The organism is Sphingorhabdus sp. Alg231-15 (genome assembly GCF_900149705.1).
In the GTDB taxonomy this organism is placed as follows: Bacteria; Pseudomonadota; Alphaproteobacteria; order Sphingomonadales; family Sphingomonadaceae; genus Parasphingorhabdus.
Genome location: NZ_LT703001.1, coordinates 3178232 through 3235902, shown reverse-complemented (window position 1 = coordinate 3235902; position 57671 = coordinate 3178232). Strand labels below are relative to the sequence as shown.

At 52.4% G+C, this 57671-nt stretch carries 47 protein-coding genes and 1 tRNA gene (2 of these 48 running past the window's edge); 23 read left to right on the top strand and 25 right to left on the bottom strand.

Going from position 1 to position 57671, the window contains the following annotated elements; all coding sequences use genetic code 11:
* The 4 genes from DG177_RS15750 to DG177_RS15735 form a co-directional block, all read left to right on the top strand.
* A protein-coding gene (locus DG177_RS15750; RefSeq protein ID WP_108812359.1) for a hypothetical protein crosses the window boundary here: on the top strand, positions 1–1496 show its 3' portion. Its footprint begins 733 nt before the window's first position; the window shows 1496 of its 2229 coding nt (coding positions 734–2229); its start codon lies beyond the left edge, outside the window; it ends in the stop codon at positions 1494–1496.
* Between the two features lie 529 nt (positions 1497–2025).
* Complete coding sequence (gene cysD, locus DG177_RS15745; protein WP_108812358.1) at positions 2026–2922, top strand: sulfate adenylyltransferase subunit CysD; 897 nt, start codon at positions 2026–2028, stop codon at positions 2920–2922.
* Positions 2922–4847 (top strand): sulfate adenylyltransferase subunit CysN, encoded by a 1926-nt coding sequence (cysN, locus tag DG177_RS15740; RefSeq protein WP_108812357.1) that lies wholly within the window; start codon positions 2922–2924, stop codon positions 4845–4847. Before cysD ends, cysN begins: the two co-directional genes overlap by 1 nt.
* Positions 4844–5572, top strand: coding sequence for an inositol monophosphatase family protein (locus DG177_RS15735; RefSeq protein ID WP_108812356.1), 729 nt, complete (start codon positions 4844–4846; stop codon positions 5570–5572). Before cysN ends, DG177_RS15735 begins: the two co-directional genes overlap by 4 nt.
* A 23-nt stretch (positions 5573–5595) precedes the next feature.
* On the opposite strand, the gene DG177_RS15730 is transcribed toward DG177_RS15735, so the two are convergent.
* Positions 5596–7503, bottom strand: a complete 1908-nt coding sequence (locus DG177_RS15730; protein ID WP_108812355.1) for a polysaccharide biosynthesis protein — start codon at positions 7501–7503, stop codon at positions 5596–5598.
* Positions 7504–7821: 318 nt separating this feature from the next.
* Here DG177_RS15730 and DG177_RS15725 point away from each other — a divergent pair, with 318 nt between their 5' ends.
* The 3 genes from DG177_RS15725 to DG177_RS15715 are packed head-to-tail and all read left to right on the top strand — an operon-like array spanning position 7822 to position 11025.
* A complete protein-coding gene (locus DG177_RS15725; protein WP_108812354.1) occupies positions 7822–9126 on the top strand; it encodes a nucleotide sugar dehydrogenase in 1305 nt (434 codons plus the stop codon).
* A gap of 17 nt (positions 9127–9143) precedes the next feature.
* Positions 9144–9947: a class I mannose-6-phosphate isomerase gene (locus tag DG177_RS15720; RefSeq protein WP_108812353.1), complete on the top strand. Its 804-nt coding sequence runs from the start codon at positions 9144–9146 to the stop codon at positions 9945–9947.
* Positions 9948–9957: 10 nt separating this feature from the next.
* Entirely contained in the window at positions 9958–11025 is a 1068-nt protein-coding gene (locus DG177_RS15715; RefSeq protein WP_108812352.1) for a mannose-1-phosphate guanylyltransferase/mannose-6-phosphate isomerase, read from the top strand.
* Here the strand turns inward: DG177_RS15715 and DG177_RS17800 are convergent.
* The 6 genes from DG177_RS17800 to DG177_RS15685 form a co-directional block, all read right to left on the bottom strand.
* Positions 11022–11252, bottom strand: coding sequence for a hypothetical protein (locus DG177_RS17800; protein ID WP_337658936.1), 231 nt, complete (start codon positions 11250–11252; stop codon positions 11022–11024). The two genes, DG177_RS15715 and DG177_RS17800, sit on opposite strands and share 4 nt — an antisense overlap.
* Positions 11253–11542: 290 nt before the next feature.
* A complete protein-coding gene (locus DG177_RS15705; RefSeq protein WP_337658935.1) occupies positions 11543–12604 on the bottom strand; it encodes a glycosyltransferase family 4 protein in 1062 nt (353 codons plus the stop codon).
* Position 12605: 1 nt separating this feature from the next.
* Complete coding sequence (locus DG177_RS15700) at positions 12606–14246, bottom strand: ArnT family glycosyltransferase (protein WP_337658934.1); 1641 nt, start codon at positions 14244–14246, stop codon at positions 12606–12608.
* A gap of 120 nt (positions 14247–14366) precedes the next feature.
* Positions 14367–15248: an FkbM family methyltransferase gene (locus DG177_RS15695; protein WP_108812348.1), complete on the bottom strand. Its 882-nt coding sequence runs from the start codon at positions 15246–15248 to the stop codon at positions 14367–14369.
* Complete coding sequence (locus DG177_RS15690; RefSeq protein WP_108812347.1) at positions 15245–16159, bottom strand: hypothetical protein; 915 nt, start codon at positions 16157–16159, stop codon at positions 15245–15247. The genes DG177_RS15695 and DG177_RS15690 overlap by 4 nt, the downstream gene beginning before the upstream one ends.
* Before the next feature lie 3 nt (positions 16160–16162).
* Complete coding sequence (locus DG177_RS15685) at positions 16163–17173, bottom strand: glycosyltransferase (protein ID WP_108812346.1); 1011 nt, start codon at positions 17171–17173, stop codon at positions 16163–16165.
* A gap of 153 nt (positions 17174–17326) precedes the next feature.
* On the opposite strand from DG177_RS15685, the gene DG177_RS15680 reads away from it, so the two are divergent.
* From DG177_RS15680 to DG177_RS15670, 3 genes are all read left to right on the top strand, one after another.
* Complete coding sequence (locus tag DG177_RS15680) at positions 17327–18205, top strand: aldolase/citrate lyase family protein (protein ID WP_108812345.1); 879 nt, start codon at positions 17327–17329, stop codon at positions 18203–18205.
* 94 nt (positions 18206–18299) lie between these two features.
* Positions 18300–19757, top strand: coding sequence for a coniferyl aldehyde dehydrogenase (locus tag DG177_RS15675; RefSeq protein ID WP_337658933.1), 1458 nt, complete (start codon positions 18300–18302; stop codon positions 19755–19757).
* A 12-nt stretch (positions 19758–19769) separates the two neighbouring features.
* Complete coding sequence (locus DG177_RS15670; RefSeq protein ID WP_108812343.1) at positions 19770–20939, top strand: CoA transferase; 1170 nt, start codon at positions 19770–19772, stop codon at positions 20937–20939.
* Here DG177_RS15670 and DG177_RS15665 read toward each other — a convergent pair.
* The gene (locus tag DG177_RS15665; RefSeq protein WP_108812342.1) at positions 20936–22279 is read right to left on the bottom strand and encodes a DEAD/DEAH box helicase; all 1344 of its coding nucleotides are present in this window, start codon (positions 22277–22279) and stop codon (positions 20936–20938) included. The two genes, DG177_RS15670 and DG177_RS15665, sit on opposite strands and share 4 nt — an antisense overlap.
* Before the next feature lie 362 nt (positions 22280–22641).
* Between DG177_RS15665 and ggt the strand changes: the two genes are divergently transcribed.
* Positions 22642–24435 (top strand): gamma-glutamyltransferase, encoded by a 1794-nt coding sequence (ggt, locus tag DG177_RS15660; protein ID WP_337658932.1) that lies wholly within the window; start codon positions 22642–22644, stop codon positions 24433–24435.
* Positions 24436–24439: 4 nt separating this feature from the next.
* On the opposite strand, the gene DG177_RS15655 is transcribed toward ggt, so the two are convergent.
* The 7 genes from DG177_RS15655 to DG177_RS15625 form a co-directional block, all read right to left on the bottom strand.
* A complete protein-coding gene (locus tag DG177_RS15655) occupies positions 24440–25102 on the bottom strand; it encodes a cytochrome b/b6 domain-containing protein (RefSeq protein WP_108812341.1) in 663 nt (220 codons plus the stop codon).
* A gap of 6 nt (positions 25103–25108) precedes the next feature.
* On the bottom strand, positions 25109–25636 hold the full coding sequence (locus DG177_RS15650; RefSeq protein WP_337658931.1) for a c-type cytochrome: 528 nt from the start codon (positions 25634–25636) through the stop codon (positions 25109–25111).
* Positions 25637–25748: 112 nt separating this feature from the next.
* Positions 25749–26909, bottom strand: a complete 1161-nt coding sequence (locus DG177_RS15645) for an acyl-CoA dehydrogenase family protein (protein WP_108812340.1) — start codon at positions 26907–26909, stop codon at positions 25749–25751.
* The gene (gene fghA, locus DG177_RS15640) at positions 26909–27739 is read right to left on the bottom strand and encodes an S-formylglutathione hydrolase (protein ID WP_443216423.1); all 831 of its coding nucleotides are present in this window, start codon (positions 27737–27739) and stop codon (positions 26909–26911) included. The genes DG177_RS15645 and fghA overlap by 1 nt, the downstream gene beginning before the upstream one ends.
* 2 nt (positions 27740–27741) lie before the next feature.
* Positions 27742–28134: a VOC family protein gene (locus DG177_RS15635; protein ID WP_108812338.1), complete on the bottom strand. Its 393-nt coding sequence runs from the start codon at positions 28132–28134 to the stop codon at positions 27742–27744.
* A 23-nt stretch (positions 28135–28157) separates the two neighbouring features.
* Positions 28158–29267, bottom strand: coding sequence for an S-(hydroxymethyl)glutathione dehydrogenase/class III alcohol dehydrogenase (locus tag DG177_RS15630; RefSeq protein WP_108812337.1), 1110 nt, complete (start codon positions 29265–29267; stop codon positions 28158–28160).
* A gap of 97 nt (positions 29268–29364) precedes the next feature.
* Complete coding sequence (locus DG177_RS15625) at positions 29365–29853, bottom strand: DUF6456 domain-containing protein (RefSeq protein WP_108813011.1); 489 nt, start codon at positions 29851–29853, stop codon at positions 29365–29367.
* A 127-nt stretch (positions 29854–29980) separates the two neighbouring features.
* On the opposite strand from DG177_RS15625, the gene DG177_RS15620 reads away from it, so the two are divergent.
* Both DG177_RS15620 and DG177_RS15615 read left to right on the top strand, forming a co-directional pair.
* Positions 29981–30544: a helix-turn-helix domain-containing protein gene (locus DG177_RS15620; protein WP_108812336.1), complete on the top strand. Its 564-nt coding sequence runs from the start codon at positions 29981–29983 to the stop codon at positions 30542–30544.
* A gap of 23 nt (positions 30545–30567) precedes the next feature.
* Positions 30568–31743, top strand: a complete 1176-nt coding sequence (locus tag DG177_RS15615; RefSeq protein ID WP_108812335.1) for a glycosyltransferase — start codon at positions 30568–30570, stop codon at positions 31741–31743.
* On the opposite strand, the gene DG177_RS15610 is transcribed toward DG177_RS15615, so the two are convergent.
* From DG177_RS15610 to yajC, 4 genes are read right to left on the bottom strand one after another with little or no spacing between them, the layout of a single operon-like run.
* Entirely contained in the window at positions 31744–32124 is a 381-nt protein-coding gene (locus DG177_RS15610; protein ID WP_108812334.1) for an MTH938/NDUFAF3 family protein, read from the bottom strand. It abuts the gene before it with no gap.
* A gap of 13 nt (positions 32125–32137) precedes the next feature.
* Positions 32138–33121 carry a protein translocase subunit SecF gene (secF, locus tag DG177_RS15605; RefSeq protein WP_108812333.1) on the bottom strand — a complete coding sequence of 328 codons (984 nt, stop codon included), beginning with the start codon at positions 33119–33121 and terminating at the stop codon, positions 32138–32140.
* 12 nt (positions 33122–33133) lie between these two features.
* Positions 33134–34738, bottom strand: a complete 1605-nt coding sequence (gene secD, locus DG177_RS15600) for a protein translocase subunit SecD (RefSeq protein ID WP_108812332.1) — start codon at positions 34736–34738, stop codon at positions 33134–33136.
* A gap of 28 nt (positions 34739–34766) precedes the next feature.
* On the bottom strand, positions 34767–35096 hold the full coding sequence (gene yajC / locus DG177_RS15595) for a preprotein translocase subunit YajC (protein ID WP_108812331.1): 330 nt from the start codon (positions 35094–35096) through the stop codon (positions 34767–34769).
* Between the two features lie 288 nt (positions 35097–35384).
* Between yajC and DG177_RS15590 the strand changes: the two genes are divergently transcribed.
* A tRNA-Pro gene (locus tag DG177_RS15590) sits at positions 35385–35461 on the top strand.
* A gap of 119 nt (positions 35462–35580) precedes the next feature.
* A complete protein-coding gene (locus DG177_RS15585) occupies positions 35581–36489 on the top strand; it encodes an aldo/keto reductase (RefSeq protein ID WP_108812330.1) in 909 nt (302 codons plus the stop codon).
* A gap of 12 nt (positions 36490–36501) precedes the next feature.
* On the opposite strand, the gene DG177_RS15580 is transcribed toward DG177_RS15585, so the two are convergent.
* Both DG177_RS15580 and DG177_RS15575 read right to left on the bottom strand, forming a co-directional pair.
* Positions 36502–38019, bottom strand: a complete 1518-nt coding sequence (locus DG177_RS15580; protein ID WP_108812329.1) for an MFS transporter — start codon at positions 38017–38019, stop codon at positions 36502–36504.
* A 98-nt stretch (positions 38020–38117) separates the two neighbouring features.
* A complete protein-coding gene (locus DG177_RS15575; RefSeq protein WP_108812328.1) occupies positions 38118–39161 on the bottom strand; it encodes a substrate-binding domain-containing protein in 1044 nt (347 codons plus the stop codon).
* Between the two features lie 293 nt (positions 39162–39454).
* Here DG177_RS15575 and DG177_RS15570 point away from each other — a divergent pair, with 293 nt between their 5' ends.
* The 6 genes from DG177_RS15570 to DG177_RS15545 all read left to right on the top strand — a co-directional run bounded on the left by DG177_RS15570 (position 39455) and on the right by DG177_RS15545 (position 50930).
* On the top strand, positions 39455–42205 hold the full coding sequence (locus DG177_RS15570) for a TonB-dependent receptor (protein WP_108812327.1): 2751 nt from the start codon (positions 39455–39457) through the stop codon (positions 42203–42205).
* 107 nt (positions 42206–42312) lie between these two features.
* Positions 42313–43830: a tryptophan halogenase family protein gene (locus DG177_RS15565; RefSeq protein WP_337658930.1), complete on the top strand. Its 1518-nt coding sequence runs from the start codon at positions 42313–42315 to the stop codon at positions 43828–43830.
* Complete coding sequence (locus DG177_RS15560) at positions 43830–45704, top strand: alpha-amylase family glycosyl hydrolase (protein ID WP_108812325.1); 1875 nt, start codon at positions 43830–43832, stop codon at positions 45702–45704. Before DG177_RS15565 ends, DG177_RS15560 begins: the two co-directional genes overlap by 1 nt.
* A 25-nt stretch (positions 45705–45729) precedes the next feature.
* A complete protein-coding gene (locus DG177_RS15555; protein ID WP_108812324.1) occupies positions 45730–47340 on the top strand; it encodes an alpha-amylase family glycosyl hydrolase in 1611 nt (536 codons plus the stop codon).
* A gap of 2 nt (positions 47341–47342) precedes the next feature.
* Positions 47343–49397 carry a glycoside hydrolase family 97 protein gene (locus DG177_RS15550; protein WP_337658929.1) on the top strand — a complete coding sequence of 685 codons (2055 nt, stop codon included), beginning with the start codon at positions 47343–47345 and terminating at the stop codon, positions 49395–49397.
* 18 nt (positions 49398–49415) lie between these two features.
* Positions 49416–50930 (top strand): tryptophan 7-halogenase, encoded by a 1515-nt coding sequence (locus DG177_RS15545; protein ID WP_108812323.1) that lies wholly within the window; start codon positions 49416–49418, stop codon positions 50928–50930.
* A 6-nt stretch (positions 50931–50936) separates the two neighbouring features.
* Here the strand turns inward: DG177_RS15545 and DG177_RS15540 are convergent, their stop codons facing one another.
* From DG177_RS15540 to DG177_RS15530, 3 genes are read right to left on the bottom strand one after another with little or no spacing between them, the layout of a single operon-like run.
* The gene (locus DG177_RS15540) at positions 50937–52151 is read right to left on the bottom strand and encodes an HlyD family efflux transporter periplasmic adaptor subunit (protein ID WP_108812322.1); all 1215 of its coding nucleotides are present in this window, start codon (positions 52149–52151) and stop codon (positions 50937–50939) included.
* Between the two features lie 4 nt (positions 52152–52155).
* A complete protein-coding gene (locus DG177_RS15535; RefSeq protein WP_108812321.1) occupies positions 52156–54540 on the bottom strand; it encodes an FtsX-like permease family protein in 2385 nt (794 codons plus the stop codon).
* Positions 54534–55271 carry an ATP-binding cassette domain-containing protein gene (locus DG177_RS15530; RefSeq protein WP_108812320.1) on the bottom strand — a complete coding sequence of 246 codons (738 nt, stop codon included), beginning with the start codon at positions 55269–55271 and terminating at the stop codon, positions 54534–54536. Before DG177_RS15530 ends, DG177_RS15535 begins: the two co-directional genes overlap by 7 nt.
* Positions 55272–55544: 273 nt before the next feature.
* Between DG177_RS15530 and DG177_RS15525 the strand changes: the two genes are divergently transcribed.
* Both DG177_RS15525 and DG177_RS15520 read left to right on the top strand, forming a co-directional pair.
* Positions 55545–56609 carry an NAD(P)-dependent alcohol dehydrogenase gene (locus DG177_RS15525; protein ID WP_337658928.1) on the top strand — a complete coding sequence of 355 codons (1065 nt, stop codon included), beginning with the start codon at positions 55545–55547 and terminating at the stop codon, positions 56607–56609.
* 178 nt (positions 56610–56787) lie between these two features.
* Entirely contained in the window at positions 56788–57234 is a 447-nt protein-coding gene (locus DG177_RS15520) for a pyridoxamine 5'-phosphate oxidase family protein (RefSeq protein WP_108812318.1), read from the top strand.
* A 60-nt stretch (positions 57235–57294) separates the two neighbouring features.
* Here the strand turns inward: DG177_RS15520 and DG177_RS15515 are convergent, their stop codons facing one another.
* Positions 57295–57671, bottom strand: partial view of a metalloregulator ArsR/SmtB family transcription factor gene (locus tag DG177_RS15515; RefSeq protein WP_108812317.1) — the 3' portion only. 22 nt of this gene lie beyond the right edge of the window; the window shows 377 of its 399 coding nt (coding positions 23–399); the start codon falls outside the window, past its right edge; its stop codon occupies positions 57295–57297.

Genomic DNA, 57671 nt, shown 5'->3' with positions numbered 1-57671 from the left:
AAGATTCCGTGGCTTATTTTGTGGTTGGCGGCAGCGCCAGTGCAACGACACATTCCTCTATAAAAATTTCCGCTTATGACACCAGCGATAGATTTGCTACCGATCGCACAAAAAAAGAACTAGTAAGGCTTCAAGGCATCAAGCATTTTGACCTTCAGGGCCGCATTAGCAAGGTGCTTTGTTTCGCAGATGGAAATGAAGTTGGCGCTGAAAGTGGTGGCTACGGCAAGATAAATGCAGAGGTATACACCCTTGAAATTATGAGCAGAAATGGTGGTTGGTTCAACCACGTTCATGTATATTCTCAACGCTTGGTCAAGCTTCTATCTTACCGAAGCGACGGCAGTTATCGAATCAATGGCTGGACCATTGAAGGTCTCTTCGAGCTCGCTAATGCTGAAATAGACTTACATCATATTTGGGATGTCAAAATACGCGGCCGATTCGAATCCCCTCCAACACGCTTCATCAAACTTCGCGAAAATACGGCAAACATTCTTGTCATTAACACCAATAGTAATGGTTCAATCCAACCATGGTATCAGGACTGGCGTGCAGTTTGGATCGGTGCTGATGAAGGAATCAACAATCGTGTAATACACGAGGCGCATAAAGGTCTGGATCGCCGCCTTGTGGCCCAATTTAGCGCTACGTCCGTAGTTTCTGACGGAATGAATCAAAGCTGCGCCGGTAAAGGTTGGATGGGCGCTGCAACGACATTCAAAGGTGATGGAGTCAATTTTCATGATGCCAACTCCTATGTTATGGGCAGCCCCTGGATTAAAGCCAACAAGGGAGATGTTTTCAGTTCTAATGTTGACTCTGACGGGAACTGGTGTCGCCCCTGTTTAGAGATTGCAAAAGTTTCAGATGGCTCCGCCCCAACGATCGATCCCAATGTCGCCGAACACGCATTCAACAAATTCCCTCGAACCTCAAGTATCTGGGCTTACACGGGTTCGACTAAAGCCGAAGCATCGGCCGGGAGTTACTATCTTACCAAAGCCCAGGATGGCTTCGATGCCTTCATGTACACTGGTAACAGCGGTGAATACTATATTCGTATAGTCTTGCGGGTCTTTGCGAAAAATTCTGTGACTGTTCGCTCTGCTGCGCTGTGGTGGACAGGTAGAGAAACAGGAACTCTTGAAGCTGATTTATTAAAAGTTACCAACAACCCAGCATTATTATCGTCAACCCCAATATCACCAGCGCCAATAGGAACATTGGCACATGACGGCACTGGCATACGGACTTCAACAAAATTTGAAGAAACGGCTGTCGATTTCACTATGCCTACATCATCAACAACCATAACCTTTGCACGTCAATGCGCAACGACAACGGCGGGAGATTTGATAATGATAGAGCTGGACAATGGCCAACGACATATCACGACGTTAACTGTCGGCACATTGACCGGCGGTGAAATAAGTAAACCGATACCGTATTCGGCAACCCGAGGTAGGCGTGTTTGGATAGGGAAATGGATATAAGTGCAGGAGATGCAATTAACTTCATCGCTTCATGGCCAGATAGCGGAGAAAACTAGCTGAGTTAGAACATAAGCAATAACAACGGACAGAAAATCTACTCATCATCTCACTTGGCTTCCTTAGAAGACAAAATCTCCGAAGCACACTCTTTTTCCATCTAGGCTGATGAATACACCTTGGATCTCAAGAGCATGGCCAAATCACTCAACTTGCTAAACATATTTCGGTTCAATGCCCGATCAAAAATCGACATCATCAAAGCTCTGTAGTGGGATTGCTAGATCGACTTGATTCTCACTATTATTATAAAGCCTGATCGTATTTGATGTCATTTCAGAAAAGCCACTAAGGTGGCCGCAACTTTCCGCGCGCATCCAAATTTGCATTAGATCAGCTTTTTAAGCCTAGTTTAGTTGCAGTAAGAAAATCTTGCCAGCCTTTGATCATTTTTTCCGATAGATAGAACGAGATAAGTTTGTTTTAGCGACAGCCCTAGCTTATTGCAGTATTCTAAAGAGACGAAAAACTGATGAAACTCACCCACCTTCAACGCCTGGAATCAGAAGCAATACAGATCATGCGCGAGGTCGCTGCTGAGGCCGAAAAGCCTGTTATGCTCTATTCTGTTGGTAAAGACAGCGCCGTAATGCTTCATCTGGCCAAAAAAGCCTTTTTTCCGTCGCCCCCACCTTTCCCGCTGCTCCACGTTGATACGACCTGGAAGTTTCAGGAAATGTACAAGCTGCGAGAAAAATCTGCCCAAGACGCTGGCATGGAGTTGCTTGTCCATCAGAATCCGGAAGCAAAGGCCGATGGAATAAACCCCTTTGATCATGGCGCGCTGCATACCGACATGTGGAAGACCCAGGGCCTGAAGCAGGCGCTTGATGAGCATGGTTTTGATGCTGCCTTTGGCGGTGCTCGGCGGGATGAAGAGAAAAGCCGCGCAAAAGAGCGCATTTTCTCTTTCCGCTCTGCCAACCATCGCTGGGATCCGAAAAATCAGCGCCCTGAGCTTTGGAAACTCTACAATACACGCAAATCCAAGGGTGAGAGCATTCGGGTTTTCCCGCTCAGCAATTGGACGGAACTTGATATCTGGCAATATATTCACCTCGAAAATATCGAGATAGTACCGCTATATTTTTCTGCACCCCGTCCTACAGTGGAACGCGATGGTATGCTGCTGATGGTCGATGACGAACGTTTCAAGTTTGAAGAGGGGGAGAAGCCTGTAGAACGCTCCATCCGCTTCCGCACCTTGGGCTGTTATCCGCTGACTGGCGCGGTTGAAAGCGAGGCAACCACCCTCCCCCAGATCATCCAGGAGATGTTATTAACAACAACATCAGAACGCCAAGGCAGGGCCATAGACCATGATCAAGCCGCGTCGATGGAGAAGAAAAAACAGGAGGGGTATTTCTAATGGACAACCCTGATGTAATCTACAAAACCGAGGAACTGATCGCCGAGGATATCGACGCCTATCTCGAAGCACATCAGCACAAGACGATGTTGCGTTTCATCACCTGCGGCTCCGTCGATGATGGCAAATCTACGCTTATTGGACGCTTGCTTTATGATTCCAAGATGATCTTTGAGGATCAATTGGCTTCCCTTGAAGCCGATAGCAAAAAGGTCGGTACGCAGGGTCAAGAGATCGACTTTGCGCTGCTTGTGGACGGATTGGCAGCGGAGCGTGAACAGGGCATCACGATCGACGTCGCCTATCGCTTCTTTGCGACAGAAAAACGCAAGTTCATCGTTGCCGATACGCCCGGTCACGAACAGTATACGCGCAATATGGTGACCGGTGCGTCGACCGCCGACCTTGCAGTGATATTGATTGATGCACGGCAGGGGATTTTAACTCAAACACGCCGGCACAGTTACCTGGCCCATCTGATCGGCATCAAACATCTGGTTGTTGCGGTAAACAAGATGGACCTGGTTGATTATGATAAAGAGACATACGATAAAATAACTGCTGACTACGCAGCCTTTGCCGAAGAGATAGGTATTGCGGCTTTCACACCAATTCCTATTTCTGGGCTTGCCGGCGACAATATTACAAACAAGTCCGAAAACATGCCCTGGTATGATGGACCGACACTGGTGAACCATCTGGAAAATGTTGAGGTCATGGTGACCACCAACCAGTCGCGCCCGCTGCGCATGCCGGTACAATGGGTTAACCGACCCAATCTCGATTTCCGGGGCTTCAGCGGACAAATTGCAAGTGGCACAGTTAGTCCAGGTGATGAAATCCGTGTTTTGCCTTCTGGAAAGACATCCAAGGTGAAGACTATTGTCACGATGGATGGCAATCTTGACGAAGCGGTGGCGGGACAGTCTGTCACTTTAACCCTTGTCGACGAAATCGATTGCTCTCGCGGTGATGTCATTGCTGCTGCTGATGCACCTCCTCAGGTTGCGGACCAATTTGAAACAACTATTGTTTGGATGGACGAATCTGAGCTGTTGCCCGGCCGCAGCTACTGGATGAAGATCGGGACACAATTTGTCAGCGTCACTATTCAATCGCCCAAATATCAGATCAACGTCAACAATATGGAGCAGCTTGCTGCCAAAACGCTGGAGTTAAATGATATTGGCGTAGCGGAAATAGCAACCGATCGTCCGATCGTCTTCGAACCCTATACGGACAATCGTGATCTTGGCGGCTTCATTCTGATCGATAAAGTTAGCAATGCGACGGTCGGCGCCGGGATGCTCCATTTCTGCCTGCGCCGGTCACAAAATGTTCATTGGCAGGATGTTGATATCGACCGAGCGGCGCATGCCTTGCAAAAGCGTCAGGAACCCAGAGTAGTCTGGTTTACGGGCCTTTCAGGCTCCGGCAAGTCGACGATTGCCAATATGGTCGAAAAACGTCTGCATGCGCTTGGCAAGCATAGCTTTCTGCTGGATGGCGACAATGTCCGCCATGGATTGAACAAAGATCTCGGATTTACCGACACTGATCGGGTGGAAAATATCCGCCGTATCGGTGAAGTTGCCAAGTTAATGGCTGATGCCGGTCTCATCGTACTGACCGCCTTCATTTCTCCGTTCAGGGCAGAAAGGCAACTTGTTCGCTCGATGTTGCCGGAGAATGAGTTTATAGAGATATTTGTCGATACACCTCTTGCTGTTGCGGAAGAGCGGGATGTGAAAGGGCTCTATAAGAAAGCGCGCGCTGGAGAGCTCAAAAATTTCACCGGTATCGACAGCGACTATGAAATCCCGGAACAAGCAGAGATACGGATCGACACCACCAAGATGAGCCCGGAGGAAGCGGCTGAGATTATCGTGGACAAAATTGTTGGAAGTTGGTCCTATACCATATGACAGATGCTGAATTGGCAGCGAAGCTGGCTGAAGAGGCCGGGACTTTGCTATTGGAATTGCGGACTGGCTCCGACTTGACAGGCAAAGATCTGGGTGATGCGGGTGACAAGGCGGCAAATGACATGCTGGTTTCTGCTTTAAAAAAAATGCGGCCCGATGACGGTTTACTGTCGGAAGAAAGCAAGGATACACAAACACGGTTATCAAGAGATCGCGTGTGGATCATTGATCCGGTTGATGGCACTCGCGAATATGGCGAAGGTCGCAGTGACTGGGCCGTACATGTCGGCCTGGCAATCAAGGAAAATGCGGTGATCGGAGCGGTGGCACTGCCGTCTCTTGGCCTGACCTTGCGCAGCGATATCCAAACTAAATTACCCAGTCGAGCCGATAGGTTGCGCATGGTTGTTAGCCGCTCCCGGCCAGCGAAAGAGGCAGTGGCGGTTGCCAGAATATTGGACGCAGAGCTTGTTCCGATGGGTTCCGCCGGAGCCAAGGCAATGGCAGTTGTTCGTGGCGAGGCAGATGTCTACCTCCATTCGGGTGGGCAGTATGAGTGGGACAATTGCGCGCCCGTTGCGGTTGCCAAAGCGCATGGATTGCATTGTTCCCGCATTGACGGTAGCGATTTGTGCTATAATCAGAAAGACACTTATCTGCCCGATCTTCTGATCTGCCATAAGGAAGATCGCGATCGAATTTTGGATTTGGTCAGAGCTGTTTGAATAACCTTAAGCCCTGATATATCTTACGAAGCTTTCTCCGCTTTCAAATTGTCCCGCTCATGTTCGAATTCGGGAACCAGAGTTTTCAACAACACGATAGCCTCTGAAGAGTTTCGGCAACTTTGGATTTTGCTAATCAGATTATCCAGATCGGTCTGCTCCATATGGGTTTCGCGCGCCATCATGATACGATCATGCATGGTCGCCTGCGGATCATTTCCTATAATCAGCTCTTCGTAGAGTTTTTCGCCCGGACGCAGACCAATTTCCTTGATCTCAATATCGCCTTCAGGCTCAGCTTCATCCCGGACAACTAGGCCCGATAATTGAATCATTGTCTTGGCAAGGTCGATTATTCGCACGGCTTTGCCCATATCTAGGACAAATACCTCTCCACCTTTGGCCATACCGCCGGCCTGGATCACCAGTTGCGCCGCTTCAGGTATCGTCATGAAATAGCGAGTTACATCTCTGTGGGTCAGCGTTATCGGACCACCCATCTCAATCTGTTGCCGGAACAAGGGTACAACCGAACCACTTGATCCCAGAACATTTCCAAAACGCACCATGGAAAACCGGGTACCGCTTCTCTTCGCAAAGGCTTGAATAATCTGTTCAGCACCGCGTTTTGTAGCACCCATGATATTTGTCGGTCGAACCGCTTTGTCAGTGCTGATCAATATAAAGTCTTTGACTTCCGCCGCATGTGCCGCGCGGGCAATTTCATATGTGCCCAATATGTTGTTTCGTACACCTTCAACGGGATTGGACTCAACTAAGGGAACATGTTTGTACGCGGCCGCATGAAAAACCGTATCCGGTTGCCAAAACTCAAAAACTTCCTTCAAGCGAGTGGTGTCGGTGACCGAACCCAAAATTGGAACAAGCTCTATGTTCTCAATGCTATGATCGCTGCAATATTTTCGCAGCTCTTTTTCAATAGCGTACAAAGAATATTCGGATAGCTCAAAAAGGAGCAGTTGGCGGGCACCTGATTTTGTAATCTGGCGGCAAAGCTCGCTGCCAATCGATCCACCTGCGCCTGTGACCATGACCTTTTTGCTTACAATTGTGCGTCCCAACAGCAGTTCATTAGGTGCAACCGGTTCGCGACCCAGTAGATCCTCAATTTCAAGCTCGCGTATGTCAGAGAACGAAACCTGGCCATCCATGATCTCTTTCATATTCGGGAGGGTCTGGACATGAACTTTGAACTGCTGAATCTGATCAACGATGGCTCGCCGTTTCTTGCGAGAGATATTCGGAAGTGCAAGCAGTATGTCAGTGATGCCGTATTTCGCGATGACGTCAAGCAAGCGGCTGCTTGAGAAAACCCTATCACCGTCCAGTTTTTGTCCATCCAGACGTTGATCATCATCGACATAACCACGCAACTGCATCGCGGGCTCTGATCGCATCGAGGAAGCCAATTGCTGGCCAGCATTTCCAGCCCCGTAGATCAAAACGGTTTTAACTAGTCCGCCAAAACGATTGCGACCTAATATATCAACCATCAGATATCGTGCCATAACACGCGAGAAACCGACCATGATGAAGAAGATCATCGGTTGAATCACGCCAATCGTCCGCGGAACACCAGCCATTCCTACAACGGAAAAAAGAACCACCATAGGAGCTCCATAAATAAGAAAAGCCTTCACCAAGGTCTTCATCATCCCGGAACCGGCATAACGAAAGATCACGGTATATACTCCACCAAAATAGAATACCGGGATCATGATCAACACCGCGGCTAGCGCAACCTTTTGGATCGCCAGATCCCAGTAAACCCACACTCCGATACGGAGCGAATAAGCGATCAATATCGACTGGATACACAGGATGACATCCAGCAGTAAAACAATGGCTTGCTTATGACGGCGGGATAAATTGGCTATTTTTTCCAGAACAGCCGTAATCAGGACGGTCATTGCTTCGATTTGTCTAAACCCCAGATTAATTGAACCGCCGCATCTTTGTCGACACCAATGCTTTAATCCATTTGCCGGCGTTTTCCAAATATTTTGCGATGGTACTCGCTTCAGTCAGGAAATACATTAGCTGTCCGAAACTGGATGGGGAGTTGAATAGACATCAAATCTTTACCGACATCCATTAACATAGGACAGAACGCACTGTAGAGAGGATTGTAACAAGTTACCGTGCTTGACCCAAAATCTTGATAAGGCCAGAGAGAGAATAATTCTCATGTTTTTATCGAATAACCTACAGAATAACGAAGGACAAATATGAAAATAGCGATGATCGGCTCTGGTTATGTCGGCTTAGTTTCTGGTGCATGTTTTGCAGATTTTGGGCATGAAGTAGTTTGTGTCGACAAAGACCCCAGTAAAATCGACAAGCTTGAAAGAAACATCATGCCAATTTTCGAACCTGGCCTTGCCAGCCTGGTTGAACGCAATGTTGATGGCGGCCGCTTGTCTTTCTCAGGCGATCTAAAAGCATCGGTGAAGGATTGCGACGCCGTGTTCATTGCCGTCGGTACACCCTCCCGTAGAGGCGATGGACATGCTGATCTGAGCTATGTCTATGCCGCCAGCGAGGAAATCGCCGATGCCATTACCAAACCGACGGTAGTGGTCACCAAATCTACTGTGCCTGTGGGTACAGGTGATGAGGTTGAACTGATATTATCAAAAAAGCTCGATGCTAATCAATTTGCCGTTGTGTCGAATCCCGAGTTTTTGCGCGAGGGTGCTGCTATTGACGATTTCAAGCGTCCGGATCGTATTGTTATCGGCGCGGAGATCGAATGGGCGAAAGATGTGATGAGCGAGATATACCGCCCACTATTTCTCAATGAGTCCCCGATACTGTTCACCGGTCGTCGTACTGCCGAGCTGATCAAATATGCAGCCAATGCGTTCCTTGCAACGAAGATTACGTTCATCAACGAGATTGCTGATCTGTGTGAAAAAGTAGATGCAGATGTTCAAGAGGTGTCGCGCGGTATCGGGTTGGACAATAGGATCGGATCAAAATTTCTGCACGCCGGTCCCGGCTATGGTGGCAGCTGTTTCCCGAAAGACACTTTGGCACTTTTGAAAACGGCACAAGATAACGAAAGTCCAGTACGCATCGTTGAAGCCGTTGTGCAGGTCAACGATCAGCGCAAACGGGCGATGGGCAGAAAGGTTATCCATGCGCTAGACGGAAATGCCCGAGACAAGAAGGTTGCGTTACTTGGCCTGACTTTTAAGCCCAATACCGACGATATGCGAGACGCTCCTTCCATAGCTATCGCGCAGACTCTGGTCGATGCGGGCGCGACCGTAAGCGCTTATGATCCTGAAGGCATGGAAGTCGCCGTGGAATTGATGCCCGATGTCAAAATGATGGAGAGCAGCTACGATGCCGCGGCCGGGGCTGATGCAGTCGTCATCGTAACCGAATGGGATGCATTTCGCGCCCTCGATCTCGCTAAGCTGTCGTCGACCATGAGCGGCAAAGCATTGGTTGATTTGCGCAACATCTATCATCCGGCGGATGTTGCCAGAAGCGGGCTAAAATATACGAGCATTGGCCGAAACTAGAGGTTAACGGGTGGAGTATGAAGTTAAGAAAAAAATCGGTCCCGAAACCTTGGGGACAAATAACTCTACCGACGCTATTCGGAGGAAAACAGAAAGAAAAAATTGGTGAAATCTGGTTTCTGCCTCGCAAGGGCATCACACCTACACTGTTGACCAAGTACCTCTTCACTAGCGAAAAGCTGTCCATTCAGGTGCATCCCAATGATCGAGAGGCGCGGCGACAGGGCATGCCCGGCGGTAAGGAAGAATGCTGGTACATATTGGAAGCCGAACCCGATGCAATATTGGGCATCGGGTTGAAAAAAGAAGTGAGTGCCACGAAACTACATGCAGCTGTTGTCTGCGGCCAGATAGAGCAGCTCGTGGACTGGAAGCCTGTAAAATCTGGCGATTTATTCTATATTCCTGCGGGTACAATTCACGCAATAGGCCGCGGCATCAGTTTGATAGAAATTCAACAAAATGCTGATGTCACTTACCGGCTTTATGACTATGGTCGACCACGCGAGCTGCATCTGCAAGAGGCCATTACAGTAGCCACTCCCGTCCCATACGACATGAAACATTTTTCCGAAACGCCGCCGGATCAGTCCGCTAAACTGATTGATGGCCCGCATTTTCGGTTGTTCCAAGTTCTGGGTGATGATCAGAGGCTTTTAAAGGGAGTAGCTGCAGGAGAGTGGCAGATTATTCCATTGGAAGGCCAGGTAGTCGCCAGAGACAAGACCATTGGTCCAGGTGAATGCGGCCTATGCACGAAGGCCTCCGAAATTAATCTGTCTAAAAATATAAAGTCGCTGATAGCGTGCAGCATGAAATGAAGCCAACAGTATGACAAACAACGATCTCATCGCCCCAATAATTTTATCCGGTGGATCCGGAACGCGTCTTTGGCCAGTCTCAACGGAAAAGCGGCCAAAGCAATTTTTGAACCTGACCGGTCCCCTCAGCATGTTTCAGATGACACTGGAAAGATGCCAGCAACCGGACCTGTTTGCTTCGCCGATTATCGTTGGCGGTGCGAAGCACGCATCACTTGTGGCAGAACAATTAGACGAAATTGGAGCAACCGCCGCTCTTCAAATATTGGAACCATGTGCTCGAAACACTGCTCCAGCGATTGCTTTGGCCGCTCTTGCTTGCGGAAATCCGCAAACGCCTATGCTGGTAATGCCGAGCGATCATGTAATCAAAAACGTGCCCGCATTTCTTACTGCTGTCAGCGAATCGCTACCGCTCGCTAAAGCCCGTTGGTTGGTGACTTTCGGTATTGAACCCAATGGACCGGAAACCGGCTATGGTTACATCCAGCAAGGTGAAGCCATAGTAGGCAGCGCCGGCAGCTTCGCCGCGCAACGGTTCGTAGAAAAACCCAATCGGCAAAATGCGGAAATAATGCTCGACGATGGTGGTTACCATTGGAATGCGGGTATTTTTCTGTTTCGCGCGGACACATATCTACAGGCGCTCGGTGAACATGCTCCAGAAATGCTGGAAGCTGCGCGTAACGCCATGGATCGGGCACATAGCGACGAAAATCAGATAAGGCCCGATGAAGCAAGCTTCGCTCGTGCGCCATCAGATTCAATTGACTATGCCGTGATGGAAAAGGCAGACAAAGTAGCTCTCACCCCGGTTGAACCCGGTTGGTCCGATGTTGGAAGCTGGGACTCGCTATTTGATATAAGCGCATCAGATGATCAGACCAATGTGACGTCTGGCGATGTTCTGGCACTGGATACGCAAAATAGCCTGATCCATGCCGATAAACTAGAAATTGCAACATATGGGATCAGCGATCTGATCATTATCGCCGAAGGCAACAAGGTCATGATCTTACCAAGAGGTCAGTCTCAAAATGTCAAAAAAATCATCATGCAACGGGATAAAAGCGACTAAACGGTCTCACCTGCGCGATCGTCGCTTGCATCAACTCTTTGGGGTTGAACCGATTTTCCGATCATCCAACCGGGCGAGTATCGGGCGATAAGCAAAAGAGCGGTTGGAATGATCATGGTATTCCACATATCCTTGTAACCTTCTTCCCAATGGAGGGCCTTCGAAGCCTCGCTATCCCCCGCACGTTGATAATCGACATATTCATTTGCGATCGCAATGGTAAACACTGCAATCCATGGCCAAGGACTCGCAAGCGATCTCCGAAAAAACAGCGCAAAACAAAACTGAATAACAACCGCGCCATAGATGTGCAGAGCGTCACGGTCGAAACCCGTCGTGTGTTCGAACCAAATTTTTATATCCAACCATTCCATATGCGCCCCTTGGCGAAGTGATCCCTAACGGTCAATGAACAAAGCACCAGAACCCTATGTAAAAAAGCAATAGCCGGAAAAAGAATGTCGGATGGAAAACACATGATCGTTCCGGCAAACCGGCCCAGACCTCTGCAATGGGTTCAGTAAGAAGAGAGTGTATCCATTGCCACGCGATTCCAGCAATATCTGGCCTGTGTTATCGCCATTGATTTTTGCAAAAATTCACTACGATCTTCAGGCAACCAACCTCGCATTTTTTTGATCACTGCCGCCCATTCATCGGGTTTGTAGGGATCGGCAACGAAACCGATGTCTTCAGTCACAACTTCCGCCAACCCGCTGTGGTTTGATGCGAGCACCACACCGCCACATGCTGCTGCTTCGGCGGCAACCAAACCAAAGCCTTCTTTACCGAGGCTCGGCACAACGACGCAAAGCGCTTTTCCATATTCTTCAATCAGGCCTTCCTGATCCAATACTCCCAGATACTCGACTGAAGGATCGGACAATATAGAACCTTCTTGTTCGTCCCAAACGGTCCCGGCCACTCTAATTTTCAGCGGCGCAGACAGCAATGGCATCACTTCTTTCACGATGAACGACAAGCCTTTGCTCGGCATGATCCTTCCGGCGAAGAATAGGCAATCATTGTGCTGACCAGGCATTTGCTCTGCTTTGATATCGGTCGCCAGCGGAACGGTCACCACATCGGAGAAACCTTGTTCACGCGCCAAATCAGCGATCCAACTACTATTGGCGATGATTTTCACCTTAGGCAAAAGCTTGGTCGCCAATCTGATATATCTGGCATAGATTGAGGGTAACAAACCGTTTCCAGTCGCATAGTTCAGATCTGAACCATGAGCAGACAGGACAATTTTACTCTGGGAATGACGAAGGGACGCAACCCAGCCCAACGGCCAACTTGCCACATCGCCAATATGGATGATCGAGGCCGGTTTCATGAACAATATGCGGATCGCTGTTGTCAGTCCAAACCAGATTAACGAGAGAGCCGATGGCACATCACCATTAGCCTTGCCGGGTAGCGCAATAATGTCCAACGGATGCGTCTTTGCCATTTCTTCAGTCAAGCGCTTGCAATAGGTTTCCATCCCACCCATGGCTGGAGGCCATTTGCGAGTAATGAAGATAATCGACGGGCGCTTCGCGCTGATAGTCAAATTGGGTTCTTCAGCCACTCTAAAATCCCCCGAAGATTGGCCCGGACGGAAAGTCTTTTGGTAATTTCGGGACCTGATCCAGCGCCCATAACTTGACGCACGGACCCTGCTCATAAAGGACCTCGTTAAGCCCTGATTGCAAGATCATGCTATCGCCATCACTCAGACGACGGCCCTTGATCACAAGATCGCCGCCTTCGAGAGAATGGGGGCCATTCCTGACAATCTTGACCATCTGTTCTGCTGACTTGGGACAAATTTCATGACCAGCGATGAATATCGTATCGCTATGCTGCAGAAAATTAGTTCTTAGTGCCACAACATCACGCTCAGGCAAAAGCGAAGCCGGTCCTTCGCTTCTGTAAACTGCGTCAAGCGCAGGGCCGGTGGCAATTACAAATGCTATCTGACCTGCTTCGATATCACGTGTGATATCGCCATTGCGTTCGTCCCAATAGCGACGCAATGCAACACCCGAAAGAAGCGAAGTGAACTGCCGCGGATAATGTGGAACATAACTCGAATAGGAGAGATAGGGTGTTGGATCGGGAAACAGACGTTCAACCTCATTTATCGTTGCGCGTTGGCGCTCCAATGTCCCGAACGGTTCTTGCATCAACAAAAGTACCGGTCCGAACAGAGCCAACACCACAATGAGGGCCTGACCAAAGCGCTTGATCAATTTGGCCAGAACCGGCGCAATTGCAACGCAGATGGGCGGCAGAAGGAAAACAAAGAAATAAGGGAAAGTGTTGCGATAAAATAACAGGCAGAGCAGCGGCCCGGTCAAACCGATCAACAAATATTTGGACTCTTTCGGCAGTTTGCGGGCGGCAAAAGGAAGCATGACCAGGCTAAGAACGACGAGAGGCGAGACGATTATCTGTCTGAATACGTGATGAATTTTCTCGAATGTGGCAAATTGGACAAAGCTGTCCATGCTCTTACCAAGATTGCTCGCTTGATTTCCACTCGCCGGTAGGCCCGCACCATGCAGCCCGACGATCATGGCAAAACTCGAAAAGGCCAGCACGGCCATAAGGCAAAAAAGAAGAAGATCTTTAGATTTCTGACCTCCCTGCCGAATCCAGTGTAACCAGGCAATTGCGGCGAAACAGGGCAGATAGAAGATACTCTTTATCGTCAAGGCACCAGCCAGACCAATCAGCACGCCGGCCAGAACAGCACGCTTCCATGACAAAGTTCCCATAGCGAATACACATAATGCGCCCATCAGAGCTGCGGCAGCAACCGGATCAGGTCTGTAAGTGAACGCGTTCGTGAAAACATAGCCTGCCGTCAAATAGGCGAGTCCGCAAAAAAGTGCTGTCTGGGAATCGGCTAGCCGCCGGGCCAGAACAACCACACAAGTTGTTGTCAACAAGGCACAGGCCAACATTGCAACGCGAGCGGCCTGAATTTGCACAATAATATCTTGCGAGATCAGCGCCGTCCAACCGAATAAGCGCGTATGCAGGGTCTGCAAACTCCTTCTCAGCTGTCCATTTGCAAGTTCGTAAATTTGTCCGAAATGCAGAAATTCATCCCAGTTTATCTCTTTCACAAAGATCAACCAGAACTGGCATGCGATGACCAGAAAAAGGATTCCAACTATCGTGCGCGTGCCGCTTCGCGGTCCGACATCATTTGAATCGGTCATGATCATGCAGATACTCTAGCCCGGAACTGTGCCTGAGAATATCCATCTGAAACGAACTGTTTATCGACGAGAACTTCCATCATGCAGCGATAGGCGAAGGATACGAGCGCACCCATGGTCCTAGCGGCAAAAAAACAACTCAAATGTTCCACGATCGCCGTTACGGATGGCATCCAGTTGTTCAATCCCATAGGTTCTGGCCAAGCCAGGGCGATCATATTGTACAATCAGAGATGGTTTGAGACCAGCCGCTTCAATCCGATCGAGAATTTCGGTCATCTCAGCCCTTGTTAAAATTGTTCCATGCAGTTCGAGGAACAGATGTTTGACTGTCTTAAGGGTCTCTTCCGCCCCGCGCAGAACTTCCAGCTCATAGCCTTCAACATCCATTTTTATAAATGTCGGTGCTTCGTTAGCCTTGGCGAAACTGTCAATGGTGAAGCAGTCCACATCGATGAAATCTGTTTCCGATTTTGGCGCATCGCGACAGGAATGCCAGTTGGACAGATCTGATACATATAGTGGGATCTTGCCATCGCTGGCACCAAAAGCGCCTTGCTGGACAACGACATTGTCGAAATCGTTCAGCGCAATGTTTCGCTTCAGTCGTTCAAAATTCTCAGGGTGCGGCTCAACAGCATAGATTTTGTCGCAAATACGCGCTTCGATCAGAGCATAATATCCGATATTCGCGCCGACTTCCAAAACAATGTCATCTTCCTGCAAAATGCTCAAGATATGTCCTGTAGCGATTGGCTCACGAATGCCATCCAGCAGAATATCACGATCCAGCCCCGACTTATTGGAATCGAGCTCCATCTTGGATCCCAATACTGAACGAACAACCTTTCCATCTAACGCCAGACGTTCAAAACGCTTGCTGCGCTCCCGCTCATAGCTTCGCGCTCCGGCGTAGTTGCGCAGACGCGTCATTGTTTTTTTGAAGCCAACACTTCGCGCCATATCAACAGCGGCGGACATTTCTGATGTAAATTTGGTCATTTTAGTTCCTTAAAAAGACTGGAATTTGCGAGTTGAATTTTGTGAGATAGAGAACCGGCCGCTACCAAACTGATGCAGGCAGCCAGGCCGAGAATACGATTTAGGGCAATCGCCATAAACGCTGAAGCCGCCGAGATGCTAACCATGCTAGCAAGGAAAGCGGCTATCATCTCTCCAACGCCCAATCCAGCAGGTGAAATGGCCGATGCCGAACCAGCGATGTTTGCGAATGAGAAAAAAAGCGCGGTTGTGAATGGGACTGCTTGATTGATGATCATAAAGGCGAGACTCAGCCGAATCGTCATCAACATCAAGCCAACGCCCCGATGCAGCAATATCTGAGCGGCGATGCTCATTCCTGCCTGGGAAACTATCCACCAAGTAATTGGTATCAAAACCGAAAAGCCGGAGATTAGAAACAGCATGGCTCCCGCTTTATCAAAAGTCACCAAGGCTATGCCTGCCCCTATAGAAGCCATCGCTACCCATAAGACCGCGGTGCCCGTCACAAGCAGAACACTTTTGGTTCCACCGGTTCCCGCTTTTTTTAAAGCGGCAGCGCGCACAATTGCGCCGCCAGGTAGTGGAAGGGATTCTGCCAGTTGCGCATAACCAGCGATTGTCCAGGCCGAACCAAATTCGATTTTGGACCCGGCGACCTTCGCCAACAGCATTAAGCCAACGGCGCCGTAGACAAGCGCAAGCGGTCCCATCAGCCCGAAAATTGCCAGAGCAGGAAAAATGTTTAGCTCGTTGAGCGCGATATCGAGTCTATCGAAGGCCCAAACCAAGCCCACCATAAAAATTACGCAAAGCACCAAAGTCAAAGGCGTCCTGCGTGCCTTGACCTGATCCATCAGCCTTTGAAGCGGGGCAATCAGTTTTTCTAGGATTATGGTCGCACTGGCCACCGATCAAGCACTCCTTCTCAGCGGTGCTTCGGAATCCGGTTGTGTTGGAACCTCTGGATTTTCAGCGGTAGATTTCAGTTTGTCCTCTAATTTATGCAGCCGCTCTAGTGTCTGCTCCAGCAACTGGCGATTGCGTCCTACCAAATCCGCGACGGCACCGAACATCATGGCAACCACGCCCAAAACGATAAGCGATCCGCCTATCACCAGCGATTGGATATGTCCGCCGCCCTCACCAATCGTATAGAAATAGAGAAACCGGATAATCGGCGCGGCACCGATCACGGCAGCGATGCTGCCAGCAAGCACGAAAACCTTCAGCGGATTGTACATCGCGTAAGAGCGGATCATCGTCGCACCCGTATTGGCAATGAATTGCGGTACGGACTTGAACAGCCGAGAAGGACGCACGGCGCCGTTGGTGCGTATCGGCACCGATACAATCGCCATCCGTTTCCGCCCGGCCTGGATCAGCATTTCGGTCGTGTAGGAAAAGCTCGACGTGATGTTGATCCGCTGTGCAGCGCTACGGCTGATTGCGCGAAAGCCGCTCACAGCATCGGTAATCTGGGTATTGGACAGGCGCTTTACGGTCGCACTACCAAACCTTTGCAGCAGCCGTTTAAATTTCCCGAAATGGGCGTTGTCTTTCACGCCTCGATCACCGACCACAATATCGGCCTCACCAGCCAGTATGGGGGTGACGAGCTTGCCGATATCCTGTCCTTCATACTGGTTGTCTGCGTCGGTATTCACAATGATGTCCGCGCCTTCGGCCAGTGCTTTGTTGATACCAGATTGAAAGGCCGCAGCCAATCCGCGATTGGTGCGGTGGCGGACAATGTGATGGACGCCAAACCGGCGAGCAACCGCGCTGGTATCGTCACGACTACCATCGTCAATCACCAGGATCTCGATACTATCAATCCCGTCAATCTGGCGTGGGAGAGCAACCAGCGTTTCGGGCAGATTGGCTGCCTCGTTGAAACAGGGTATCTGGATGATCAGTTTCATATTGGTTGCCGTCCCCACAAATCAGTGCGCTCAAACCTTCGAGCGCGTAAAAAAACCATTAAAAATGCCCTAAAAGCCTATGGTTAACAAATCGTATAGACATACCGGATTTGATACTTTTCCGGGGGCAGTCGAGGTGATAGGAAATGCGTCATGACTGACACCAACTTTCGTCCGCGCCGTTCTTGCTTGTATATGCCGGCATCCAACGCGCGTGCCTTAGAAAAAGCAAAAACACTGGCAGCCGATACGATCATTCTCGATTTGGAAGACGCCGTTTCGCCAGACGCGAAGGTGGATGCCCGCGATGCCGCTTGCAACGCGCTGGCGGACGGTGGCTATGGAAAACGTGAAATGGTTGTGCGCGTCAATGCGATGGATACGCCATGGTTTGCCGATGACATAAAGGCTGTCCGTGCAAGCAAGGCAAACGCCATATTGGTTCCCAAAGTGCGCAGCGCCAAGGATATTGTTGAGATATCCGACATGATTGATGGTGAGAATGCGAACGGTGATTTACAACTATGGGCGATGATTGAAATGCCAATTGCGGTGCTGAACATTGCCGATATCGCCAAGACAGCTGCAACAACCCGTCTGACAAGTTTCATTATGGGTTTCAATGATTTGGCCAAGGAAATGCATGCCGAGCAGGATCGCGAGCTGTTTACGCCTGCGATCGCCCAAACAATCATGGCTGGCCGTGCCTTTGGAGTGAATATTCTGGACAGTGTTTATAATGACTTCAAAGATCCGGAAGGTTTTGAGCAGGAATGCCGCCAGGCCAAGGCATTTGGTTTCGATGGAAAAACGCTGATCCATCCCTCTCAGATCGAGATCGCAAACCGCACGTTCGCGCCTGATGCTGAAAAGATCGAAGAGGCGCAGGCGATCATTGCCGCGTTTCGGGACCCCGCCAATGCGGGCAAAGGCGTTATTACCGTGAACGGCAAAATGACCGAGCTGTTGCATCTGGAACAAGCAAATCAGACAATAGCTATGGCTGAGGCTATCGAGACCGCTTCGCTATAAGCCGTTCTGCCTCGACAAACTGCAAAAAAATGGTTTAAGTGGTCAATTGAAACCAAAGATAATCGGCGTGCTAAAGGCGCCTTGCAGGAGAAGAATGATGGAAGCATTGGAAGCAGCGGCTGGCGAAGTCAGCAAAGAAGAGATCATGGCCGCGTTTCAGGCGCAGCGTGATGCCTTTCATGCACAATTGCCTGTGAGCTATGAAACCCGCATGGATCGGATCAACCGGACTGCGCAGTTGGTCATCGAAAACAAAGATGCACTATGCGAGGCCGTCTCCAATGACTTTGGGCATCGCAGCTCAGTTCAGACAGTGATGACCGACCTGATGTCGGTGGTCGGTCATGCCAAGGATCATAAGAAACATCTGCGTAAATGGATGCGCCCGGAGAAGCGCAAGGCGGATTTTCCGCTTGGCTTGCTTGGTGCCAGCGGCGCGGTGGAATATCAGCCCAAGGGTGTTGTCGGAGTGATTTCCCCCTGGAACTTCCCGATCAACCTCGCCTTTGATCCCGCGATTGGCGCTTTCGGCGCGGGCAACCGAGTGATAATCAAATTTTCCGAATTCTGTCCGGAAACCGGAGAGCTGGTGAAAAAGCTTGTCTCCGAATATTTCGCTCCGGAAGAGATGGTCGTCATCACAGGTGGCCCGGAAACCGGCAAGGCGTTTTCCGAAATTCCGTGGGACCACCTGATCTTCACCGGCGGTGGTGGGATTGCCAAGCATGTCATGGCCGCCGCGGCACAGAACCTGACGCCCGTTACGTTGGAACTTGGCGGCAAGTCACCGACTATTGTCGGCCCCGATGCAGATGTACAGAAAGCGACCCAACGCATTGCCATGGGCAAGATGATGAATGCCGGACAAATCTGTCTCGCGCCGGATTATCTGATGGTGCCGCAGGACAAGGAACAGGCCGTAGTCGATGGGATCGCCAATAATGTTGCAGAGCAATATCCGACGATGATTGCGAATGACGATTATACGTCAGTAATCAACGGCCGGCACAAGGAACGCCTGCAGGGTCTGATTGATGATGCGGTTGCCAAGGGGGCAAAACAGACTGTGGTCAACCCAGGTGACGAGGACTTCTCGAACACCAACAGCAACAAGATGCCTCTCACGGTGCTGCAAAATGTCAATGAAGACATGCGTGTCATGCAGGAGGAGATTTTTGGCCCGGTACTGCCGGTTAAAACCTATCGCAACCTGGATGAGGTTGTCGACTATGTGAACGACCATGATCGTCCGCTGGGGTTGTATTATTTCGGGGAAACGGAGTCTGACAAGCGCAAGGTGCTGGATCGCACCATTTCCGGTGGCGTAACGGTTAATGATGTGATTTTCCACATTGCCCAACATGACCTACCTTTTGGCGGCGTTGGCCCTTCCGGCATGGGCGCTTATACTGGTCCGGATGGCTTCAAGGAATTCAGCCACGCCAAGGCTGTCTATCGCCAACCAAAAGTGAATATCGCAAAAATTGCGGGCTTCTTGCCGCCTTATGGTGATGCCACTGAAAAAACCATGAAGCAGCAGATGAAACTCTAAAGTCGGGCGGATATGTCAGATTTCCCTTTAACAGGGCTCAAGGTCCTGGATTTCTCACGCGTGGTCGCGGGTCCCTATGCCACTCGAATGCTGTCCGATCTCGGTGCAGATGTATTGAAGGTTGAACCGCCGGAAGGTGACGTCACCCGAAAACTCGCTAAGCGAGAGAGCGGCGTCAGCGGCAATTATCTGCAACTGAATATCGGTAAGCAGAACATCTGTCTCGATCTGAAAGCGGAGGGCGCGTCGGAACTTGTTCGTAAACTGGCCGCAGAGGCCGATATCGTCGTAGAGAATTTCCGTCCGGGCATCATGGATAAATTTGGCGTCGGCTGGGAGGATCTGTCGAAGGTCAATCCACGCCTCGTGATGCTGTCCATATCCGGCTATGGTCAGAACGGACCGGAGCGGGAAAAAGCTGCCTATGCGCCTGTCCTTCATGCCGAGACCGGTTTAATTGCCCGACAGGCCCAGATGAGCGGCGGGCATCCTACCGATATCCAATTTGCCATGGCAGACAGCTACAGCTCTTTGCACGGGATCATCGCGATCCTTTCGGCTTTACGCACACTCGATCAGACTGGCGAAGGGCAGCATATCGACCTGGCGATGCTCAACGTTCTGCATTCCGCCGATGACTATGCCCATTTCGCGCTTGATGACATCTGGCCGAAACCGCCCGAGACGCTGGTCTGGGAAGCCCCAGAAGATCGTCAGATCTTGATTGTAGGCGATATGAAATGGCTCTGGCTGATGTTCTCAACCAAAGATGGCCTTGAAGACCCAACACCGGAAGGCGCAGACATCCCGACCAAGGTGCGGTTGCGGCGCGAAGCGATGGAACAGCATATCCAGTCCCATGACAGCTTTGGTGCGCTGACCGCCACGCTCGATCGGCTCAATCTGGCCTGGGGCGAAGTGCATCCCTTTGGCCCGGATGTCTATGATCAACCCAGCATCGACCATCTTGGCACCATTGTCGATGTCACTGATGACGAAGGCAATGCTCGGAGGACTGTCCAGTCGCCCTATCGTTTTTCAAAATCGAAAAGCGGTATCGACAGCAGCGCCAAAACTGCCAAACGCGGCGAGCATAATGTCGCCGCGCTCAAAGACTGGCTCGGCCTGACAGATGAGGAAATATCCCATCTGTCAGATTCCAGAGCATTGCGTAGCGACTAGGCGTCAGCTTTGCGTGCCTGCCGGCGTTTGAATGATTTCGCGCCGTTATTCCAATGCTTGGGGCCGCCCTTTTTCGGGCCGCCGCCGGGGCGTCCTTTACGCGAACTATGCTTGTTTTTCGGTGGACCACCGCGTGTCGGCTTTGCACCATATTTTTTAGGCTTCTGACCATAGATACGCGGCGCCACTTCTTCGCGCGCCGGTTCGTCATAGCCTTCTGGCAGAGCGATCACATCAGGCTTCACGCCGGTAAGTTTGACCACATCCCGCAAGAACTGGCGTTCGTCTGGAGCCACCATCGAGTAAGAAATACCAGAAGCTCCGGCCCGCGCTGTCCGGCCGATGCGGTGGACATATTGTTCGGGTACATTGGGCATATCAAAGTTGATCACGTGGCTGACACCATCGACATCAATACCGCGTGCGGCGATATCGGTAGCAACCAGGATATTGATCTTGCCCTTGCGGAAATCGCCAAGCGCGCGCTCACGCTGTGGCTGGCTTTTGTTGCCATGAATGGCAGCGCTGTGGATGCCGACCGCATTCAGGTTTTTCACAACCTTGTCCGCACCATGTTTGGTCTGCGTAAAGACGAGCATGTGATCCGGGTTTTCCTGGTTCACAAAGTCTTTTAACAGACGCTGCTTATCTTCTTGATTTATATAGGTAACCCGTTGATCGACGCGCTCCGCCGTCGTGGATTGCGGTGCGACCGAAACTTGAATCGGATTGGTCAGGAACCGGTCAGCCAGTTCCGAAATAGTCTTAGGCATTGTAGCTGAGAAGAACAGGCTCTGGCGCTTTTTAGGCAGCATCGGCACAATCTTTTTCAGCGGCACGATAAAGCCGAGGTCGAGCATCTGGTCCGCCTCATCAAGCACCAGTATCTCGACCTTGCTAAGGTCGAGGCAGCGCTGATCAACCAGATCAAGCAAACGTCCGGGAGTCGCAACGAGTACGTCCACGCCGCGCTGCAAAATGCGTTTTTGTCTGTTGATCGGGACACCACCAAAAGCGGATGTCACATACATCCCAAGGCCTTTGGAATAGCCGGTCATGCTGTCGGCAATCTGGCGCGCCAGTTCCCGTGTTGGGGCGAGCACCAGCATCCGGCATTCATTGCGGCCGGGCTTGCGTTTGTTGTTCAGCAGATGATGGATCGAAGGCAGCGAAAAGGCGGCGGTCTTGCCAGTACCCGTTTGCGCGATGCCAAGAATATCCTTGCCTTCCAATGCCGGCGGAATGGCCTGCTGTTGAATCGGCGATGGTTTGGTGTAGCCGCCCTCGGCCACACGCGTTTGAATAGGTTTCGCCAGAGCGAAATCAGAAAATAAAGTCAAAAATAATACCTTAAAAATAGCAGCGAGTGTTACGGCACAGCATCATTGCTATGCGCGCGTCCGCCGTCGGTTAAGACGACCCGCGTGATCAGGCTGCCGGAGAATAAAAGAGCAATGAGGCGATGTTCGAGATGTACTTTCACCTCTCACGCAGAACGTTCGCCAGACAGCTAGCTGCCTTTGCTGCAATGCAACATAGAGATGAAAGCCATGAAGTCAAGCTTTGTGATTGTTGCGCTATCTTGATCATAACTTGCCACGGAACGACCGAAATCTGTTGATGCCTCACGCAGAGTGAGTAGAGTACAGCCTCATCCGCCGCGCTGCAGGGGACGCAGAGCGCCAGCCCAAGGGATTATCCTATGAATAAAACCATCTTCCCAGCCTTGCTCGCTTCGATGCTCTTCATCACACCTGCCTCTGCGCAAGAGAGAGAAGAAGCTGTCGCAAAGCCGAAATTGGAAATTGGCGGCGGTGGACGGCCGGTGGGTGAAGCCTGGGCCCGCAGTCCGGTTTATGCAGCCAACGGCATGGCTGCGACTGCCCATCCATTGGCCAGCCAGATTGCAATTGATATCCTCAAGAAGGGCGGCACTGCTGTCGATGCCGCGATTGCAGCCAATGCGGCTCTTGGCCTTATGGAACCAACCGGTAATGGCATTGGCGGCGACCTGTTCGCGATTATCTGGGATCCAAAGACCCAGAAACTCTATGGCCTGAACGGGTCTGGAAAAAGCCCGATGGGCACGTCCTATAACGATTTCATAAAACAGCTTGATGGTCGCAAGTCCATCCCGCCATTTGGCCCCCTTCCTGTTACTGTGCCGGGAACGGTGGATGGCTGGTTTGAGATGCATGAGCGATTTGGCAAACTAAGCATGGCCGATATCCTCGCGCCAACGATTGACTATGCCAATGGAGGTCATCCGATCGCGCCGGTCATCGGCTATTATTTCGGGCGCAATCTCAAGCGCTTTGAAGAAAATCTCGAAATGATCGGGGAGTTTGACAACGCACGCGCGACCTATTTCGCGAATGGTGCGCCCAAGGAAGGCGAGATTTTCAAGAATCCCGATCTGGCAAGCACTTTGACCAAGATTGGCGAAGGTGGCCGCGATGTATTTTACAAGGGCGAGATAGCCAGAACGATGGACGCCTATTTCAAACGGATTGGCGGTAATCTCCGTTATGAAGATTTTGCTGCGCATAGCAGCAATTGGGTAGAACCGGGCTGCGTGACCTATCGCAAGGGATATGAATTATGTGAACTTCCACCCAATAGCCAGGGCTTTGCGGCGCTGCAAATGGCTAATATCCTGAAGAATGTCGACCTCGCTCAATATCCGCGCGGTAGCGCTGAGGTGCTGCATTATATTACCGAAGCCAAGCGGCTCGCGTTCGAAGATGTTGCGCGTTTCTATGCCGATCCGGACATGTCCCCTGCTCCGCTCGAATGGCTGCTCAGCGACGCCTATGGCAAGGAACGTTTCGCGCTGATTGATCCGGCCAAAGCATCGCCGGAATTTGGTCCCGGTGAGCCTAAATTGGAAGGCGAAGGCGATACAACCTATCTCACTGTGTCCGACAAGGACGGCATGATGGTCTCGCTGATCCAGTCCAACTATCGCGGCATGGGCAGCGGTTTGGTCGCTGATGGGCTGGGCTTCATGTTTCAGGATCGCGGCGAGCTTTACTCGCTCGATCCAAGGCATCCCAACGCCTATGCGCCCGGCAAACGTCCATTCCAGACAATCATACCTGCATTCATGAAGAAGGACGGTAAACCCTATATGTCCTTTGGTTTGATGGGCGGCGGCATGCAGCCGCAGGGCCATGTGCAAGTGATGATCAACATGGTGGACTATGGTATGAACCTTCAGGAGGCAGGCGATGCGGCGCGGCTCAACCATGATGGTGGACGGCAACCGACCCAGGATCTGGCCGGCACTGGTGCCGATTTGCTCGGTACGCTCAATGTCGAACCTGGCATTTCAGACGCGACGGTTGAGCGGCTCAAGGCGATGGGCCACAAAGTTAAACGTGTCGACAACGGCGCAATGTTCGGCGGCTATCAGGCTATTGTCCGTGATCCAAAAACCGGCGTCTATCGCGGTGCTACAGAAATGCGAAAAGACGGGCAGGCGCTAGGCTATTGAGCCGCTAACCGGCGTTCACCACCAAGTATAGACTGGCGGCAACGACGGCGAAACTGGCAATGAGGGCAACGGGCTGGACCTTAACAGCCGATACCGGCTCAACATCGCCTCGCCGACCCGTCACCATTGGCCGGATCAGATTGTCCTTGAAGACGAACCTGTAGATGGCGATGGCAATAATGTGCAGCGCAATCAATACCACCAATATATCGAAGTTCAGTTCATGGAAATCGGCAATCTCCCGACCGGTCTTGAAGCTGATCAGTATAGCCAGAGGCCCGGATTCCAGGCCATCGACATCGATAGAAAACAGGCCAGTTCCAACCTGGATACAAAGCGCCGTCAACAGCGCAAAGACAGCCAATGTACCAATTGGACTATGCCCGAAGGACGGACGATTGCGACGCGCGATAAGGTTGCTAACATAGGCAGGAAGTGACCTCAGTCGCCGGATCATCGGCAGGAAGCGGGCCGTCCATGAGCCTGCAATGCCCCAGACCAGCCGGAACAGAACCAACCCAAACATGGTCAGACCCAGTCGCCGGTGCCAGTCCATCATCCCTTCTTCAGCCGTCCACCACAGAAGCGGGATGAGCAGGACGATCAGCCAGTGAAACAGGCGGATCGTCCAGTCCCAGACCAATGTCTGCGCCGCATCGGAAGTCATCGCACGCTAGTCGTCCAGACGATAATCGTCATGACAGGCTTTGCAAGTGCCGCCCGTGGTTTTGAACGCCTCGCCAATGGCCGCCATATCGCCGCCTTGTGCCGCGGTGTTCAGATTGGCAGCGGCTTCCTGCATATTGCCGACCTTCTCTTGGAAATCTGCCATGTTTTCCCAGATTCCAGGCAGTGCATCTGTATCGACACCAGACTCAGGGCCACTGCCTTCCGGCCACCAGTCCGCCATCCCTTGCGTTGCTTCCGGCACAGCTGCTGCGGCTTCCTGGATGATCGCGATATCGGGACTGCCGGCTTTCAGTTGGTCGCTGATCGCCTTAAACGCATCCCCCACTTTTTCGAGCTGACCCTGACGCGCTTCAATTTGCTCCTTGATCGTCATGCCATTGGGTAACTGTGCGCTGGCCACTTCACTGGAGGCTTCTGACGTAGCTTCTGATCCGCTACTGTCGCCGCATGCACTGAGCAACATTATCGTTGCGATAGCCGGAGCTACAATCTTTACCCTAAACGTTTTCATCAAGGCCTCCATATCTTTTGAGCTTCCCGAGGAATGTCGGGATTAGAGCGAATTACAGGAAAATCGCCGCTGTGGCCAGTCCCGATACAACCGATTATACTAGGAACAATTACTAATAGGAGCGCGGCAGATCCAGAACATGCTCTGCTAGATAGGACAGGATCAGGTTCGTCGAGATAGGTGCAATTTGATAGAGCCTCGTCTCGCGCCACTTGCGTTCGATGTCATAATCTTCGGCAAAAGCGAAACCGCCATGAGTTTGCATACAAGCTTCCCCGGCCGCCCATGATGCTTCGGAGGCCAGCATTTTCGCCATGTTCGCTTCCGCCGCCATCCCTTCGCCAGCATCAAACATGGCCGCCGCCTTGCGCACCATGAGGTCTGCCGCTTCGGTTTGCGCGTAGCTGCGCGCGATCGGGAACTGAACACCTTGGTTCTGGCCTATAGGGCGATCAAACACCTCCCGTTCACTGGCATAGCTTGATGCCTTTTTGGTGAACCAGCGCGCATCGCCGATACATTCAGCGGCAATCAAAACGCGCTCCGCATTCATGCCATTGAGAATATAGCGCAGCCCCTTGCCTTCCTCGCCGATGATATTTTCCGCAGGTACGCGTAGGTCATCGAAATAAACCTCCGTCGTGCTGTGATTAATCATCGTGCGAATTGGCTTAATCGTGAGGCCATTGCCAACCGCCTCGCGCATATCAACGATGAATACGGACAGGCCGTCGGTCCGCTTCCGCACCTGATCCTGAGGCGTTGTGCGGGCGAGCAAGACCATCAGATCACTATATTCCGCGCGGCTGGTCCAGACCTTTTGACCATTAATCACATAGTCATCGCCATCGCGCACAGCAGTCGTTTTGAGGCCCAATGTGTTGGTTCCGCTTCCAGGTTCGGTCACGCCAAAGGCTTGCAGACGCAGTTCGCCGGTCGCGATTTTGGGCAGATATTGCTGCTTTTGCATGTCACTGCCGTCTCGCAATATAGTACCCATAATATACATCTGCGCATGGCACGCGCTGGCATTGCAACCGCTGCTGTGGATTTCCTCGAGGATTGCAGCGGCAGCCGACAAACCAAGACCACTGCCGCCATATTCTTCCGGTATCAGCGCAGCGAGAAAACCGGCCTTGGTAAGAGCGTCGACAAATTCTTCGGGATAGGCTCGCTCCCTGTCTTTCTCTCGCCAATAGCTACCTGGAAAATCGCTGCACAAGGCGCGAACCGCTTCGCGCACCTGCGCTATTTCAGGCGTATCACTCCACATCAGAGCCGCTCTGCATGCCAGCGCAAATGATCGTCCATGAATGTCGAGATGGTGAAATAGCTATGGTCATATCCTTCGCGCATATTGAGCGTCAGAGGGATAGCGGCCCGCTCACACGCTGCCACTAACAAATTTGGTTTAAGCTGTTCTTCGAGAAACTGATCCGTCGTGCCTTGATCGACCAGAATATCAGCAACCCGTGCACCGTCCTCGATTAGTGCACAAGCATCATAGTCTCGCCACGCCGTCTGATCGGCACCAAGATAACCACCCAGCGCCTTGTGTCCCCATGGACAATTTAGCGGGGAAACAATCGGTGCAAAAGCCGAAACACTTTTGAAACAATCCGGATTCCGCAAGGCTATGGTCAGCGCACCATGGCCGCCCATGCTGTGCCCAAATATGGCTTGCCGCTGCATATCAGCCGGAAACTCTTCCGCCACTAGAGCAGGCAACTCCCGTTCAATATAGCTGCGCATCCGAAAGTTGTTTGCCCAGGGCTCCTCTGTCGCATCGACGTAAAAACCGGCGCCCTGCCCCATATCATAAGCATCGTCGTCCGGTACTGCTTCACCGCGCGGTGACGTATCCGGGCAAATTATCATCAGCCCCAATTCATTCGCCAACCGACGATACTCGCCTTTGTCCATCACATTGGCATGAGTGCAGGTCAGACCCGACAGATACCAGAGCACCGCCAACTTCGCGCCATCCTCGTGCTCCGGCACAAAGACCGCAAAAGTCATATCCGTCTTGGTTTCGGCAGAGGCATGGGAATAAACTCCCTGCACTCCGCCAAACGCTCTATTTTCGGAAATTGCCTTCAGCACACTCATCCTGGTCGATACATGGCGCACAGTTTATGGCCGTCGGGGTCGCGAACATAAGACAAGTGCATCTGGCCCATGGTCGAGTTCCTTGGACCCGGAGGATCTTCAATTGATTTCGCGCCGTTATCGACCGCGATATCATGAAACTCTTTCACCTGTTCTGGTGAGGAGCAGGCAAAACCAATTGTGGCGCCATTGGCAACTGACGCAGACTGACCGTCAATCGGCTCGCTGACGCTAAAGATATTACCGTTGTGAATATAGAAAAGCCGGGTCGTGCCATCTTCCTTGATATCCACCATTGGCTCACCCGCACCCAGTGTCGCTAGCACTGCGTTGTAAAATGACTTAGACCTTTCAATGTCATTAGACCCAACCATCACGTGACTGAACATAACCTTCTCCTTTGTTTAATTTCTCAGAAAACCACGACGCTGCGGATGCTTTCACCCGCGTGCATCAGATCAAATCCTTTGTTGATTTCTTCAAGCGACAATGTGTGGGTGATCATGGGATCAATTTCGATCTTTCCATTCACATACCAGTCGACAATTTTTGGAACATCCGTGCGGCCCCGCGCTCCGCCAAATGCAGTACCTTTCCAGACGCGTCCAGTGACCAGTTGAAAAGGCCGTGTGGCAATTTCCTTACCTGATTCCGCAACGCCAATGATGATGCTCTCACCCCAGCCCCGGTGACAGGCTTCCAAAGCCGTTCGCATAACATCAGTATTGCCAGTGCAATCAAAAGTATAATCGGCACCGCCGTCAGTCAGAGCCACCAGATGCTCGACCATGTCACCGCTGACATCCTTAGGATTGACGAAATGGGTCATGCCGAACTTGCGCCCCCAATCCTCTTTGTCGGGATTGAGATCGACGCCAATAATCTTGTCCGCTCCAACCATCCGTGCGCCCTGAATAACGTTCAGTCCAATACCGCCAAGGCCAAAAACGATAACATTAGCGCCGGGCTCAACCTTGGCCGTGTTGGTAACCGCACCAACACCTGTCGTTACGCCGCAACCGATGTAACAGCTCTTGTCAAACGGAGCATCGGTGCGAATTTTCGCCACAGCTATTTCGGGCAGCACGATGAAGTTAGAGAAAGTCGAACAGCCCATATAATGATAAATGCTCTCACCCCGGTACGACATACGGCTTGTCCCATCGGGCATCAGCCCCTGTCCCTGCGTCGCACGAATGGCAGTGCAAAGATTTGTTTTGCCGCTGAGGCAGGATTTGCATTGCCGACATTCCGGTGTGTAGAGCGGGATCACGTGATCATCTGGAGCCACCGACGTAACTCCGGCACCCACTTCACGGACTATGCCAGCCCCTTCGTGTCCGAGCACACTTGGAAACTTGCCTTCGCTATCCAGACCATCGAGCGTATAGGCATCTGTGTGGCAAATCCCGGTTGCCATGATCTCGACCAGCACTTCACCAGCCTTCGGCCCTTCCAGATCCAGTTCGACAATTTCCAGTGGCTTTTTGGCTTCAAACGCAACGGCGGCGCGGGTTTTCATAAGGCGATACTCTCTGACAAGTAAATTGGTATCAACCTTATCCTATCATCACAGGCAATCAACCCGGTTTCAGCTATCATCTGCACTATTGGGAAAGTTAGTCCTCTCCTGGCAACCGATAAAAATTGGCAAGCCGGTCCAGCGCTATTTTTAACACCAGCTTTCCAGAACGTGCGGGCCAACCGAGATTTTTTTCTGCTGCAGGAACCCCCTCGCCTGCACAGATGATCCGCCAGGCAATGTCGGATAGATCGCTGCCAAGATGGGCGATGGCATTATCAAACCGTTGCCTGGCCGCTATTTGGGCCTCTGTCGCGTTCAACCGCTCTGGCGCAGCGCGACTCCCGCCGGTGAGCGGGACCATGTTCCAGCTCATCGTGACATTGGGCGCCAGATTGGCCCGCTCCCAGTCTGCCCGTAATTTCTCTCCGCCATCGAACTGACGATCCGTCAAATGTCCCCGCGCATGAAGCCACCCCAGTGGCGATTCCGACAGATTGACCGTCACGCTGCGTATCCTGCGCTTTCGAGCCTTGGTCTTGGCGCGAACTCTGCCATCCTCAGGCACAGGCCGTTCCGCCAACATGCGAGGATCATTCAATTTATCTATTCTGGTTGAAGGCACAATAAACTCCGTCTCAATTGGTTCGAAACTCTCTTGCCATTTTGGCAAATATGTAGGAAAGAAAAAACCATATAGGTTGGAGAAAAACATGATTAGCCGTATAAGAGAGGTTCGCAAGACCAAGGGTTTGACGCTGGATGACGTTGCAAAGCGCTGTGATCCACCAACGACGGCACAGACTATCGGTCGGCTGGAAACGGGTATGCGCACGTTGTCGCTCGACTGGCTGAACCGGATCGCCGATGCGCTTGATGTCGATAGTGCAGCTTTGCTCGCCCTACCCGATCAGGATGAGTTGCCGGTTGCCGCGATGCTCGACCACAAAGGCGCACACGCATTGAAGAAAACCGAAGCCATTGCGCAGCCGACGATAGAAACCGATATGGTTGCGTTGCGCGTCAAGAGCAGCATTGGTGATTATCGCGCTGGCGACGATGTTTGGCTGTCACGCCGAGCACCAGACCAATATAGCGCCGCGCTGAACCGTGACATATTGGTGCCGCGACCGGCTGGACGATTTTTATTTGGCCGCCTGATTGGACGAGAAGGTGACATGATCCAGATATTGCCCCTGGGCAGCGGCGCCCGGCAACAGGTCGTCAAGGATCCCGAATGGATCGGGGTCGCGGTTAGACTGGTAAGAGTGCTTTAATGGCTCTGCACTAAGGCCGTCCGATGCCACGTTCACTCAACATATTGACGCTGTCGACATTGTTTCCCAATGCGGTGTCGCCCAATTTTGGGATATTTGTCGAGCGGCAAACAGCCGAATTGGCGGGCAGAGCCGAAACCGACGTCACCGTTGTCAATCCAATCGGCATACCTCCATGGCCACTAAGAGGACTACGCCCTTATCGCGGACTGTCAGCTCTGCCGGTCCATGAGCAGTGGCGCGGACTAAATGTCTATCGCCCCCGCTTCACCGTGATACCGAAAGTGGGCGGCGCCAATAATCCAAACCGCATCGCGGCTGCCATTCTGCCGCTTGTTCAGCAGTTGCACGCCCAAAAACCGTTCGATCTGATCGACACGGAATTTTTCTACCCTGACGGCCCCGCCGCCATGCGCTTGTCTAAGGCTCTCAATATACCTTTCACGATTAAGGCCCGCGGCGCAGACATTCATTTGTGGGGCAGTAACCCAGAATGCACCCCGCAGATTTTGGCCGCTGCAGATCAAGCGGCCGGCCTGCTTGCCGTATCGCAAGCCCTGAAGCAGGACATGATCGATCTTGGCATGGATGGCGAAAAGATCGCCGTTCATTATACCGGCCTTGATCAGCAGAAGTTCAAACCCTTGGAACGATCAACGGCCAAAGCCGGATTGAATGTTCATGGACCGTTGTTCATCTGTGTCGGCGCTCTGATCAAGCGCAAAAACCAGGCACTGGTGATTGAGGCCATGCTGTCCTGTCCGGATGCGACCTTGCTGCTAGTGGGCACCGGAGAGGAAGAAACAGCATACCGCACATTGGCGGAAAAATTGGGTGTTCAGAAACAGGTGCGCTTCCTCGGCAATGTCCCGCATGACGAGTTACCGGCTTTGGTTGCGGCAGCCGACATTGCGATCCTGCCGTCAAAATCCGAAGGGCTCGCCAATGCCTGGGTTGAGGCCCTGTCCTGCGGAACACCTATCATCATCAGCGAAGCAGGCGGTGCCCGGGAGCTGGTTCGCAACGATTTTGCCGGGCAGATTGTGGAGCAGGACAGTCTTGCGATCACCGAGGCGATCAAGACTATTTTAGCAGATCCCCCAGAGCAGGATGACGTGCGTTCCACTGTCAGCCATTTCAGCTGGAGAAATAATGGTGACGCATTGGTAAATCTATTCGGTGAGATTGTGCAACGCTAACTAGCGAAGCGGCATGAAGGCACCAATGATCCAGCGTTCTTCTGCACGCAATACGCCCCACGCACGGGCCGCGGCGCGGCTGTCCATAACTTCAATGCCCATGTTCGCCGCTTCCGCAGCACGACGAAAGACTGCCGGCGGTTGCTCCATCATTGTACCGCTACCAAAAAGCAAAAATTCCGGACCCGGCGACAGATCGAGTGCCGCCAAAATGCCTGTCAGATCCAGATCATCCCGCGCTGGCGCATCCCAGGACAAAGCCTGTTCCGGCGACAGCAGCAAGCCACTATCGAAACGCCTGTCACCAATTCTGAAGCCATTGGGTGTAAAGCCCGTTACAATCGGCCCTTCAAATTCGACATCGCGTCGGAGCTCAACCATCAGTGCTCACCAATCAGCCAACCTCTTCGGGGCCGCCAAGCTTTTCGGCCTTCCCGCCCGCTGTCTCCGGTGGCACAAAGCTGTCCGGACCGACCTTCAGCCAGATCAAAATCGGTGCGGCCATGTAAACAGAGGAATAGGTGCCGATAAAAACACCAAGGAACATCGCAGCTGCAAAGCCAAAAATGACGTCCGGGCCCCAGATAATCAAGGCAACCAATGCCACCAGCATGGTCAGGCTCGTCATCACCGTGCGCGCCAGCGTTTCGTTAACCGACAGGTCAAGCAAAGCGATGATATCCATCTTGCGATATTTCTTCAGATTTTCCCTGATCCGGTCATAAACCACAATCGTGTCATTGAGCGAATAGCCGATAATAGTCAGCAAAGCCGCCACGATATTGAGATTGAATTCAAGCTGGGTCAGAGCGAAAAACCCGAACGTTAGCGAGACGTCATGGAACAGGGCAAACAGGGCTCCGGCGCCAAATTGCCACTCAAAACGGATCCAGATATACAGGGTAATCGCCAGCATCGCACCCACCAAGGACCAGACACCTTTGGACAAAAGCTCCTCCGATACCTTGCCAGAAACCGAATCCACCCCGTCAATGCGAACATCGGGATAATCAGCTCTCAACATGCTGGTAATCTGGTCTGCCATCGTATTGGCCAATTCCGGATCCTGATCCGAACCGGTAGGCAACTTCATCCGGATCGACACTTCATTGGGCTGACCAAATCGCTGAATCGTCGGATCTCCATAACCAAGCGCACCCACTTTCTCGCGCAATTCGGAAATAGGTGCGTCAGTGGTCTGGGTGAACGTCGTACGGATCATCTGACCGCCGATGAAATCTACGCCGAAGTTCAATCCTCTTTGTGCGACCAGGGCCATCGAGCCAATGATCATCAATATGCTGATAGCAACTGCAATATTGCGCCACTTCAGGAACGCAATATTTGTGTTGTCAGGAACGAGTTTGAGAAGTTTCATGACCATTCCCTCCTATATGACCAGCTCTTGCGGCCGGGTGCGTCGCAACCACAACGCCACCAGCATCCGCGTCACCACAACCGCGGTGAACACCGATGTAATGATACCAATGATCAGAACAACCGCAAATCCGCGGACCGGGCCGGAACCGAAAATGAACAACAGCAAGCCTGCAATGACGTTGGTGATATTGGCATCAAAAATCGCTCGAGAAGCTTCTTTGTAGCCAACCTCAACCGCCTGCACGACACGTCTGCCGCGCCGCCTTTCCTCTCGAATGCGTTCATTTATCAACACATTTGCGTCGACGGCCGAACCCACGGTCAGAATGAATCCAGCAATACCAGGTAGCGTTAGTGTCGCGTTGAATATCGCCATGACCCCGAGGATGAGAAACAGGTTCAACGCCAGCGCGAAATTCGCATAAAAGCCGAAGCGGCCGTAGGTTACCACCATGAACGCCAGCACTGCCGCGGTACCAATGATCGCAGCTATCATTCCCTTGCGAATGGAATCTGCTCCCAGATCTGGACCCACGGTTCGTTCTTCAACCACCTGCAATTCCACAGGCAGTGCACCGGATCGCAACGCTATCGAAAGCTGATTGGCACCCTCCACCGTAAAATTACCCGAAATCTGAGCGGAACCACCTAAAATGGGTTCGTTGATGTTGGGAGCTGACAACACCACACCATCCAATATGATCGCAAAGGGGCGACCAACATTGTTCTGGGTCAGGCGCGCGAATTTTGCCCCGCCTTCGGTATCAAACGTAATATTGACCACTGGTGCATTGGTTTCCGGATCAAATCCCTGGCCGGCATCTGTAAGCTTGTCACCCGAGATTCCTCCCAGACGTTTTACCGCAATATTCGGCAGTCCGGCCGGGTTATCAGGGTAGGGAAAGATCTGGCTGCCCACCGGTGGACGCCCAGCGGAAACAGCATTGGGGTCAGCCTCGAAATCAACGAGTTTAAATTCCAGTTTGGCGGTTTTACCCAACAATTCCTTGAGCGCCTCGGGATCTTCAAGGCCCGGAACCTGGACCACGATCCGGGTATCGCCCTGACGAATAATTGTCGGTTCGCGTGTCCCCATTTCGTCAATCCGGCGCCGGATCACATCTGTCGCTGTATCCATCGCGTTATCGACTGCACTATCCAGACCAGCCGAGGTAGGCGATACCACAAAGCGCGTATCGTCGCGCACTTCAATATCCCAATCCCGCTGGCCCGTAAGACCAGCGCCGGTTGTCAGCGGCAACAAAGCTTCTCGCGCCGCGTCTACTTGCGTGGAATCGCGTACCATGAAGGACAGGACACCATCTTTGCGTGAAATATCACCGATATTTATGCGCGGAGTGGCACGGCGCATTTCGGCGCGGACAGACTCTTCCATGGTCTGGAGACGAGTTTCCGCAACATCGATCGGGTTCGCTTCCAAAAGAATGTGACTGCCACCCGAAAGATCGAGCCCCAGATTGATCGTTTCGTCCGGCAGGAAGGTTGGCCAATATTTGTGGCTTTCGCCAAAAAACAGGCTGGGAAGCGACATCAGCACGCCGAAAGCCAACAGCAGAGAAATGGAAATGACCTTCCAGCGCGGGAAATCTAACATGGTATAATAATCCGTTCCCTAAACAGGTTCAATCGTTGGCCGGTTTGCCGCTACCACGTGGCATCACATCGGATAACGTAGCCTTAACCGCTTTGACACGGATGCCCTTGGCAATTTCTACTTCGACATATTCGTCGTCGACTTTCATCGCTTTGCCCACCAGACCACCGCCGGTAACCACTTCATCATTTTTCTGCACTGCGGAAATTTTTCCCTGATGCTCTTTCATTTTCTTTTGCTGTGGGCGGATCAGCAGAAAATAGAATACAGCAAAGATTAGTATCAGCGGCATGATCGAAACCAGGAATCCACCCGCTCCGCCGGAAGCCGCCTGCGCCGTGATCAAAAGTGAAGTCATTTCAATATCCCCAATTAAACAGCCCGTTTTCTAGGCCTCTCGACCGCCGATATTGCTTCCACAAAACGCCGGACATTAATGCTGCGCGCGCCTATCACGCACCCCGGGTGAAAGCAATCTAATAGAAGACCACTGCCATGCATCACGTTGTGCGCTCAGCGTTGCTTGGTAAATGGGAGGCAGGTACTCCGAGATCAAGTGCTGTAAAATATGGTTGGCAAAGCGCTTGCCAAGCCCGCCCGACCACCATATATCCGCGACCTCGGTCAGCAATGCTGCACCGAAGGTCGGGACGTAGCGCAGCCTGGTAGCGCATCACACTGGGGGTGTGGGGGTCGGAGGTTCGAATCCTCTCGTCCCGACCAATTTTAGAATTCTGGCATCAACACTCTGCTTCAAATCGCGATTTTTGGATGCTACGATTGTGACGACAAATTGAACGGCTCCCTATTTTAACAATCTCAAAACAAAGAACAAAATAGTCATGACTATTCTTCCAAAAATCACTGCTACCCGTCAGCTTGGTCAATCGGACATCACAATATCATCAATGGCGTGGGGCATGTGGCGGTTTGCCGGTCGCGATGTTACCGAGGCGACGCAATTGATACACGCTGTGCTCGACTGCGGTGTAACCTTTTTTGATACAGCCGATATTTATGGCTTTACCGGAGCCGATGGATTTGGTGATGCCGAAGACCTGCTTGGCGAAGTTCTGGCTAAAGACAAGAGTCTGCGCAGCCGGATGACGCTAGCAAGCAAAGGCGGAATCATGCCGCCTCTCCCCTATGACAGCAGCGCCGCTTATCTGGAGGAAGCGATTGACGCTACATTGTCACGGCTCGGGTCGGATACTATCGAGCTTTGGCAAATTCATCGACCCGATATTCTGGCCCATCCGCAGGAGACGGCCCGCGCACTCGAGGACGCGGTGCAGAATGGGAAGATAGGACATATTGGCGTTTCCAATTTCACCCAAAGCCAGATTGTCGCCCTGAATCACTTTCTTGACCAACCAATTGTCAGTACGCAGCCGGAAATTTCAGCACTCCGTATCGATCCCATGGAAAATGGAGAACTGGATCAAGCAATGGTCATGGATATGACACCATTGGCCTGGTCTCCGCTTGGAGGAGGACGAATTGCGTCGCCGGATGACGAGCGTGCCCACGCTGTCGTCAAGGAACTAGATCGAATTGCAGAAGCTTTTAGCGTTAGCCGAGAAGCTACGGCCTATAGCTGGATCATGGCCCATCCCTCGCGCCCGATTCCGATTATCGGGTCTCAACGCGCAGAACGTATCGCCGATGCAATGGATGCCATGGCAGTACAATGGAACCGGCAGGACTGGTACGCCGTCTTGGTCGCTGCACGAGGCGAAGCACTACCATAGCCGGCCTGCCGTCTATGCATTGACAACGTCCTCTTGCTGCAGAGCCGCATCAACACGCAGCATGGCCAGCGCAGCAATAACCAATACAGCTGCCGCAAAAGCCATGGTCCAGATCGGCTCGGTCGGAAAAAATGCTTTCATGATCGAGCCCATGATAGTGGCGACTAACAATTGCGGCACCACAATGAAGATATTGAATAAGCCCATATAAATACCGAGTTTTCTCTGCGGCAGGCTAGAGGCCAATATAGCATAAGGCATGGCCAGTATCGAAGCCCAGGCAATGCCGATACCAATCTCGCTGATCAACAACAGATTTTTATCACGCAGGAGGAAAAAGCTAGCATAGCCCGCAGCACCACAGAGCAGGCAGATCATATGGGTTTTGGCTTTACCAAATTTGCTCGCCAGCCAGGGCAGCAAGGATAGAGCCACCAAAGCGGCGACACCATTATAAACCGTGAATAGCACGCCCACCCAATTGCCCGCTTCCTGATAGCCGGCACTTTGCGGATCGGGAGACTCGAATATATATTGAGCAACGACTGGTGTCGTGTTGATCCACATGATGAATAGGGCTGACCAGCTGAAAAACTGCACCAGAGCAAGGCGCTTCATCAACTCTGGCATGCCGGAAAAATCACCAACAATAGTGCTGAGCATGTTGTTCGAGCTACCGCCGCGCGCCAGAATTATCCCGGCAATGCTCGCTATCCCATAGCCCACCAGCAAGGCACCGAGCAGATAAACCTCTTTTTCGAGACCAAATTTGGTAACCGTCAGAAGTACCGCAATACCGGCGGCAATCCAGACGAAGCTGGAGGTGAACGTCTTTGCGGCAAGGGCACGCAACGTATGAGCAGATTCCTCTTCACTAGCGACACCATCAAAGGCAGCCATTTGTTCCGGACTATATTCTTCGGTCATGAATACCGTCCACAATACGGATATCAGGAACATGATACCGCCAAACCAAAAGGCATAGCGCACGGTGTCCGGTATCCCGCCATCCGGCGAGACATTGGCAACATTGAATTGCTCCAGCACCCAGGGGAATATGGAGCCCACAACAGCGCCCGCACCGATAAAGGCCGTCTGAACAGCATAGCCTGCGCTATGCTGATCCTTGCGCAACATATCGCCAACAAAGGCGCGAAACGGCTCCATCGAAATATTGATCGAAGCATCAAGAATCCAGAGCATCACCACCGCAAACCACAAGACCGTAGATTGCGGCATCACCAGCAACGCTATGGTGGCAAGTATGGCGCCCGCTAAAAAATAAGGACGCCGACGACCAAGTTTGCCAAGCCAGGTCTTGTCGCTCAAATAGCCGACGACGGGTTGGACAAGCAGTCCCGTTAGCGGGGCCGCTATCCACAGAACCGACAAATTGTCGAGCTCAGCACCAAGAGACTGGAAAATTCGGCTCATATTTGCATTTTGCAAGGCAAAGCCGATCTGGATGCCAAAAAAACCGAAGCTGATATTCCACAGGCCCCAAAAGCCCTGCCGTGGTTTCTCCGCCATATCTCTCTCCCCTCGCGCCGCTATAGTGCTGCGTCATAACGCGTTGGTGGCAAATTGTGGGATGCCGTACAATGCGGCACCTGTTGTATACGTATGCTTTATACCTTTGATGCTGCCGAGGAATCGCGAACCATCAACTCCACGGGAAGCGCAGAAGATTCGACTTTCTCTCCAGCGATCTGCCGTAAAAGAGCCGTAACCAGTGCTTCGCCTGCCGACTTCAAATCCTGGGTCACGGTTGTGAGTGGCGGTGCGGTCATTGCAGAAGCCGGTATATCGTCAAAACCTACCACAGCGATGTCCTCTGGAATTTTCAACCCCGCTTCTTGCACCGCCCGCATTGCGCCGATCGCGATAAGATCGGAGGCCGCGAAAATGGCGTCGAATTTTTGACCACTCGCGATCAGGGATTGCACCCCGTCCACACCACTTTCCTCGCTGCTAAACCCATCTTGCTGCAATGCAGGATCAATCGCGATGCCTGCCTCTGTCAACGCATCACAGTATCCAAGCCAGCGGGCTTCAAATTCGGGAGCGTGGCTTGATGCGGTACCGATAAACCCAATGTTTCTGCGGCCATTGGCGAGCAAATGCTGGACTGCCTTCTTCCCGCCGCCACGATTGTCGGAACCCAGAGTAAGCCCGGGTTCATCGGTTCCTGCAAGCCCCCAGCGCACAAAATGCGTTCCTTGTCCGACAAGATGCGTCAGCCGATCCCGATAATCCTCATAGTCACCATAGCCGAGCAATATAATGCCGTCAGCGCGATGACTGTCCTGATAATCCGTGTGCCAATCACCCGAAAGTTGCTGGAACGAGATTAGCAGGTCAAATCCCTGCCGCGCGCATTCCCGCGTGATTGATCCCAGCATGGAAAGAAAAAACGGATTGATCAGACTATCATCTGGTGTCGGATCTTCGAAAAACAGAAGCGCCAGAGTGTTGCTTTGTTGTGACCGTAACGAAGAGGCGTTCTTGTCGACTTTGTAGTTCAGCTCTTTTGCGATCTGCTGGATTTTTTCACGCGTGGCGGCACTGACCGCCGGACTGTTGCGAAGCGCACGCGAAACAGTCGGCTGAGAAACTCCGGCCAAATAGGCGATGTCAAACGACGTTGGTTTGCGTGATGGCACGCTACCCATGTGGTATCTCTCCTGGCATACCGATGCGTTGTCGGCATGGTCTTTATTCTTCCGAAACAGCTTAGGACATTCTCTTTATATTGCAAATGTCAGAGCCGAAAAGCTTTGTTGCCGAATTGTTACAATCCGCTACCCCACCAGTGATGTGCATACGTATGTGAACTATGCAGCGCGTAATTTCCGATCATAAAGACCCGAGTTTGACGCACGATATATGCGGAGATCGTGACGGTATCAAATTGAGTTTATGGGCCTTTCCGGCACGAATCGGGAGCCCGATTAGGGGAGTGAAAATGAAGAAATCACAATTCAGCAAGAAGCACAGCCTTCTTCAAACCAGTCGCGCTGCGCTTGGACTGTCACTGGCAATCGCCGCTGGCAGCACAACAGCATTTGCGCAAGAGACCAGTCAAGAAAACAGATCCTCTGCGGAAATTGACGAAGAAAAAGGTGTAATCGTTGTCACTGGTTTTCGTGCCAGCCTCGAAAGTGCGGTCAATGAAAAGAAGCAAAGCGATCAGATCCTGGAATCAGTCACTGCGGAAGATATCGGTAAACTGCCGGACGCTTCTATCGGTGAATCCATCGCTCGCCTGCCTGGCTTGACATCACAGCGGCTCAATGGCCGCGCTAACGTGATCGCTGTTCGCGGTCTCGGCCCCGACTTCTCGCAAACATTGCTTAATGGTCGCGAGCAAACCTCAACCGGTGACAACCGCGCGGTAGAATTTGACCAATATCCTTCCGAAGTGGTCAGCCAAGTCGTTGTGTATAAATCTCCCAGCGCATCGCTTGTCGGTCAGGGCCTTGCAGGTACTATCGATGTCCGCACGATCCGCCCCCTCGAATATCGCGATCGCGTAATCGCAATTGGCGGACGCGGAACCTATGCTGACCTTGGCGCACTAAACGCAGGTTCCTCAAAATATGGCTATCGCGTCAACGGCACCTATGTCGACCAGTTTGCCGACGATACTATCGGCATCGCCATTGCCGCCGCTTATGTGGACGAGCCCTATCAACTGCAGGAATTTAACGCCTGGGGCTATGCTGGTGACGGGTCGGACGCAGCACCATTTGCAATTGGCGGTTCGAAATCATTCGTGACTTCTACGGAGCTCAAGCGCTTCGGCATAAACGGTACCTTGCAATATAAGCCCGCCGATACCGTCATGATGACGCTGGATGGCTTCTATTCAAACTTCAACGATGACCAATCCAAGCGCGGCATCGAACTGCCACTGGCATTTGGCGGTGGATTCGGAACAACCGGTGATCCCGCCAACTTCACTTTCGAAAACGGATTTGCCACCGCGGGTACGTTCGAAAATGTTCGCGGTGTCATTCGCAATGACATCTTTCAACGCAAAGCTGATCTCTATTCCTTCGGTTTCAACACCACTTATGAAGGTGATGACGGATGGAAAGCTTTTATCGATATCGGCTATTCCAAGACCGACCGCAACGAGCTGAGCATCGAAAGCTATTCGGGGACCGGTTTCAACGGCGATGACACCGGCAATGGAGCTTCAGCAACCATCAATTTCCAGTCTGGCTCCTCTGGCACGGTATTTGATCCGTCGCTGGATTATAGCGATCCCAGCGCGATTTTCCTCACTGACCCTCTGGGTTGGGGCGGCGGCGTTGTTCCCCAGGCCGGTTACTATAATGACCGGATCGTCGAAGACGAACTTAAGCAATATCGTGTCGGTGTTGAAAAGGAATTTGATGGCGGCTTCATAAAAGCGCTTAAATTCGGCCTCAACTATACGGATCGCGACAAGAGCCTGACGCCGGATGAATCGCTGGTACGACTGGCAGGCGGCGCGTTGGAAACTGCTATCCCCCAGGATGCATTGCTACGGCCAACCAATCTGGACTATCTCGGTCTTGGGCCCATAGTAAGCTATGACGCGCGTCAATTGATCGATGATGGTATATTGGTCCTTGAACCGAATAATGTGCCTGATGTTCTCGCCAAGGCTTATTCTGTCAGTGAAGATTTACTCACTGCGTATCTACAAGCGGATATTGAGCAGGAATTTGGTAACGCCACGCTGACCGGTAATTTCGGAGTGCAGGCAATCAATACCGATCAGGCGTCAAGCGGACCGACCTTTGCTGACGGTGTACGTACGGACCGGACGCTGGGTGACAGCTACTGGGATGTCCTTCCCAGTCTGAACCTTTCGTTGCGTTTCGACAGCGATTTCATCATCCGTTTTGCAGCGGCGCGCGAAGTTCAGCGGCCACGAATTGATGATATGAGGGTTTCGCTGGAATATAGCCGCAATGAAACGGATCCCAGCGGTGTATTCCTCGACGGTTCAGGCGGCAATCCCTTCTTACGGCCCTACCGTGCGAATGCGATTGATCTAAACTTCGAGAAATATTTCGGACAGTCCGCGGTGATTTCCTTGCAGCTATTCTACAAGGATATCGTCAACTATATTGATCGCAGCAAACAGCCATTTGATTATACTGGTCTTCCGCTTCCACAGGGCTTGCCAATCGATACGCCGATCGGCTTGCTTGAAAGGTCGGTTAACACCGGCGGTGGCGATTTCTATGGCGGTGAACTCGCGATGACGCTTCCGTTCAACAATATTACCGAAGCTCTGGATGGCTTTGGTGTGACCGGCGGCGTCGGCTATACGGAAAGCAAAGTCGAAGATGCCAATGGCGATATTGATGATATTCCCGGCTATTCCAAATGGACCGCGAACGGTACTTTGTTCTTCGAAAAATGGGGCTTTAACTCCCGTGTCAGCGCCCGTTACCGGTCAAGATTCTTAGCAGATTTCAGTGGCTTCGGTGGGAATTTGACAAGGCGACTGGCTTTGCCAGAGACCATTGTCGATGCGCAAATCGGCTATGACTTCCAGGAAGGTAGCGCCCTTGAAGGTCTGTCCCTCTATCTGCAGGGTCAGAACCTGACCGACGAACGTTTTGCATCGATTGATGGTGACGGCGTGCGTTTGAAAGTGATCGATTATCAGATTTATGGCCGCCGGTTCCTGATCGGAGCGTCATTTAAATTCTGATAGTGTCGATGGCCGGATCTGTTGACAATGTCCTAAGCTTGAAGGGTCATTGTGAACGGGTCCGGCAGTCGGCATAACTGTGTAGTAACTGGATGAGGGAGGCGGCAATGCAGAAATTTGTCATTGCCGGCGGGGGGACCGCTGGCTGGATGGCAGCGGCAGCACTTAGCCGTTTCCTCGGTAAACAGGCCAACATCACACTGGTTGAATCCGATGCGATCGGAACGATTGGCGTCGGCGAAGCCACAATACCTCAGATCCGTCTTTTCAATCATGGCCTCGGCATTGACGAAAATGCCTTTGTTGCGGCAACCCAGGGCAGTTTCAAACTTGGCATCCAATTTGATGGATGGAGCGGAGAGGGCCAAAACTATATCCATGCATTTGGCAATGTCGGCCGGCAACTCGGGCTAACCAGCTATCACCATTATTGGCTCCGCGCGCTGAAAAACGGCATAAATTCTGACTTATGGTCTGCCAGCCCCTGCGCCATGGCTTCGTCAGAGAACCGGTTCGCGCCGATTGAAGAGAAGCCTGGTCAACTCCCTAGCGGCGTCGCCTATGCCTATCATTTTGACGCTGGGCTTTACGCGAAATTCCTCCGGCAATATGCCGAAGCTGCCGGTGTTAAGCGCATCGAAGGTCTGATTGCCAAGGTTGCGCAAGATTCCGAGAACGGCGCCATCCGTTCGCTTCATCTGGAATCTGGACACGTCGTCGAAGGTGATTTTTTCATCGATTGTACCGGCTTTCGTGGTCTGCTGATCGAAGGTGCATTGAACGCGGGCTATGACGACTGGCGCCATTGGCTGCCTTGCGATCGTGCAGTAGCGGTGCCGTGTGAAGCGACCAAATCGCTTACGCCTTATACCAAAGCATCCGCACGCAAAGCGGGTTGGCAGTGGCGTATTCCTCTGCAGCACCGCACCGGAAACGGCCATGTCTATAGCAGCACCCACATAACAGATGACGAAGCGGCTTCGATCCTGCTCGATAATCTTGACGGTGCCGCCTTGGACACACCCCGGACATTGCAATTCACCACCGGGAAGCGCAAGCGCGCCTGGGTGAAAAACTGTGTTGCGCTTGGCCTGTCCGCAGGTTTCATGGAACCGCTGGAATCAACCAGTATTCATCTCATCCAGTCCGCCATCGCGCGGCTTTTGCAGCTCCTCCCGGGCAATAAGATCGCGGATGCGGATGTCACCGAATATAACCGCCAGACGGACTTTGAATGGGAACGGATTCGTGATTTTCTGATCCTGCACTACCATGCCAATGGCCGGAGTGAACCGTTTTGGCAGGCAGTCCGCGATTCCGACATTCCAGATAGCTTGGCCCACAAAATTGCGCTTTTCAAAGCAAATGGTCGGATCGTCCGCGAACATGAAGAATTGTTCACGGAGGCTGGCTGGCTACAGGTTCTCATCGGACAGGGGATAATCCCTGAAGGTTACCATCCCCTCGCCGATCAGCTCAGCGAGAAAGATCTGTCTGAATTCCTGAAACTCGCGGGCCAACACGCCAAGACAGTGGCGTCACGCATGCCGGACCACAGCGAATATATAGCGCGCCATTGTGCCGCCCAGCAGCATTCCTCCCCAACCAACAGGATCGTAGCATAATGATAAAGAAGATTTCTTTGCTGGCCAGCTTAGCAGTGTCGACATCGCTTTTAAGCGGTTGCGAGCAAGCTGAAGCGCAAGATGCTCCGATCTATGGCAATGGTGAAGCCTCGGTTGCACTGGATAGCGTAAGGGCGCGGTTGCCCGAAGATGAGATTATCTATTTCGTGCTGCCAGACCGCTTTGAAAATGGAGACCCGCAAAATGATAGCGCAGGTATCGAAGGCGGGCGACTAAAATCCGGCTATGATCCGACCCATAAAGGCTTTTATCACGGCGGCGATTTGAAAGGGTTGACCGACAAGCTTGATTATATTCAGGGGCTTGGCGTTACCGCCATATGGTTTGCGCCCATCTTCAAGAACAAGCCGGTACAGGGTACGCCCGGAAAGGAAAGCGCTGGCTATCACGGTTATTGGGTCACTGACTTTACGCAGGTCGATCCGCATTTCGGCACCAACGACGAATTCCGCACATTTGTTGACGCGGCGCATGCGCGCGGGATGAAAGTCTATATGGATATCATAGCCAATCACACAGCGGATGTCCTTTACCCCAAGGAATGCGAAGGCAAAGCAGAGTGCGGTTATCGCAGCAAGGCCGACTATCCCTATCAGCGCAAGGGCGGCGTGAGCGGCACCGCGATCAACGCAGGTTTTGCCGGTGATGCAGCAATGACAGCCGAAAATTTCGCAAAACTGACAGATCCAACCTATGCATACACCCCGACCACGGCGGCGGGAGAGGAAAATATCAAGGTTCCCGCGTGGCTCAATGATCCGATCTGGTATCACAATCGCGGCGATACGACTTTTAAAGGAGAATCTTCACGCTATGGCGATTTCGTCGGCCTGGATGATCTGATGACGGAAAACCCGCGCGTGGTAGACGGGTTTATCGAGATATTCGGTGACTGGATCGACGATTATGGCATTGATGGCTTTCGCATCGATACCGCCAAACATGTGAACCCTGAATTCTGGACCCGCTTCACACCCGCCATGATGGAACGCGCGAAAGCCAAAGGGATAGATAATTTTCATATCTTCGGTGAAGTCTTCGCTCATGAAGTTGATCCCGGTTACCTGGCCCAATTTACGCACCGCGACGAGTTACCAACTGTCCTCGATTTCGCGTTTCAGGTCGCAGCACGCGATATGCTGACTGGTAAAGACGGGACGCACATATTCGACAAGCTCATTAATGGCGATGTGCTTTATGCCGGTGGCGAGGCCATCGCGCGCCAATTACCGACCTTTCTGGGAAATCACGACATGGGCCGGATGGCTCATATGCTTGATGCTGCTTATCCGGACGCCAGCGAAGAAGAGCGGCTTGCACGCATATCGCTTGCACATGTGCTGCTGATGACCACGCGCGGCGTACCGACCATATATTCCGGTGATGAGCAGGGCTTTGTTGGCGACGGTGGAGATCAAGCCGCGCGTGAGGACATGTTCCCTAGCAAAGTCGATGTCTATAACGACAACCGCCTGATCGGCACGGATGCAACCACCGCCACCGCGAATTTCGATGAACAGCATCCGCTTTATCTACTCATCGGCAAGCTCAGCGAAATACGAAAGCAATCGCCGCAACTGCGCTATGGTCGAACGGTATTGCGCGCCAGCAGCGAGAAACCGGGTTTACTCGCCTTTACCCGCGGCGAAGACGATGGAACCGAAGTTCTTGTCGCGCTCAATATGACCAACGAAGCGATCGAACAAAATGTCGAGGTCGGCACCAATTCGACGAGTTTCTCTGCGCTCGCAGGCCAATGTCCCGCTACCGTTTCGGCGCCCGGATCGGTCTCCATCAACCTCCCCCCGCTTGGCTATGTCATCTGCCAGGCTACTCCCCAAGACAAGAAGTGAACACGTGCTCCAGAAATTGCATAATATGACTGATATAAACCCCGAAACCGCCACACCATGGTGGAAGGGCGCCACAATTTATCAAATCTACCCACGCAGCTTTGCCGATAGCAACGGCGACGGTATTGGAGATCTTGCTGGCATCACCGCTCGTCTGGATTATATTGCCAAGCTGGGTGCCGATGCGATCTGGTTGTCTCCCTTTTTCAAATCACCAATGAAAGATTTCGGCTATGACGTGGCCGATTATTGCGATGTCGATCCAATTTTTGGCACGCTGGCTGATTTTGATGCCCTGATAAAGCGGGCGCACGAATTGAATTTGCGTATAACCATTGATCAGGTCTATTCTCATACCTCTGACCAACATGCGTGGTTTGCCGAGAGCCGCAGCAGCAAGGACAACCCAAAAGCCGACTGGTATGTCTGGGCTGACGCCAAACCCGACGGCTCACCGCCAACCAACTGGCAATCGGTCTTTGGCGGCCCGGCATGGACGTGGGATGCTCGGCGTGGACAGTATTATCTGCACAATTTCCTTACCAGCCAGCCACAACTTAATGGTCACAACGCGGAATTGCAGGAGGCGTTGCTCGGCGTAGGCCGTTTCTGGCTTGACCGCGGTGTCGATGGTTTTCGCATCGACGCGCTGAATTTTGCGATGCATGATCCTGAATTGCGCGACAACCCCCCAGCGACACCATCGAACAAAAAACGCACACGCTCTTTTGATTTTCAGCGGCGACTCTACAATCAATCGCACCCGGATATTCCAGCATTTGTGGAACGTATCCGAGCGCTCACCGACGAATATGACGGCTGTTTTACCGTCGCCGAAGTCGGTGGTGATGATGCCGAGCGGGAGATGAAATTGTTCACTGCGAGTGAAACCCATCTCAACAGTGCTTACGGTTTCAATTTTCTCTACGCCGATGCTTTAACCCCTCGCCTAGTGCGAGAGGCGGTTGAGCAATGGCCAGATATTCCGGGCGTGGGTTGGCCAAGCTGGGCATTCGAAAATCACGATGCCCCGCGAGCTGTTTCACGTTGGGTCGCTCCGGAATATGCTGATGCTTTTGCCCGGATGAAGATGCTGCTGCTGGTCGCACTGCGCGGCACGATCATCATCTATCAGGGTGAAGAACTGGGCCTTACACAGGTCGACATTGCCTTTGAGGACCTCCAGGATCCTGAGGCGATTGCGAACTGGCCGTTGACGCTGAGCCGCGATGGCGCACGCACCCCGATGCCGTGGCAATCCGGTGTCCCTAATGGCGGTTTTTCAGAAGCACAGCCGTGGTTACCGGTATCGGATGATCATCATGCTCTGGCCGTGGACAAACAGCAAGCTGACCCGTCATCCCTGCTAAATCTCACCCAGACGCTGGTCTTGCTGCGCAAAAATCACGAAGCGTTGCGGTCTGGTCGATTGAACGTCCTCCAAGCCGACGGCGATCTGCTGGTCTTTGAACGTGAGGCCGGAAACGACACGCTGATCTGCGCGTTTAATATGGGTCCCAATGATCTGACCTGGGCCAAGGATGGCGGCGCTCTTGTCCATTCAGTGAATGACGCCACAAGCAGCAATCTGCCAGGATATTCCGGCATTGTGCTGTCCAAAACCCAAGGAGAATAACCGTGGTCAACGCCCCCGTCCGCAACGTCTTGCTGCTGATCGTGGCATTTCTATCCGCACCGGCCTTGGCAGAAGATATCGCCTCGGTGACCTCACCGGATGGCCAGATCAAGGTTTCGTTAGAAATTAATGGTGAAGGCCGTGTGCAATATGCGGTCACAAGAGGCAGCAACGCGATCATTGCTCCATCGCAACTGGGCTTTCAGTTCACCGATGCCATCCCAATGGCGCGGGGCTTCGCGTTTGATGGTGCCGAAACCAAAACAGTGGATACGCAATGGAATTTACCCTGGGGCGAACGCACAACGGTGGTAGATCGTCATAATGAATTGGCCGTCAGGGTTCATGATATGGGCGGCAGCAAAGGAACTGCAAAACGCCAGTTAACCGTCCGTTTCCGGGTTTTTGATGACGGCATCGGTTTTCGCTATGAACTGCCTGCACGAGCGGACGGAAAGCCATGGAAGATTGCGAATGAGAGTACCGAATTTGTGATCGCGCAAAAGGGTGTGTCCTGGTGGACGCCCGCCGGTGACTGGAACCGCTACGAATATCTCTATCACGAAACTTCAATTGAAAGCGTTTCATCGGCCCACACACCAATTACGATGAAACTGGCGGACGGCACTCACCTGTCTTTTCATGAAGCAGCGCTGGTCGACTATGCTGGCATGTGGTTGAAACGGGTCGAGGGACGACGTTTCCGTTCGACTTTGGCACCATCCAGTCGTGAGGCACGAGTAACACGGTCTGGCGCGTTTACGACGCCGTGGCGGACCATCCGGATCGCAGCCGATGCACCGAACCTGTATGACAGTGACCTGGAATTGAACCTCAACGAACCCAATAAGCTTGGCGATGTCAGCTGGGTAAAGCCGTTCAAATATATCGGTGTCTGGTGGGAAATGCATTTGGACACCGCCAGCTGGGCTTCTGGTGAGAAGCACGGCGCAACGACGGCCAATACCAAACGTTATATCGACTTTGCCGCTAAACACGGCTTTCGCGGCGTGCTGGTGGAAGGCTGGAACAAGGGCTGGGACGGCAATTGGTTTGGCAATGGCCGGGAATATTCGTTCACCGAAACCTATCCTGATTTCGATATTGAATGGCTTGCCGACTATGCGCGCAAGAAGGGAGTCCGCCTGATCGGTCATCATGAGACCGGCGGCAATATCAAAGTCTATGAAGCACAGTTGGAAGATGCGATGGCGCTATATGAAAAGCTGGGCATTGACGCCGTGAAAACAGGCTATGTCGCCGATGCTGGCGGGATCATTGCACCAGGCGATGATCCGGATAGCGAGCGCTTTGAGTGGCATGATGGACAGACCATGGTCCGCCATCATCTGAAAGTCGTTGAAACAGCAGCCAAGCATAAGGTCGCTGTTAACCCGCATGAACCCATAAAGGATACAGGCCTGCGCCGCACTTATCCCAATTGGGTCAGCCGCGAAGGTGCGCGGGGTATGGAATATCAAGCGTGGGGCGAACCCGGCAACGGACCCAGCCATGTGCCGACCATGATATTCACTCGGATGCTTTCGGGACCAATGGATTATACGCCGGGTGTATTCTCGCTAAAGGGCCGTGATGGCCGGGATCTGGAATCGACATTGGCGCGGCAATTGGCACTCTATGTGGTTCTATATTCGCCAATCCAAATGGCAGCCGACCTGCCAGAAAATCTCGCAAAATATCCAGAAGAGCTGGCTTTTCTTGAACAGGTACCAGTGGATTGGGCGGAAACGAAAACGGTTGCAGGTGAAGTCGGCGACTATGCGGTCATCGCCCGCAAGGATAAAGCGAGCGAAGATTGGTATGTAGGCGGAGTGACCGACGAGGAAGCCCGGAACATGATGATCGACTTGTCCTTTTTAACGGAAGGCACGGACTATGTTGCAACGCTTTGGCGCGACGGCGACAAGGCTGATTATCGCACAGCAGCGCGTCATGACATAGAAATCGACAGTCGCAACGTGACGGCCAAGGACGAATTGCCGGTGCGCATCGCCCCGGGTGGCGGCTTTGCAATTCGCTTGACGCCAGCCAATTGAGCAGAGCATCAGGATGACATGACTGATCCCGCAGCCAAAGATTTTATCATATTGGGCGGCGGGACGGCCGGCTGGATGGCGGCTTGCCTGTTGGCCGACCAATGGCGTGATCGGGGTGCAAAGGTCACGCTGATTGAAAGCAAGGATATTGGCATCATCGGTGTTGGCGAAGGCTCTACACCGCAATTGAAAGCCTTTTTTGACAGGCTCGGAATAGCAGAAAGCACATGGATGCCCGCCTGCGATGCCACCTATAAAAACGGTATCAGCTTTCACGGCTGGTCCAATCGAGCGGGTTATGAAAGCTATTTTCATCCCTTTCCAACTCCGCTTGATAGCCACACGGCCGCTAAATTCTTCTACAACACACAGGCCCGGCGAACCGGACGAGACGTTGCCGCCCATCCTGATCACTTCTTCCTGCCTGCTCTTTTGGCCGCGACAGACAAAGCGCCAATTGCACCTGAGAACTTCCCGTTAGAGCCGAGCTACGGATATCATTTCGATGCGCACAAAGTTGGCGCGTTTCTGGCTAACCATGCGACAGAAAAACTGGGCGTCAGGCATGTCGAAGGCAAGATCGAACGGGTCGAACGGCACGACAACGGTGACATCAAAGCGCTTGTTGCCGACGATGGCACCCGCATTGCCGGAGATTTTTTCCTCGATTGCAGCGGTTTTCGCGCGATCCTGTTCAATGGTGCTTTGGAAGAATCCTTTCTTCCCTTCTCGGATAATCTGTTCAATGACAGCGCGGTTGTGATGCCGACAGCCCGCGCAGACGAGGCCCCGTTGCCGAGCCAGACCAAGGCGACAGCATTATCCGCTGGTTGGGTCTGGGACATTCCCCTGACCTCACGCACTGGCAATGGCTATGTCTATTCCTCTTCCCATATTGATGCCGACAGAGCCGAACAAGAATTACGCCAGCATCTGGGTGTCGGAGATCATGGCGACGCGCGGCATCTGAAAATGCGGGTGGGGCGGGTGCGCAACAGCTGGTCGCATAACGCTCTCGCCATTGGCTTGTCACAGGGTTTCCTTGAACCGCTGGAAGCGACCGCGTTGCATATCGTCATGGCAACGGTAGAGCAGTTTATCGGATCATTTGAGGCTGGTGCATTCACACCGCAACATCGTGATCGCTTCAACGCCGATATCGCAGCCCGTTATGAGGGCATTCGTGATTATATCGTCTGCCACTATAAGGTGAACCGCCGCGAAGATGTCGCTGGCATAGATTATTGGACGGCCAGCCGAAATAATCAGAATCTATCCGATCAGCTGAAAGCTATGCTGACCAGCTGGTTCACTGGCGCTGATCTGAGCGCAGAAATCTCCCGACTGGATATCGCGAAATATTACAGCGCGATTAGCTGGCACAGTCTGCTTGCTGGCTATGGTATATTTCCCGATGACGAAAAAATAATCGCGCCCGGGGATGACATCGTTCTTCATGATATGGAAGAAATTGATCGCTTTCTACAACGCTGCGCCATCAACTTTGAAAAGCACGACCACTTTTTAGGCTGATCATATTTATGACTTCCGCAGGCGCACCGAAGTTCCATCTTCAATCTTCTCGCTGGGATGGAGAATGACATAATCACCTGATTCCAGTCCCTCCAATATTTGCGCTCGCTGATCATTCATCCTGCCGATCTTTACCCGAACCAGCCTTGCTTTACCGTTGCGCTTGACGAAAACTGACCAGTTGCCGGCATCACGAAACAACGCGCTGATCGGCACTTGCAAGACATTGTCGCCAGACCATTCAACCAGCCGGGCAATCACGCGAAACCCATGACCAAGGCGTGCTCGTGCGGCTTGCGGGTCAACAAAGTCAATCACCACATTCACCCGCTGTTCCTCCACGCCCAACGCAGAAATTTTGGTGAAACCAAATGGTTCTATCCGCTGGACCTTGCCCTTTAGCGGGCGATCGCCGCCCCAATTGTCGATCAATACATCACTACCCGGCTTCACTTTGACCGCATCACTCGAGAGAAGGTCCGTTACAATCTCGATATCTGCAGGGTTACCCAGTTCCATGATTGCCGACCCGGCCGTCAGCAAGGTTTCACTCTCTTGTGCCACCCGCAACACCGATCCACTCTCAGGGGACGTGATATCCAGTGCATTGCCCCTGCTGCCGTCGAAGGAAGGACCCATCAGACTGGCTCGTGCAGCTTTGAGATCAAACTGCGCGGTCTCGTGCGCCTGCAAGACTTCCGCAACATGAGCAGCACTGCTGTCGCGTGCCGCCCTAGCTGCATCATGCGCGGTTCTGGTCGCAAAACCCCGCTTGAATATCGCATCAGTCCGTTCGAAATTGGCTGCTGCCAACTGCCTGTCGGCTTTGGCCTGACTGATCCTCGCAGCGGATGATCGGACATTGGCTTGCAGCGCTCGGACATGCGCCCGAATCTCAGCCTCGCTACGTGGGTTCTGAAAATCCGGCTGAGCGGGAACCATGCGCGCCACCACAGTTTTGCCAGCGACGACTTGGTCTCCGGCTTCCAGATCAACCCTTAGCAAACGGCCGTTTATCGGCGCAGCAACGATGAACATGTCGCGCACCCGGGTTTCTCCTTCATCGTCAATTGTGACGAGCAAGGGAGCCTCAACAACCTCTGCTATATCGACATCAATCGGGGGTGTGCGGATCGCAAAGAAGATCGCCACCAACATAAGCAATATAATCGATCCGATGAGAATTCTCGGTCCAGGGCGGCTGAAATGTTTCTTGGCCATTTTCTTACTCCCTCGTTTTCAATACGCTGACAAGGTTGAGCCGATCCAGTCGCCCACGAACAAATAAGGCGGACAAGGCGGCGGTTGCGAGAACGATCAATATGGCAATAGCGACAGTCGCTACGGACAGCGCAAAGGGGATGATGAACAGGTCACCGCTGACGGCTTCGCTGATTTGCTTGGATAAATAATATCCGAACATCATACCGAGTGGCAGTCCCGCCATCACGATCAACGCCAACTCACCCAGTAAAATGTAGGAGACTTCGGACCGGCGATAACCCAGAACACGCAGTGAAACGAGATCCCGGGCTCGTTCCGCCAGACTGATCCGGGCGTTATTATAGACCACGCCAAATACAATGAGGCCGGAAAATGCCACATTGAACAATCTGACGATGCCCATGGTTTCGCCGATTGTTTCTTCAATGCCGCGAAGAGCCGCAGCGCGCTGCGAAAATCCGGCGATCATCGGCATGTCTTTCAGCCGCCGATACAATCTGTCAGTCTGGGTCGCGTCGACGCTCAAATAGGCACCAGAAGAAAGCTCTGCTTCTCGCATGATCGGTCCAAGATTCTTGAAATCAACATAGGCAGGATTGCTAACCGGGCTGCTGAGGATGCTGGTTACCGGCATTCTGATTTGGGGCCGCCGTCCATCAGTAACCTGGATGTCGACCATATCCCCGGGACCAACCTCCAATTCCTTTGACAAGCCATAGGATATCATCAGGCCCTGTATCGGCGGTTCGACAATACCATTTTCGAGATCGACCAAACGGTTGAGATCCCCTGCCGGTTTCAATCCCGTGATTGTCTCTGATTTGGAACGATGCCCGGCGCTCAGCTTCGCACCAATATAGCGCACGGGTTCAACGCGCATGACACCAGGCAGCCGAGCAAGCTCAAACAGGGCGCGATCGTCGCGATCCTCTGAAAAAACCACATTGACGTCTGCCCGGTTCGCCTGGTTGAACATCAGATCGATCATCATACGGACATTATCAGTCGATCCCGCGGAAGTGATGTATAGCCCAAGGGCAGCTGCAATACCGACGGACCCCAGCATTGATCGTAATGGCCGGCGAGCCACCCCGCGCAAGATGATCCGCGTGGGCTCATCCAGCCCCTTGATCCGTCCGACCAATCGCGCGAAGCCTCCCGAATAATTGGGCGGTACAGGCGGGCGCATTGCTTCGGCCGCAGTAAGCTTGCCAATCCGTCTTACGGTCTGTGCGGCACCCAGTAACACAACGAGAATAGCAACCAGGCAGGATATGAAAAATACATCAAAACCCGCGCGATAGGTGAGGAACGGGAATACAAAAAATTCCTGATACAGCCCAGCCAGGCCCCGTCCCATCCATGAGCCCAAGAGGATACCAAGTGCCAGCCCGGGGAGCGATAGCACTAAAGCAAGCTTGGCATAGTGAAACATGATGGTTCGACTGCGATAGCCAAAGGCAGTCAGCAGGCCAATAATCTCGCGCTCCGCTTCTACCAGCCGTGACAGAACCATGTTTATAAGAAATGCGGCAACGCCGAGGAATATCGGCGGCAATATGGCCGTCATGCTGCTAAGCTGGGTCAGCTCATTCTCCAAAAAGCGATCGGAAAGCTGGTCTTTTCTGGGCGTTGCCCCGCGTCCACCATAGCGCTCTAGGATAACATCGACCTGATCGATTACATCCTGCACATTGCCGCCGCGTTCCAGCCGGATCAGAGCTTCGTTGAAACTGTTGGTAGAATTGAGCGCGGCGGAAAGATGCTCCTGCCCCATCCACAGCACACCAAAGCGGCGATTATCCGGAAAAATCTGACCGGGCCCGATCGCATAGACATATTCCGGGGACAGCACCGTCCCGACGATACGAAAGCTTTGTCTCGTCCCGTAGAGCAACCCGTCAATATCATCGCCAATACCGATGCGAGCGGCCTCTGCAAACTTCTCGCTAGCCAGCACTTCGTCCGGACGGCCGGGATCGGGCAGTCGGCCACTACGCAATACCAGTGCATTGACAGCAGGCATACCAGAGGCTGGCAGGGAGTGGATGCGCGCCGTTATCGGCTCCGATATACCGGGAATGTCAAGCGTTGCACCGCTGGTCAGGCGGCCTTCAACCACACTGACACCTTCAATGGCGCGAATGTCATCAAGCAGGCTATCGGGAACACGTACAGCTGATGCGAAAATATCAGCGAAGCGGTAACGGTCATAATAAGCGTCGCGACTAGCCTCCAGAGACCGCATCATCCCGAATGACATCACAACCATCCCGATCCCGGCGGCAATGACCAGTGCGATGGCCAGCGCCTGCGATCGCAGCCGCCAGATATCACGGAGAAGTTTGCGGTCCAGGGACCCCAACCAGGCAGGTAAACTTACCATTGCATCGCGGAAGGCGCCACGCGCTTTGGATTGTCACGATCTTCCACCAGCGCGCCGTCGGCAAAGCGCAACAGCCTATCAGCCATATCGGCAATCACGACATTATGAGTGATAAGAAGGGTTGTGGTGCCAAGTTCCCGGTTAACCTGATCGAGAGCCTCCAGAACCCTGATGCCGGTCTGACTATCCAGCGCACCTGTGGGCTCGTCGCAGAGCATTACTTTGGGTCGCTTGGCGATAGCGCGGGCAATAGCAACCCGTTGCTGTTCCCCGCCGGAAAGTTGCGATGGAAAATGATCTATCCGGTCTTCCAGACCAACCATGGCCAGCGCATCTTCTGCAGTCATCGGGTCTTCAGCAATTTCGGTAATCAACGCGACATTTTCCCGTGCAGTCAGGGAAGCGACAAGGTTGTAGAACTGGAACACGAAACTGACAGAATTGCGCCGATATTCGGTTAGTGCGGATGGATCAAGCGCGGTTAGCTCCTGATCCTCGAACATCACCGTTCCCGCAGTTGCGTCGTCTAGTCCGCCAATTATGTTTAAGAAGGTGGACTTGCCTGATCCGCTGGCTCCCAGCAGTACCACCATGGCAGATTTGGGTAGATCCAGGTCGACACCGCGCAGCGCAGATACAGCCGTAGGTCCTTCGCCATAGATTTTTGTCAGCCCGCGTATGGAATAGAGGCTATCACGCTCTACCGTCGCTGATTTCAAAGGCTGGGACATCACAGGCCGCTATGGGTCAGCCATTTGGCGTCAATACCGATAAGCAACAATTTGTCTCGATGCTTCAGCACGCCGATCTTCCCATATTTGATTGTGAGAACAGAGAATTTAGGCTGCTGTCACTGTGCAGGCGATAGGTATTATTACGGAACAAGACGGGTGTGGCTCCACCCTGACTACGCGCAATTGCGTAGAGACGGATTTGTCCGTTTTTCATAAATTTCCCGAAAGGATTAGACGTTTCAAAGGAGTCTTCCCCCTATGGAAAATCATATGAAAGCAGCGATTTTTATCGAGCCCGGTAGGATCATATTGGGAGAAAAACCGATCCCCGATATCGGCCCCTTAGATGCACTGGTCCGGATTACCACGACCACCATTTGCGGGACCGATGTTCACATATTGAAGGGTGAGTATCCGGTGGAAAGTGGCCTTACCGTTGGCCATGAACCGGTGGGAGTGATCGAAAAACTTGGCTCTGCGGTTGAAGGCTTTACCGAAGGCCAGCGCGTTATCGCCGGTGCAATTACACCGGCCGGCACTTCCTATGCCTCATTGTGCGGCTTTCATGCCCAGTGCGGAGGCCAGGCGGGTCACGGTTGGAAAGCCATAGGCGGCTGGCGGTTTGGGAATACAATTGACGGTGCTCAAGCCGAATATCTCAAAGTGCCTGACGCAATGGCCAATCTTGCTCCGGTACCGGATGGACTGACCGACGAACAGGTGCTGATGTGTCCCGATATCCTGTCGACTGGGTTCAGCGGAGCGGAATCCGGGAAAATTCAAATTGGCGACACGATTGCCGTGTTCGCTCAGGGCCCGATTGGGCTTTGTGCAACGGCCGGAGCCAAAATGATGGGCGCGACAACTATCATCGCAGTGGAGTCAATTCCCGAACGGATGGAAATGTCGCGCAGCATGGGTGCCGATCATGTTGTCGATTTCAGCAAAGTTGATCCTGTGGACGAAATTATGCGGATGACCGATGATCGCGGGGTTGATGTATCGATCGAAGCTTTGGGCAAGACGCAGACATTTGAGGCCGCCTTACGGGTCTTGCGGCCCGGGGGTACATTGTCATCGTTAGGCGTCTATTCTGAAGATCTGACCATTCCGCTGGACGCCTATTCCGCCGGTTTGGGTGACAATAAGATTGTCAGCACGCTGTGTCCTGGAGGCAAGGAACGGATGCGCAGGTTAATGGATGTGATCGGATCCGGACGGGTAGATGCCCGGCCGCTGGTCACCCATCATTTTGCGCTGGATGATATCGAAACAGCCTATGACCTGTTTGCCAACCAGCGTGACGGTGTCCTGAAAATCGCAGTCCAGCCGTGATCGCTGATTGATGAGCTTCGAGGAACAATATGCGGCCAAGTCGACCTGCGCAGACAAAGCCGCAGCTGATGTTTCATCAGGATCTCATCGCCATGAGCATTGCGGTCGTCGAACCGCTTAAACTGCTCTCCGCTTTTGCAGCGCGGATGAAGGCCAATCATCTACGGAGGAAAATATTATGAACAAGATACAATATGAGACGATCAGTTCCATCCTGACCGACGTCAATGACATGACCATTGCAACCGTTCGTGAGAACGGGTTTCCGCAAGCAACCACGGTCAGTTTTGTGAACGATGATCTCACCATCTATTTCGGAACATCAGCGGACTCGCAAAAAGCCCGAAACATCGCCCGGGACGGAAGAGTGTCGCTAACGGTTGATCGCCCCTACGCAGACTGGGATGATATCAAAAGCCTTTCTGCAGCTGGCCATGCAACCATTGTGACCGGCAAAACTGAACAAGAAAAGATCGGACAGCTAATCTATGCGAAATTCCCGCAGATTGAGGATCTGACCATGGATGAACAGGCCGAAGTCGCATTCGTTCGTGTCGATCTCGTGATCGTTTCACTTCTCGATTATAGCAAGGGGTTCGGTCATACTGAACTTGTCGAAGCCTGATCTGAAAACTGCAGCAGATTATGTTCTATACCGCAAAAAGAACATAGTTTCTGGCTGCGCTTAGAGAATTTTGGCGAAACCAGCAGTGCCGGCGGTCGCAGACTTGTGTTCTTTAATCGATGCACCGGGCGTTGCGGCTTCCAGCAGTTGCTGCTTATCCGGCTGGTCCTTCAATATCACTTCCATGGTTTTGACGCACAGCCGCGCGGTGTCATCGGCCAGTTCGTACCAGATTTGTTTTCCATCCCGCCGTGTCTTCACAATTTCCGCGCGCCTGAGCGCCGCCAATTGCTGACTTAACGCAGGTTGTCCGATGCCCGTTGCATTATCGATGTCACTGACCGTACTTTCTCCACTAGCAAGAAATGACAGGATCATCAGCCGCTGCGGCTGGGCATAGACTTTCAATTTCTCGGTAGCCCGATCGGCCATTTCCC

Excerpts from the sequence above, each read along its gene's own strand:
- DG177_RS15575 (WP_108812328.1), bottom strand. The coding sequence starts at position 39,161 with ATGGGTAGCGTGCCATCACGCAAACCAACGTCGTTTGACATCGCCTAT.
- DG177_RS15545 (WP_108812323.1), top strand. The coding sequence starts at position 49,416 with ATGACTGATCCCGCAGCCAAAGATTTTATCATATTGGGCGGCGGGACG.
- DG177_RS15670 (WP_108812343.1), top strand. The coding sequence starts at position 19,770 with ATGTCAGATTTCCCTTTAACAGGGCTCAAGGTCCTGGATTTCTCACGC.
- DG177_RS15610 (WP_108812334.1), bottom strand. The coding sequence starts at position 32,124 with ATGGTTGAGCTCCGACGCGATGTCGAATTTGAAGGGCCGATTGTAACG.
- DG177_RS15695 (WP_108812348.1), bottom strand. The coding sequence starts at position 15,248 with ATGACCAAATTTACATCAGAAATGTCCGCCGCTGTTGATATGGCGCGA.
- secF (WP_108812333.1), bottom strand. The coding sequence starts at position 33,121 with ATGAAACTTCTCAAACTCGTTCCTGACAACACAAATATTGCGTTCCTG.
- DG177_RS15520 (WP_108812318.1), top strand. The coding sequence starts at position 56,788 with ATGAACAAGATACAATATGAGACGATCAGTTCCATCCTGACCGACGTC.
- DG177_RS15555 (WP_108812324.1), top strand. The coding sequence starts at position 45,730 with ATGACTGATATAAACCCCGAAACCGCCACACCATGGTGGAAGGGCGCC.
- DG177_RS15525 (WP_337658928.1), top strand. The coding sequence starts at position 55,545 with ATGAAAGCAGCGATTTTTATCGAGCCCGGTAGGATCATATTGGGAGAA.
- yajC (WP_108812331.1), bottom strand. The coding sequence starts at position 35,096 with ATGACTTCACTTTTGATCACGGCGCAGGCGGCTTCCGGCGGAGCGGGT.
- DG177_RS15655 (WP_108812341.1), bottom strand. The coding sequence starts at position 25,102 with ATGACTTCCGATGCGGCGCAGACATTGGTCTGGGACTGGACGATCCGC.
- DG177_RS15560 (WP_108812325.1), top strand. The coding sequence starts at position 43,830 with ATGATAAAGAAGATTTCTTTGCTGGCCAGCTTAGCAGTGTCGACATCG.
- DG177_RS15630 (WP_108812337.1), bottom strand. The coding sequence starts at position 29,267 with ATGAAAACCCGCGCCGCCGTTGCGTTTGAAGCCAAAAAGCCACTGGAA.
- DG177_RS15735 (WP_108812356.1), top strand. The coding sequence starts at position 4,844 with ATGACAGATGCTGAATTGGCAGCGAAGCTGGCTGAAGAGGCCGGGACT.
- DG177_RS15685 (WP_108812346.1), bottom strand. The coding sequence starts at position 17,173 with ATGAAACTGATCATCCAGATACCCTGTTTCAACGAGGCAGCCAATCTG.
- cysD (WP_108812358.1), top strand. The coding sequence starts at position 2,026 with ATGAAACTCACCCACCTTCAACGCCTGGAATCAGAAGCAATACAGATC.
- DG177_RS15730 (WP_108812355.1), bottom strand. The coding sequence starts at position 7,503 with ATGACCGTCCTGATTACGGCTGTTCTGGAAAAAATAGCCAATTTATCC.
- secD (WP_108812332.1), bottom strand. The coding sequence starts at position 34,738 with ATGTTAGATTTCCCGCGCTGGAAGGTCATTTCCATTTCTCTGCTGTTG.
- DG177_RS15700 (WP_337658934.1), bottom strand. The coding sequence starts at position 14,246 with ATGACCGATTCAAATGATGTCGGACCGCGAAGCGGCACGCGCACGATA.
- DG177_RS15675 (WP_337658933.1), top strand. The coding sequence starts at position 18,300 with ATGATGGAAGCATTGGAAGCAGCGGCTGGCGAAGTCAGCAAAGAAGAG.
- DG177_RS15580 (WP_108812329.1), bottom strand. The coding sequence starts at position 38,019 with ATGGCGGAGAAACCACGGCAGGGCTTTTGGGGCCTGTGGAATATCAGC.
- DG177_RS15540 (WP_108812322.1), bottom strand. The coding sequence starts at position 52,151 with ATGGCCAAGAAACATTTCAGCCGCCCTGGACCGAGAATTCTCATCGGA.
- ggt (WP_337658932.1), top strand. The coding sequence starts at position 22,642 with ATGAATAAAACCATCTTCCCAGCCTTGCTCGCTTCGATGCTCTTCATC.
- DG177_RS15570 (WP_108812327.1), top strand. The coding sequence starts at position 39,455 with ATGAAGAAATCACAATTCAGCAAGAAGCACAGCCTTCTTCAAACCAGT.
- DG177_RS15635 (WP_108812338.1), bottom strand. The coding sequence starts at position 28,134 with ATGTTCAGTCACGTGATGGTTGGGTCTAATGACATTGAAAGGTCTAAG.
- DG177_RS15625 (WP_108813011.1), bottom strand. The coding sequence starts at position 29,853 with ATGTTGGCGGAACGGCCTGTGCCTGAGGATGGCAGAGTTCGCGCCAAG.
- DG177_RS15585 (WP_108812330.1), top strand. The coding sequence starts at position 35,581 with ATGACTATTCTTCCAAAAATCACTGCTACCCGTCAGCTTGGTCAATCG.
- DG177_RS15620 (WP_108812336.1), top strand. The coding sequence starts at position 29,981 with ATGATTAGCCGTATAAGAGAGGTTCGCAAGACCAAGGGTTTGACGCTG.
- DG177_RS15535 (WP_108812321.1), bottom strand. The coding sequence starts at position 54,540 with ATGGTAAGTTTACCTGCCTGGTTGGGGTCCCTGGACCGCAAACTTCTC.
- DG177_RS15615 (WP_108812335.1), top strand. The coding sequence starts at position 30,568 with ATGCCACGTTCACTCAACATATTGACGCTGTCGACATTGTTTCCCAAT.
- DG177_RS15725 (WP_108812354.1), top strand. The coding sequence starts at position 7,822 with ATGAAAATAGCGATGATCGGCTCTGGTTATGTCGGCTTAGTTTCTGGT.
- DG177_RS15645 (WP_108812340.1), bottom strand. The coding sequence starts at position 26,909 with ATGTGGAGTGATACGCCTGAAATAGCGCAGGTGCGCGAAGCGGTTCGC.
- DG177_RS15565 (WP_337658930.1), top strand. The coding sequence starts at position 42,313 with ATGCAGAAATTTGTCATTGCCGGCGGGGGGACCGCTGGCTGGATGGCA.
- DG177_RS15650 (WP_337658931.1), bottom strand. The coding sequence starts at position 25,636 with ATGAAAACGTTTAGGGTAAAGATTGTAGCTCCGGCTATCGCAACGATA.
- DG177_RS15680 (WP_108812345.1), top strand. The coding sequence starts at position 17,327 with ATGACTGACACCAACTTTCGTCCGCGCCGTTCTTGCTTGTATATGCCG.
- cysN (WP_108812357.1), top strand. The coding sequence starts at position 2,922 with ATGGACAACCCTGATGTAATCTACAAAACCGAGGAACTGATCGCCGAG.
- DG177_RS15715 (WP_108812352.1), top strand. The coding sequence starts at position 9,958 with ATGACAAACAACGATCTCATCGCCCCAATAATTTTATCCGGTGGATCC.
- DG177_RS15720 (WP_108812353.1), top strand. The coding sequence starts at position 9,144 with ATGAAGTTAAGAAAAAAATCGGTCCCGAAACCTTGGGGACAAATAACT.
- DG177_RS15530 (WP_108812320.1), bottom strand. The coding sequence starts at position 55,271 with ATGTCCCAGCCTTTGAAATCAGCGACGGTAGAGCGTGATAGCCTCTAT.